This window comes from Streptomyces sp. x-19 (assembly GCF_046549115.1).
Classification (GTDB): domain Bacteria; phylum Actinomycetota; class Actinomycetes; order Streptomycetales; family Streptomycetaceae; genus Streptomyces; species Streptomyces albulus_C.
The window spans coordinates 54,717-101,499 of sequence record NZ_JAJPWK010000027.1; the positions used below are offsets into that span (position 1 = coordinate 54,717).

Here is a 46,783-nt window from a genome sequence, read left to right on the forward strand (position 1 = left end):
CGCCGTCGAAGCCGCCGAAGCGCTCCCGGGCGGCCGCCACCAGGCGGGCCGGGGCCGTCGGGTCGGCGTTGTCGGCGGCGAGGCCCAGGGCCCGTTCGCCCAGGGTGGCGGCCGCCTCGGCCGCGGCCTCCTCGGTGCGTCCGGTGATCACCACATTGGCGCCGTCGGCGACCAGGGCGCGGGCGGTGGCGAGGCCCAGGCCGCGGGTGGCGCCGGTGACGAGGTATGTCCGGTCGGTGAGTCCAAGATCCATGGCCCTAGTCTGCCCCCGCTCCGCGGTGCAGCGCGAAGGCGGTCCCCACCAGGCCGACGTGGCTGAACGCCTGCGGGAAGTTGCCCAACTGCCGTGCGGTGGCCGGGTCGTACTCCTCGGACAGCAGCCCCACGTCGTTGCGCAGTGCCAACAGCCGCTCGAACAGTTTCCGGGCCTCCTCCCGGCGCCCGGTCAGCAACAGGGCGTCCGCCAGCCAGAACGAGCAGACCAGGAAGGTGCCCTCGTCGCCCGGCAGCCCGTCCACCGACTCGCCCTCGGTGCTGTAACGGCGTACCAGACCCCCGTGCGTCAGCTCGCGGCGCACCGTGTCGACGGTGGAGACCACCCGCGGGTCGTCCCCCGGGAGGAAGCCGACCCGGGGGATGAGCAGCGTCGCGGCGTCCAGTTCCGTCGAGCCGTAGAACTGGGTGAAGGTGCCGCGCTCGGCGTCGTAGCCGTGGGCGCAGACCTCGCGGTGCACCTCGTCGCGCATCGCCCGCCAGCGGTCCAGGTCCCCGCTGAGCTCCTGTTCCCCCTCCAGCGCCCGGACCGCGCGGTCGGCCGCGACCCACGCCATGACCTTGGAGTGCACGAAGTGCCGGCGTGGGCCGCGGATCTCCCAGATGCCCTCGTCGGGGTCGCGCCAGGTGGACTCCAGGTAGTCCATCAGCGCCCGTTGGATGCTCCAGGCGTGCGACTCGGCCGGCAGCCCCGCGGCGCGCGCGACGTGGAACGAGTCGATCACCTCGCCGTAGACGTCGAGCTGCCGCTGTTCGACGGCGGCGTTGCCGATCCGCACCGGCAGCGAGTCCTGGTAGCCGGACAGCCAGGGCACCTCGAACTCCGGCAGCCGTCGCTCCCCGGCCAGCCCGTACATGATCTGAAGGTCGTCGGGGGCGCCGGCGACCGCGCGCAGCAGCCAGTCCCGCCAGGCACCGGCCTCGTCGAGGTACCCGGCGGAGAGCAGGGAGTTCAGGGTCAGGCTGGCGTCGCGCAGCCAGCAGTAGCGGTAGTCCCAGTTGCGGACCCCGCCCGGCTCCTCGGGCAGTGAGGTGGTGGGGGCCGCGACGATCCCGCCGGTGGGCGCGTAGGTGAGCGCCTTGAGGGTGATCAGGGAACGGACCACCGCGGCGCGGTACGGGCCGTCGTAGCGGCACCGGGCGGACCACGCCTGCCAGTCCTCGGCGGTGTCCGCCAGCGCCTCGAACGGGTCGAGCTGCTCGGGCCGGGGCTCGTGCGAGGGATGCCAGGTCAGCACGAACGCGGCGCGTTCGCCGGCCGCGACGGCGAAGTCGGAGCGGGTGCTGAAGTCCTCGCCGTAGGTGGTGCTCGCGGACGGGGTGCGCAGCCACACGGAGTCCGGGCCGGCGACCGCCACCCGGCAGCCCTCGGTGGCCCGGACCCAGGGCACCACCCGCCCGTAGTCGAACCGCAGTCGCAGCACGCTCCGCATCTCGACCCGGCCGCGCAGTCCCTCGACCACCCGCACGACGTCGGGCATGTGGTCGCGCTGCGGCATGAAGTCGGTGACCCGGACGCTGCCCTCCTCGGTCTCCCAGACGGTGTCGAGGATCAGCGAGTCCCCGCGGTAGGCGCGTTGCGCGCGGGCGCCGGCGGCCCGTGGTGCCAGGGTCCAGTGGCCGTTGTCCTGGTCGCCGACGAGGGCGGCGAAGCAGGCGGGGGAGTCGAAGCGGGGCAGACACAGCCAGTCGATGGAGCCGTTCCGGCCGACGAGCGCGGCGGTCTGCAGGTCGCCGATGAGCGCGTAGTCCTCGATGCGTGGGTGCACTCCGCGGCCTTTCCCGCGCGGCGGGCGGGTTAGTCGGGGGCGGCGGCCGTCCGGGCTACCGGTTCCCCGCCGACGGCTCCGGTGGCTGCGGCGTCCGCGGCCTTCGTACCGTTGTCGTTGTCGCCGCCTTCGCCGTCATCGGGGTCCGCCGGCGCGGAAACCGGCTCGGCCGGCTCGGTTCGTTCCGGCTGTTCGGCCGCCGTTGTTTCCCGGGCCGCGGCGGTCAGCCGGTCGCGGCGCTCCCGCCGCACCAGGACGACCCAGCCGACCGGCACCGCCGCCGCGAACAGCCACCACTGGACCGCGTACGCCATGTGCGGGCCGATGGAGTCGTGGTCCGGTTCGGGCACCAGCTCGGGGGAGTTGTCCTTGGTCTGGGGCGCGGTCTGCTCGATGTACCCGCCGAGCATCGGTCGGCCCACCCGCTTCGCCTGCTGCCTGCTGTTGATCAGCATGACCTGGCGGGGCGGCAGGCCCTTGGTGTCCTTGATCCCGCTGACCGCGGTGGTCTCGTCGACCATCATCCGGCCGGTGACCGTGAGGGTCCCCGTGGGTGCGGCCGGGACGTGCGGGAACTTGGTGAGGTCGTCGCCGGCCGGGATCCAGCCGCGGTTGACGACGACGGCCTTGCCGTCGGCCAGGACCAGCGGCGTCAGGACGTAGTAGCCGATGGTCTGCTCGTCGGCGGCGGTGCGCTGGCGGACGACGACCTCGTGCGCGGTGTCGTACGTGCCGGTGGCGGTGACCCGGCGCCACATGTCGCCTTGCGGCAGCGTCCGGTCGACCGCGGCGAGCTCGGTCACCGGGACCGGGGTGGCGGCCAGGTTGCGCGCGATCTGCGCGTTCTGCGCGACCTTGTGCTGATGGCGGTGGAACTGCCAGAACCCCAGCTTGATCATGACGGGGATCAGGACGAGTCCCAGGAGGGTGAGGATCACCCACTGCCGGGTCAACAGGAAGCGGTACACGGCTGCGACGGTACCTCGCGTCCCTGGGAGCCCTGTCCTCGGGTCCCCCGCGGGGTGCACCCGAGGCGCCGCCGGGGCCGCGGAGCGCCGTCGTGCGCCCCGGTCCGCACCCGGTCAGACCCGGTCGACGATGCCCACCCGCCCCGCCGAGCGGGCGCAGTGCGCACCGCAGTACCAGCTCCCGTCGGCCTCCACGCCCTGCCCGATGACCTGCACCCGGCAGTGTTCGCAGATCGGTGCCATGCGGTGGATCGCGCAGGCGAAGCAGTCGAAGACGTGCACCGCGCCCTGCGCGTGCACCTCGAACGTCATGCCGTATTCGTTTCCGCAGACCTCACAACGTGCCATGCGCCACAGCGTGCGGGTGGGGCGGCTACCGAGCGAGGCGCTCGCGGGTGTGTTGGCCGGGCTTCACCCGGACGCCGACGCGGCCGGTGCCACGTCCCGCAGCAGCTGCATGAACGCCGCCTCGTCGATGACGGCCGTGCCGAACGCGGCGGCCTTGGCCGTCTTGGAGGTGCGGGCGTCCGGGTCGTTGGTCACCAGCAGGCTGGTCAGGCGGGACACGCTCGTCGCGACGTGCAGTCCGGCCTCGATCGCCCGGTCCTCCAACAGGTCGCGGTCGACGGAGGTGTCTCCCGAGAAGGCGACCCGCATGCCCTGGACGAGCCGGCCGCCGGGCTCGTAGCGCCCCGGGTTGGGGTACGGGCAGGCCGGGCGCTTGCGGGCCGGCCGCCACGAGGTGGGGCGGTAGGACGAACCGGTGGGGTGCGCGCGGGGGGCGGGGGCGTCGGACCACTCCGTCAGGGGCTGGCAGGTCAGCAGCGGCAGCCGGACCTGTGCCTGTGCGGCTCGGTGCAGGCTGGGGCGGAACGCCTCGGCCAGCACCCGGGCGTCGTCCAGGGCGTGGTGCGCGCGTTCCTGTACGACGCCGAAGTGGGCGGCCAGGGACTCCAGCTTGTGGTTGGGCAGCGGCAGGCCCAGTTCCTTGGAGAGCGCGATGGTGCACAGCCGTTGGCGTACGGGGGCGACGGCCGCGGCGCGGGCGTACTCCCGGGCCAGCATCGACCAGTCGAACATGGCGTTGTGCGCGACCAGCACCCGGTCCGCCAGCCGGGCCGACAGCTCCGGCACGACCTCCGGGAAGAGCGGCGCGTCGGCCAGCACCTCGCTCGTCAGACCGTGGATCCAGACCGGGCCGGGGTCGCGCTGCGGATTGACGAGGGTGTACCAGGAGTCCTGGAACTCGCCGTGGGCGTCGAGTTGGTAGACGGCGGCGGAGATGATCCGGTCGTCGCGGGCCAGGCCGGTGGTCTCGACGTCGACCACCGCGTATCCCCGGGGGTACCCGGCCGGCCAATCGGCCGGCGGCGTCTGCGGGCCCGGCTGCCGGCCGATCTTCGGCGCGATCGAGGGGGCGGCTGCGCTGCGGTCTTCGAGCATGGTCATTGAGGATACGGGCCGGGACCGACAGCCACCGCATCGCCGGGGGCGCGTCCGGCCCGGACGCCGCGCGCCGTCGGGGCCGGGCGGCGCACCGGCCCGCCGCCGGGTGATCCGCGCATGTTGTGGTTATGTTCCGCTTCGTCCGGGTTTGAGGAGGGAGTCGACCAGCGCCTCCAGGGAGACGAGGAAGAGGCGTTCGGCGTCGGCCGGGGCGGCCAGTGCGCGGGCCAGGGCCGGATCCCGGCCGGCCGTCGGGGTGTCCCACAGCTCGCGCTCGCTGGGGTGCTGTGCGGGGGAGCGGGCGCGGTTGCGCTCCACCAGGACCGAGCCGACGACCAGGAACTGCACGGCGCGCACCGCCTCGGCGGCCAGTTCGCCGCGCAGGCCGGCCGCGTGCACCTCGTGGACCAGGGCCTGTTGGGCCGGCAGGAACATCCGCTCGGTCAGCCCGCGTTCGTGCACCATCGCGATCAGGTGCGGGCGCTCGCCCAGTGCGGTGCGCAGCGCGCGGGCCACCGAGGTGATGCGCGCCCGGGGCGTGTCCCCGGTGGGCCGGATCTCGCCCATCTCCTGGAGGGTGTGGGCCACCAGCGCGTCCAGGAGGGACTCGCGGTTGCCGACGTGCCAGTAGATGGAGGTGACGGCGGTGCCGAGCTCGGTGGCGAGCCGGCGCATGGTCAGGGCCGCCGGCCCGTGCGTCCGGACCAGCCGGGCGGCCGTCGCCAGCACTTCCTCACCGGTCAGCGCGGTACGTGTCATGGCTCCCACTATCGCCCAACTCCGTTTGACGCATGCCTCTTTACCCTTCATCGGTGGCGGTGTAACTGTGTTACAGACGCCGCGCACGACCCCCGCGCGTCACGTCGACGAAGGGTGGTACGCCATGGCACGCATGCGTTACGGAGCCCGCACCGACGCGGAGATCGCCGCGACCCGGACCGCCGGCGCCCGGCTCCCCGACATCTGGTCCACCGGCGTGGTGGCCCTGTGGGAAACCGACCCGGAGGCGGTCGCGGCCGTTCTCCCGCCGCCGCTCGCCCCCACCGGCCGGCCGCTGGTCCGGGCCACCATCAGCTCCGTCAACCTGCCCGGCTATCCGCTGGGCGCCGGGTCGGTCGCGGTCGCGGCCGCCCACGACGGCACCGAGGGCTGGTACCCGCTGGTCATGCCGATGACTCACGAGCGGGCGCTGACCGGCGGCCGCGAGGTCTTCGGCGAGCCCAAGAAGCTGGGCGAGGTCACCGTCGCCCGGGACGGCCTGACCGTGTGCGCCGCGCTCGCCCGGCACGGCATCGCCTTCGTCGAGGTGCGCGGCGCGGTCAGCGGCCCGCTGCCGCTCCCGGAGCCGGAGGTGCGGACCGACTTCTACTTCAAGTTCCTGCCGGCGGTGGACGGTTCGGGCTTCGACGGCGATCCGCTCCTGGTGCACTGCCGGCGCACCGAGAAGGTCCGCCGCCTGGAGCGGATCACCGGCGACGTGGTGCTGCGCGAGTCGATGTACGACCCGGTCGCCGACCTCCCGGTGCACACCCTCGTCGGGATCACCCTCGGCGAGAAGACCTCCGACCAGAGAGGCGAGGTCGTCGGACGGGTCCGGGCCGAGGACCTGCTGCCCTACGTCCACCAGCGCTACGACGACCCCGGGCAGGTCCACGACGCCCCACCGGAAGGGAGCGCCTGATGGAACTGCGGTCCGGGCAGGTCGCGGTGGTCACCGGGGCCGCGAGCGGCATCGGCCGGGCGCTGGCCGGCCGCTTCGCCGCCGAGGGACTGAAGGTCGTCCTCGTCGACGTCGAGGAGGCGCCGCTGCGGGCCGCGGCCGAGGAACTGGCCGCGGACGGAGCCGAGTTGCTGGTCCGCACCGTGGACGTCGGTGTCCGGGCGGAGGTCGAGGCGCTGGCCGGTGCCGCCTACGAGACGTTCGGCGCCGTCCACGTGCTGTGCAACAACGCCGGGGTGGGCTCGGGCGCCGAGGGCCGGATGTGGGAGCACGACCCCGCCGACTGGCGGTGGGCGTTCGAGGTCAACGTCTGGGGCGTCTTCCACGGCGTCCAGTGCTTCCTGCCCCGGATGCTGGCCTCCGGGGAGCCCGGCCACGTCGTCAACACCTCGTCCACCGACGGCGGGATCGCGCCGCTGCCCACCGCCTCGGTCTACGCCGTCACCAAGGCCGCCGTCGTGACGCTGACCGAATCGCTGTACGCGCACCTGGCGGCCGAGGGCGCGCCCATCGGGGCGTCGGTGCTCTTCCCCGGACCGCACATGCTCCGCACCGGCCTGTGGGAGTCGCACCGCAACCGTCCCGCGCGGCACGCCAAGTCCCGCCCCCGCAGGACGCCGTACCGCAGCCTCGCCGAGTGGGAGGCGGCCGTGCGGGCGGCCGGGCAGGAGGTGGCCTTCACGCCCGTGGAGGCCGTCGCCGAACAGGTCGTCGACGGCATCCGGGCCGGCCGCTTCTGGATGCTGCCGCCCAGCGACCACACCGACGCACAGATCCGGGCGCGCTCGCGGTCCCAACTCGACCGCGCCGCCCCCACGTACCTGGAGCACTTCATCCTCGACGACGAGTGAGGGACCGCCATGAGCGACCCGTACCAGGGCACCACCACGGCACACCGCGCCCCGCACGACGGCCCCCCGGCCGACCGCGACCCCCGGGACCCGTACCTGATCGTCTCCTCCGACTGCCACGCCGGACTGCCCACCGAGGAGTACCGCCCCTACCTGGAGCGCCGCTTCCACCGGGCCTTCGACGACTTCCTCGCCGGCCGGGACGCCCGGCGCGCGGCCATGACCCGGCTCGGCGTCCGCAACGAGACCTTCGCCACCCAGTGGTTCGAGGAGCACCAGGAAGGGCTGCGCGGCGGCTGGGACCCGGCGCAACGCGCCAAGGAGCTCGACGGCGACGGGGTGGCCGCCGAGGTCGTCTTCCCGGACGCCGACGCCGTGGACAGCTCGACCGCCGCGCCCTTCGGCGTCGGCCTGGGCCTGACCGGTGACCAGGACCCGGAGCTGGGCATGGCCGGCGCCCGGGCCCACAACCGCTGGCTCGCGGAGTTCTGCGCCACCGATCCCGAACGCCACTGCGGCGTCGCGCTGTTACCCGTCACCGGCGAGGTCGACACCGTCGTCGCCGAGGTCCACCGGGCCCGCGCCGACGGGCTGGGGGCCCTGATGGTGCCCGCCATGTGGGGCGCCGGCGCGCCCTACCACGACCGGCGGTACGACCCGGTGTGGGCCGCCGCGGCCGAGGCCGGCATGCCGGTCGTCACGCACTCCGGCGCCGCGCCGCGCGAGGAGTACGGCGACCACCTCGGGATCTTCGTCACCGAGGTGACCTGGTGGCCGGCCCGCCCGCTGTGGTTCCTGCTCTGGTCCGGGGTCTTCGAGCGCCACCCCGGCCTCAGGTTCGGCGTCGCCGAGTCCGGCTGTTGGTGGCTTCCGAACCTGCTGTGGTTCATGGACCGGCTCTACCTGGGCGCGCACGGCGGCAAGAAGCTGTCCCCGTTCGCCGGGCTGCGCCGCCCCCCGCACGAGTACCTCGACCGCAACGTCTTCGTCTGCGCCACCAACACCAAACGCCGCGAACTGGCCCAGCGCTACGAGATCGGCGTCGACAACATCCTGTGGGGCAGCGACTTCCCGCACCCGGAGGGCACCTGGCCGCGCACCCGGGAGTGGCTGGCGAACACCTTCCACGACATCCCCGTGACCGAGACCCGGCGCATCCTCGGCACCTCCGCCGTCGAGCTCTTCGGCTTCGACCCGGACCGGCTCGCCCCGCACGCCCGCCGCATCGGCCCCACCCCGGCGGAACTCGGCCAACCGGCCGACCAGAGCGCGGTCGAGGCGGCCTGGCGCCCCGCTCGCGAGACCGGCCGCCACTGGCTGACCGGACAGGACTTCCCGTACGTGGGGGTGACCCGTGCCTGACCCCGCCGCCGAGCCCCGCTACACCGTCATCTCCGCCGACTGCCACGCCGGCGCCGACCTCCTCGACTACCGCTCCTACCTCCCGGCCCGCCACCACGAGGAGTTCGACGCCTGGGCCGCCACCTACGTCAACCCGCACGAGGACCTGCTCGCCGACACCGCCGACCGCAACTGGAACTCCGCCCGCCGCCTGGCCGAGCAGGAAGCCGACGGCATCGTCGCCGAGGTCGTCTTCCCCAACACCATCCCGCCGTTCTTCCCCAGCGCGTCCCTGATGGCACCGGCACCCACCGGCACCGACTTCGAGCTGCGCTGGGCCGGGCTGCGCGCCCACAACCGGTGGCTCGCGGACTTCTGCGCCGAGGCCCCCGGGCGCCGCGCGGGCGTCGCCCAGATCCTCCTCAACGACGTGGCGGAGGCGGTCCGCGAGGTCCGGCGGACCAAGGAGGCCGGCCTCACCGGCGGCATCATGCTCCCCGGCACCCCACCCGGATCGGGCCTGCCGGAACTCCACTCCCCGTACTACGACCCGCTGTGGGCGGTCTGCGCCGAGCTCGGCGTCCCCGTCAACCACCACGCCGGTTCGGCCTCCCCGCCGCTCGGCGACGAACCGGCCGCCCGGGCGGTGTTCATGGTCGAGACGACCTGGTTCTCCCACCGCGCCCTGTGGCACCTGATCTTCGGCGGGGTCTTCACCCGCCACCCGGGGCTGACCCTCGTCCTCACCGAGCAGGGCTCCGGCTGGATCCCCGGCGTCCTGGACATGCTGGACTACTACCACGGCCGCCTGGTCGCCGCCGGGGCCCGCGCCGACACCGCGGAATCCCGCTTCGGCGCCGGTCTGGCCGCCTCCCTGGACCGCACCCCCACCGAGATCTGGCACGCCAACTGCTACGTCGGCGCCAGCTTCATGCGCCCCCACGAGGTCCCGCTGCGCCACCGGATCGGCCTCGACAAGATCATGTGGGGCAGCGACTACCCCCACGACGAGGGCACTCACCCGTACTCCCGGCAGGGCCTGCGCGCCGCCTACGCCGGTGTCCCGCCCGCCGAGGTCGCCGCCATGGTCGGCGGCAACGCGGCCCGCGTCTACGGCTTCGACCCGACCGCGCTGGCCCGGGTCGCCGCCCGCTGCGGCCCGACCGTCACCGAACTCGCCGAACCCCTCACCGCACCCCCGCCCGACGCCACCAGCCCGGCCTTCGCGCCGGGGGCCTCGGTACGGATCTGGTGAGGCCCCGGTCGCGCGGCACCCGCAACCGCCGGCGGGTGCCGCGCGACCGCCCGGGGCTACCGCCGGTACGTCCGCGCCCCGAAGCTGACGCCACGTCTTACATACTTCTCAGTAACAACCTCTAGCGGGACGCCCGTCGGCGCCTTTATGGTGCGGGGCATGCCGCACCTGCCCGATGTCGTGTTGTGGTCCGTACCCGCCTTCGTCCTGCTCACCGTCGTGGAGATGGTGAGCTACCGCCTGCACCCCGACGACGACGCCGAGGGCTACACGGCGAAGGACGCGGCCACCAGCGTCGGCATGGGACTGGGCAGCCTGGTCTTCGACGCGCTGTGGAAGATCCCGATCGTGGCGATCTACGCCGCGGTCTACGAACTGACCCCGCTGCGCCTGCCCGTCCTGTGGTGGACGCTGCTGCTGATGCTGCTCGCCCAGGACTTCTTCTACTACTGGTCGCACCGCGGCCACCACGTCATCCGGGTCCTGTGGGCCTGCCACGTGGTCCACCACTCCAGCGAGAAGTTCAACCTCACCACCGCACTGCGGCAGCCCTGGACGACGTGGACGGTCTGGCCGTTCTACGTGCCGCTGGTCGCGCTCGGCGTGCACCCGGCCGTGATCGCCTTCACCTCCGGTGCCAACCTCGTCTACCAGTTCTGGGTCCACACCGAGCGCATCGGCACCCTGCCCCGGCCCGTCGAGTTCCTGTTCAACACGCCCTCGCACCACCGTGTCCACCACGCCTCCCAAGGCGGCTACCTGGACCGCAACTTCGGCGGGATCCTGATCGTCTGGGACCGGATGTTCGGCTCGTTCGTCCCCGAGACCGAGCGGCCCGTCTACGGCCTCACCAAGAACATCAACACCTTCAACCCGCTGCGGGTCGCCACCCACGAGTACGCCGCCATCGCCCGCGACATCCGGGCCGCCGAGAGCTGGAGCGAGCGCGTCGGGCGGGTGTTCCGCGGACCGGGCTGGCAGCCGGCCCGGGTCCGGGCCGCACTGGCCGCCGAAGCCGCCGCCGCGGCTGAGCGGGCCGGTGCGCCGGCCGGCGCGCGCCCGGCCGCGGACCGCACCGGTGCCGTCGAGCCTGCCGTGGGGGAGTCCGCCGTGGGGGAGCCCGCCGCGTGAGGGCGCCCGCGCCCCGGCCCCGCGCCGCCCGGGCCCTGCTGCTGGTCTTCGCCGTCCTGGGCGTCGGCCACCTCGCCGCCCTGGTGGCGCACGCCGGCGCCGCGCCCGGCAGCGGCCCCGCGGCCCTGGCCGACACCGTCGTGCACCTCACCAAACCGGCCCTGATGCCGCTGCTCGCCGCCCACGTCCTGCTGCGCGGCGGGCCGCCGCTGCTCGCCGGGGCACTGCTGTTCGGCTGCGGCGGCGACACCTTCCTCCAGGTCGGCGGCGGCACCGCGTTCCTCGTCGGCATGGCCTCGTTCGCCGCCGGCCACCTCTGCTACCTGGTGCTGTTCGCCCGGCACGGCCGCCGGGGACGCGCCGACCGGCCCGCCGCGGGCACCGGACGGCGCCGGGCGCGCACCGCCGGCGCCGCCGGGCTGTACGCGGCGGCCCTGGTCGTCACCGTGGTCCTGCTGTGGCCGGACCTCCCCGCCGACCTGCGGATCCCGGTCGCCGGATACAGCCTGCTGCTCACCGTGATGGCGTTCGGCGCGCTCTGGACGGCCCCCTGGGCCGCCGTCGGCGGGCTGCTCTTCCTGCTCTCCGACTCCCTGATCGCCGGCGGCATCGCCCGGTGGCCGCAGCTGCCCGCCCCGCAGTTCTGGATCATGCTCACCTATACGGCCGCCCAATGCGCCCTCGCCATCGGGGTGTTGGCGGCCGCGGCCGGCCCGCGGGACCCGGTCTCCCCGGTGCCGCGCCCGGCGGTCGCGTACCGTGCCCCTTGAGTCTCCCCCCGTGGGAGACCCGAAGGTGGGGGCATGTACGAGGACGGCACGGAACTGCTGTCGATCGGCGCGCTGTCGCGCCTGACCGGCGTCTCCGTCAAGACCATCAGGAATTGGTCGGACCAGGACCTGCTGCCGCCCGCCGCCCGCACCCCCGCGGGCTACCGCCTCTACGGACCGGACGCCCCGGCCCGCCTGGAGATCGTGCGCAGCCTGCGCGACCTGGGCGTCGGCACCGCCGCGATCCGCGCCGTCCTGCACCGCGAACGCACCCTCGCCGACACGGCGGAGCGCTCGGCGGACGTCCTGGACGCGCAGATCGCCGCGCTGCGCTCCCGGCGCGCCGTCCTGCGGGCCGTGGCCGCGCGGGGCAGCACCGCAGAGGAACTCCCCGGGATGACCCGACTCGCCCGCCTGTCCGCCGAGGAACGCCGCCGGATCCTCGCCGCGTTCGTCGACGACGCCCTGGACGGCGTCCCCGCGCCCGCCTACCGCAGCGGCCTGCTGGCCGCCACCCCCGACCTGCCCGACGACCCCACCCCCGAGCAACTGCACGCCTGGATCGAGTTGGCCGACCTGGTCCGCGACCCCGAACTCCGCGCCGCCCTGCGCCGGTTGGCCGCCTACAGTGCCCGCAGCGCGCCACCCGCCGACGGTGACCCGGCGGCCGACGTCGACGCCGCCCGGCGCGTCGCCACCTTGATGCACACCCTCGCCGAGTCCGCCGTCGCGGACGGCATCGCCCCGGACTCGCCGGCCGCCGCACCGCTCGTCGCCGAACTGGTGGCGGCCTGGCTCCCCACCCAGGCCGGCACCCCGGACCCGCCCGCCGAGGACGGCCCGGCCGCCCGGACCCGGCTGCTGGAACAGCTCCGGACCGCCGCCGAACCGCTTGTCGAGCGCTACTGGCGGCTGCTGTGCACCGCCACCGGCCGCCCCGCCCCGCCGCGTTGGGACACCGCCGGCACCTGGACCGCCGCCGCCCTGCGCGCCCACCGCACCCCCGTGCGGGTGGACCGCACCGCCTTCGTCGCCCCCGACCCGGAGCGGGTGCTGTACGCCTACGAGCGGGTCGCCCGGGCCGTCGGCGCACTGGTCGCGGGCGTCCGCCCGGCGGACCTCGCCCGCCCCACCCCGTGCGCCGACTGGACCGTCCGGCAACTGCTCGACCACCTGGTGTGGGAGAGCCTGATGGTCACCTCGATCGCCGAGGGGGCGCCGCGCACCGACCACACCGCCGACCACGTGGGCCACGATCCCCGCGCGGCCTTCGAGGACGCCACCACCGCCGCGCTCGCCGCCTTCCGCGGCAGCGGCATGCTCGCCCGCACCTTCGGCCCCTACGAGGCGCCCGGCGCCCTGCTCGTCCAACAGGTGGTGGTCGAACTCCTCGCCCACGGCTGGGACTTGGCGCGGGCGCTGGGTGCTCCGACCGGGCTGGCCCCGGAGGTCGCCGAGGAGACCCTGGCGGTGGCGCACCGGATGTACGGGGCCGCACCCCGCACCGAGGGCGGCTCGTTCGCGCCGCAGTGCCCCGCCCCGCCCGGCGCCACCGCGGCGGACCGGCTCGCGGCGTTTCTGGGGCGCACGGTGTGACCGGCGGGCGGGGTGGGGCGAGGGGCGGGGCGGGAGGCGGTCCCGGCGGCTACTGCACCGCCTTCAGCGCGTTGACGATCCCGTAGCCGAAGTGGCTGTTGACCTGCGGGGTGCCGGTGCAGGTGGCGTCACCCGCCGGGCACCCGGGGTTGTCGGCCTGCTGCTTGAGCAGCCACTGGATCTCCTGCGCGCTGGCCTTCGGGTGGGTGCTCTTCAGGAGCGCCGCCACGCCCGCGACGTGCGGGGAGGCCATCGACGTGCCGGCGTAGAAGGCCCAGTCGCCACCGGGGATGGTGGAGAGCACGTTGCCGTTCTTCGCCGGCAGGTTTGGCACCTGCTTGGTGTCGCCGCCGGGCGCGGCCACGTCGACCTGTCCCAGGCCGTAGTTGGAGTAGCCGGACTTCAGGCGGTGCGATCCGGTCGCCGCGACCGTCACCGTCCCGGGCAGCTGGGTCGGCACGTCCCAGCAGGTCTTGGGGCTGAGGGTGCGGTTGACCGGCGTGGAGTCGTTGGGGCTGCCGGTGTCGGTGAGCTTGTCGGCCGCGAGGTCGGCGTTGGCGTTGCCGGCCGCCGCGACGTTGACCACGCCCTTGTCCTGCGCGTACTTGGCCGCCCGGCCGACCGCGTCAACGATGGCCGCCTGATCGGCGTCGTCCTTGCAGTTGAACATCCACGGGTCCACGTAATAGCTGTTGTTGGTGACCTGGATGCCGTGGTCGGCCGCGAAGACGAAGGCGCACACCACGCTCTCCGCGTAGAACAGGCTGGTCTTGGGCTCGCTCACCTTGATGGCGGAGACCTTCACGCCCGGTGCGACGCCGGCCACGCCGATGCCGTTGCGGGCCGCGGCGATGGTGCCCGCCACGTGCGTGCCGTGGGCGTCCTCGACCGGGTCGTAGGGCCGCCAGGCCCCCGGTGAGGTGTCGGGCACCCCGCCCACACAGTTGGCCGACTGCCGGGCGGAGAAGTTCGGTTTGAGGTCCGGGTGGGTGTCGTCCACGCCGGTGTCGATGACCCCGACGGTCACCTTGCGGCTGCCCGGGTTCACCTTCGCGGCCCGGTCGGCCCCGATGGCGGGGATGTCCCACTGGAGCGGCTCCAGCGGTTCCTCGCCGGTGGCCTTCGCGGTCCGTTGCGCCGCCGCGAGTTGGGCCGCGGTGATCTTCTGCGGCTTGCCGACGTCGGTGGTGCCGGACTGCTTGAGCGGCGCGGTGCGGGTCGCGCCCGCCGACTGCACGCCCGGCACGGTCCGCAGGGTGGCGGCGAACCGGGGGTTGGCCGCATGGGCGACGATCACGCCTATCCGCTCGTGGGCGGTGATCACCTTGCCGCCGGCCCGGTCGATGGCCCGCTCGACTGCGTCGACCGTGGCGTGGCCGGGGACGGTGTTCACGACGTATGACAGCAGCGGGCCGCTGTCCGGCGGCGCGGCGCCGGCCGCGTCCGGGAGGAACCCGGTCGTGGCGGTCAGCGCCAACCCGAGCGGGACGGCCAGGGCCCGCAGGCGTCTGTTCCGGGGATGTGCAAGGGGACGTGCCATGGGTACTCCACCTCATCCGTCGGACCGCCCGTGCGCGGGGCGCGCACGGGCGGGTGCATGACAGGTGAAGCTATCGGCGATCACCGACGCACAGCAATGGAATGCAGGGAAAACCTCATAGGAGCGGCAAATTGACGGGCGATCAGGCGTCGCTTCGGGTATGGGCGCGCGCCCCGGAGGGCGTCCGTGCGCTCAGTCCCGCCGCCCCGCTCCGTCGCACGGCCGCAGGGTGCCCATGCTCAGCGGCGGCAGCGGGATCCGCGGGCCGTACCAGCGCCGGGCGTCCGCCCCCGGGTGCGGCCGCGACGGGGCGGCGGCGATCGGCGCGGACAGGGGGACGCTGCCGTACGGGCGCCGACGCGGGGCGTGCGCAGGCGGGTCCTGTGGGGGCGGCGGGGTCATGACCGGCTAACGAAGCGTCGCCCGACCGGTGGCGGCCGGTGCGCCCATTCCCCCGATTTCTTCAGGAATTCAACCATCCATCGTCTGTCGCATCGGGTCCGACCGCCCTACGATGCGTGATCCACGTCACTTATCCAGGGCTTATCGTCGGCCCCGCACCAGCACACCGAGCGTCAGGAGACCCGTGATCACCGCACCCAACGCCGACCCGGGGCAGCACGACCCGCCCGACTACCGACAGGTCCAGACGAGCCCGGAGTTCGCCGAACTCCGCAGCGCCCACCGCTCGTTCGCCTTCCCGCTCACCCTCGCCTTCATCCTCTGGTACCTCGGCTACGTGCTGCTGTCGAGCTACGCGGGCGCCTTCATGGCCACCAAGGTCGCGGGCCACCTCAACGTCGCCTTCGTCCTCGGCATCGCCCAGTTCGCCACCACCTTCCTGATCGCCTGGTGGTACTCCCGGCACGCCGCCGCCCGGCTCGACCCCCGGGCCGAGGCCATCAAGGCCCGCCTGGAGGGCACCGCCGCCACCCCGCCGGCCCCGGCCCGCGCGGCCGACGCCCCCAAGGACGGCCCCGAGCAGACCGGTGTGCAGGAGGCCGGCGCATGAACCTCACCCAGCACCTCGCCGCCGGCGGCGCCGGCGAGCACCGCACCCTGATCGTCACCCTCTTCGCCGTCTTCGTCGCCGCCACCCTCGGCCTCACCGTCTGGGCCGGCCGGCAGACCAAGGGCGCGGACGACTTCTACGCCGGCGGACGGCAGTTCAGCGGCTTCCAGAACGGCCTGGCCATCTCCGGCGACTACATGTCCGCCGCGTCCTTCCTCGGCATCGCCGGCGCCATCGCCCTCTTCGGCTACGACGGCTTCCTCTACTCCATCGGCTTCCTCGTCGCCTGGCTCGTCGCGCTCCTCCTGGTCGCCGAACCCCTGCGCAACTCCGGCCGCTTCACCATGGGAGACGTCCTCGCCTACCGGATGCGCCAACGCCCCGTCCGGACCGCCGCAGGCACCTCCACCATCGTCGTGTCGATCTTCTACCTGCTGGCCCAGATGGCCGGCGCCGGCGCCCTGGTGACCCTGCTCTTGGGCATCACCAGCGAAGCGGGCAAGATCCTCGTCGTCGTCCTGGTCGGCATCGTGATGATCCTCTACGTCACCATCGGCGGCATGAAGGGCACCACCTGGGTCCAGATGGTCAAGGCCGTCCTCCTGATCGCCGGCACCCTGCTGATCACCTTCCTGGTGGCGTGGCGGTTCCACTTCAACCTCTCCGCACTGCTCGGCGCCGCCGCCGAGAACAGCGGCAAGGGCTCCGCCTTCCTGGAACCCGGCCTCAAGTACGGCGCCACCGCCACCTCGAAGATCGACTTCATCTCGCTCGGCCTCGCCCTCGTCCTGGGCACCGCCGGCCTGCCGCACATCCTCATCCGCTTCTACACGGTCCCCACCGCCAAGGCCGCCCGGAAGTCGGTGAACTGGGCGATCGGCATCATCGGCGTCTTCTACCTGATGACCCTGGCCCTCGGCTTCGGCGCCGCGGCCCTCCTCAAGCCGGCCACCATCACCGCCTCCAACAAGGCGGGCAACACCGCCGCCCCGCTGCTCGCCCAGGAGATCGGCGGCGGCGCGGGCTCCACCGGCGGTGCCATCCTGCTCGCCGTCATCTCCGCCGTCGCCTTCGCCACCATCCTCGCCGTGGTCGCCGGCCTCACCCTCGCCTCGTCCTCCTCCTTCGCCCACGACCTCTACGTCAACGTCCTGCGCAAGGGGCGGGCCACCGAGAAGGAAGAGGTCGGCGCGGCCCGCTGGGCGACCGTCGGCATCGGCGCGATCGCCATCGTCCTCGGCGTCTTCGCCCGCAGCCTGAACGTCGCCGGCCTGGTGGCGCTCGCCTTCGCGGTCGCCGCCTCCGCCAACCTCCCCACCCTCCTCTACAGCCTCTTCTGGAAGCGCTTCACCACCCAGGGCGCCCTCTGGTCCATCTACGGCGGCCTGCTCTCCTCCGTCCTGCTGGTCCTCTTCTCGCCCGTCGTCTCCGGCAAGGAGACCTCGATGTTCCCCGGCGCCGACTTCGCGGTGTTCCCCCTGGAGAATCCGGGCCTGATCTCCATCCCCCTGGGCTTCCTGCTCGGCTGGCTCGGCTCCCTCCTCTCCCGGGAGGCACCGGACGCCGCCAAATACGCCGAACTGGAAGTCCGCTCCCTGACCGGCACCGGCGCGCACTGAGCCGTCCGTACAGGGCACGGGTGGGGTGGCATCGTAGAGAACTACGACGCCACCCCGCCCACCTCGTGCTTCTCACGTCTCCTCACCGTCGTACCCATCGCGTAGTCTCGAAGGCGTACTGATCGACGGACCGAGCCGGACACTCGGGGAGGGGGCCAGATGCTCATCGACACCTACGGCCGCGTGGCCACCGACCTGCGGGTTTCACTCACCGACCGGTGCAACCTGCGCTGCACCTACTGCATGCCCGAAGAGGGCCTGCAGTGGCTGGCCAAGCCCGACCTGCTGACCGACGACGAGATCGTCCGGCTGATCGAGATCGCCGTGCGCGACCTCGGCGTCGAAGAGGTCCGCTTCACCGGCGGCGAGCCCCTGCTCCGCCCCGGCCTGGTCGGCATCGTCGAGCGGGTCGCCGCCCTCGCGCCGCGCCCCCGGATGTCACTGACCACCAACGGCATCGGCCTGGCACGCACGGCCGCCGCCCTCCAGGCCGCCGGCCTGGACCGGGTCAACGTCTCCCTCGACACCCTCCGGCCCGACGTCTTCCAGGCCCTGACCCGCCGCAAGCGGCACGACGACGTCCTCAAGGGCCTCGAAGCCGCCCGCGCAGCCGGTCTCACCCCGGTCAAGGTCAACACCGTCCTGATGCCCGGCCTCAACGACGACGAGGCCCCCGACCTCCTGGCCTGGGCCGTCGAGAACGGCTACGAGCTGCGCTTCATCGAGCAGATGCCGCTCGACGCCCAACACGGCTGGAAGCGCGACGGAATGATCACCGCCGGCGACATCCTGACCTCGCTGCGCACCCGCTTCACCCTCACCCCCGAGGGCCAGGACGAGCGCGGCTCCGCACCCGCCGAGCGCTGGATCGTCGACGGCGGCCCGCACCGCGTCGGCGTGATCGCCTCGGTGACCCGCCCGTTCTGCCGCGCCTGCGACCGCACCCGGCTCACCGCCGACGGCCAGATCCGCACCTGCCTCTTCGCCACCGAGGAGTCCGACCTGCGCGGCGCCCTGCGCTCCGGCGCACCCGACGCCGAGATAGCCCGCCTCTGGAAGCTCGCCATGTGGGGCAAGAAGGCGGGATCCGGCCTCGACGACCCCACCTTCCTCCAACCGGACCGCCCCATGTCAGCCATCGGAGGCTGACCGCACCCGCTCCCATTCCGCCAGCGTCACCACGTCCTTGAGGAACCCGCGCACGGCGAGGAACTGCGACAGGTGCTCCCGGTGCTCCTCACACGCCAACCACGTCTTGCGCCGGTCCGGGGTGTGCAGCTTCGGGTTGTTCCAGGCCAGCACCCACACCGCGTCGGCACGGCAGCCCTTGGCCGAGCAGATGAGGGAATTCTCTGAAGTGTTCGGGGAGTTCACGCCTCAACCCTACGTCCCGCCGTGCGCCCCATCGGGGCCGCTCTCCAAGGCCGTCGCGCCTTGCGGACATGACGACGCCGGGCAGCCACGGGGGGAGCCGCCCGGCGTCGGTCCGTCGCTCCGACGGGGGATGCGGAGCGCGTACGCAGTATGTCATGGGGAATGGTGCGTGGTGCAGCGGAACCGCATGATTGATCTGAGCTTTTCTTGAGCTTTGCTGAGCAAGCACCGCCAGCGAAGCTCAGTCCCGCTCCTCGCGCGACGCCGAAGACCCCTCCGCCGGACGTTCCGCAACGGATTCCGCGGGCTCCGCCGGCAGCGCCCGCCGTACGGGCTTGACGAACGTCGAAGGTAGCGAAGGGACGTTCTCCCGACCGGCGTTGGCGATGACCACCGCGACGTACGGAAGCCCCATGCCGATCACGAGCGTTGCAATGGCAATCGGTCGCTCGATGTTCCACAGCACGGCCGTGAGCACCACCGCCAGGGTCCGCACCGCCATCGAGATCACGTACCGCCGCTGGCGCCCGCGCACGTCCTCGGTCAGCCCCTGGCGCGCTCCCGTGATCCGGAAGGTCTCGCCGCCACCGCTGTGCTTCCGCATCACGTTCCACCACCTGCTCCGTCGTGCCGGATTCTCCCCGCATTCCGGTCAGATCCCACGGTACGCCGCCCTTCCCGGCCCTACGAGACCGGGTCACGTCGTCGGTGGACCGCCCCGTACCCCGGATGACGTAGCCGCCCGCCGGGCTCTGCGAGCACGACGAGCGGCCCCGGACGACGGACCGGGAGGGCCTAGCGCCCGGTGAGCTGCGCCAGCTTGCGGCCGGCCTTCAAGTAGGCGACGCCCTCCGTGCCGGACAGCTTCTCCGCCAGGACCTCGGCCAGCGGCCGCACCGCGTCGGCCTCGGCGAGCACCACCGTCGACTGGCCGGAGTCGCCCTCGCTCACCAGCCGCAGCGCGTTCTGCTTCGCCAGCCGCCGCGCCGCCGAGGCGCTCGGAGTGAACTCCAGCACCGTCGTCAGCACCGCCGCGACCGGCAGCTCCCCGTGCTCCGCGACGTCCACGACCGGCAGCGACTCCACGTCCGCGAACGACTTCTTGGAGAACTGGGCCACGAAACCGGCCCGCGCCGCCATCGCCGCGTCCAGCCCGTAGAGCGCCGCCACGACCTCACCCGCGAGGACCTTCTTGAGGTCCATCGGGTGCATCGACCGCTCGGCGACCCGGCCCAGGGCCAGGGTGATCTCCTCGTCGGTCCACTCGGTCCACGCCTTGAGGTACGGCTCCATCAGGCGGTCCGGCACCGACATGATCTTGCCGAAGACGTCGTCGGCGGGCGAGCTCAGCCCGACGTAATTGCCCTTGGACTTGGACATCTTGGCGCCGCTGCCGTCCGTGCCCTCGATCAGCGGCATGGTCACCACCAGCTGCGGCCGCTGCCCGCGCAGCTCCATCAGCTTGCGACCCATCTGGAGGTTGAGCAGCTGGTCGGAGCCGCCGAGCTCGACGTCGCAGCCCAGCGCCACCGAGTCCAGCCCCTGCGCGATCGGGTACAGCAGCTCGGTCATGGTCAGACCCGAGCCGGCCGCCAGCCGGTTGCGGAAGTCCTCGCGCTGGAGCAGCTGCGACGCCGGCACCTGCGCGAGCAGCCCCAGCAGCTCCGGGAAGGTGTACGGCGCCAGCCACTCGCTGTTCTGCCGGAAGCTGACCTTCTCGAAGTCGAAGAACGGACGCACCTGTTCGCGGTACGTGGCGAGGTTGTGCGCGATGTCCGCGTCGGTCAGCGGCGGCCGCTCCGCCGTGCGACCCGACGGGTCACCGATCTTGGCGGTGAAGTCGCCGATGATCAGGGTGACGTCGTGGCCGAGGCGCTGGAACCGGCTCAGGATGATCAACGGCACCGCGTGGCCGAGGTGCACGTCGGTCGCCGTCGGGTCGATGCCCAACTTGATGTGCAGACCCTCGCCGGCCGACCGACGCTCCTCGATGCGCTCGGCCAGCTTCTCCACGCCCGGCAGCACCTCGACCGTGCGGGACGCGATGAGCTCGGCCTGCTCCTTGGGCGACAGGTCCGTCAGGTCGAGATAGCGCCGCTCGCGGGTCTCCTGGAGCAGCTCCCGGACGGTGTCGTCCGAGGAGAGGTCGGCGGAGAGCAGCGTGCGGGCGCGGGCGACGGATTCGCCGAGGCGTGTCATGGCGTTCCTGATCGATCGTGGTTCCCCGAGGGGAGGACAGGGCGACAGTCTATTAGGCACGCACGGCGCCGCTCACCGCGATATCCGCCGGTCCGGCCGGTGCCGGGCCGCCCGCCCCGCACCGGGCGGCGGCCCCTGGCACCGCCCGCCCGGCGCCGACTCACACGCCCGGGCTGACCGAACTCATGTGGAAGTCCGGCACCCGCAGCGGCGGCATCGCGGTCCGCGGGAAGTAGTCGCCCCACTCCCGCGACAGCGTCCGCTCCGTGCGGCCGGCCTCCGTGGCCCGGCCCAGCAGGTCCACCGGCGACTCGTTGAACCGGAAGTTGTTCACCTCGCCGACGACCTCGCCGTCCCGCACCAGGTAGACGCCGTCCCGCGTCAACCCGGTCAGCAGCAGCGTCGCCGGATCGACCTCCCGGATGTACCACAGGGACGTCAGCAGCAGCGCCGGCCCGTCGTGGCCCGCCGCGGCCACCATCGCGTCGAGGTCCCGTGGACCGCCGCCCTCCAACAGGAGGTTGTCGACCGCCGGCGCCACCGGCAGCCCGGTCAGCGCCGCACCGTGCCGGGTGGCCACCAGCCGGTTGAGCACCCCCTCGCGCACCCAGTCGGTGGCGGCCAGCGGCAGCCCGTTGTCGAAGACCGAGGCGTCCTCGCCCGAGGTGTGGGCGAGGACGAACGGCGCGCACTCCAGCCCGGCCGCCGTCGGATCGCTGCGCAGTGTCAGCGGCAGCCCGGCGACCCGCTCGCCGATCCGGGTCCCGGCGGTGCCCGCACCGCCCCCGGCCTTGGAGAAGACCGTCCGGCCCTCCGCGGCGTCCCGGGCGGTGGCCGACCACTGCTGGTACACCAGCAGGTCCGCGACGGCGCTCGGCGGCAACAGCGTGTCGTAGCGGCCGGCCGGCAGCTCGATCCGGCGCTCGGCCCAGCCCAGCCGCCGGGCGAGTTCGGCGTCCAGCGCCCGCGGATCGACGTCGGTGAAGTCCCGCGTGGCCCGGCCGGCCCAGGACGACCGGGTGCGGTCCGGCGACTTGGCGTTCAACTCCAGCGTCCCGGTGGGCTGGTCGTGCCGCAGCCGCAGCCCGGTCGAGCTGCCCAGGTACGACGAGACCACGCTGTGCTGGGCGAAGCCGTACAGCTCGCGCCCGCCGGCCCGGGCCTGCCGGAAGGACTCCCCGAGGGCCGGTGCGAACGCGGCGAAGACGTCCGGGGAGGTCCCGGCCGGCGGGTCGGTGAAGTCGGCGGTCGTCCGGCCGTCCGCGACCAGCGCCTGGGCGTCCTCGGCCGGTCCGGCGTCCCGGGCGGCCGCCTCCGCGGCCCGCACCAGCGGCTCCAGGTCCTGCGCGGTGACCGCCGACCGGGACACCACGCCGGAGGCGGTGCCCCGGGCGCCGTCCACGGTCGCCACGACGGTGACCGTCCGGCCGCGGGTGGCGCCGTTGGTGGTCAGGGCGTTGCCGGCCCAGCGCAGATTGGTGCTGGAGTGCTCCTCGGCGATGACCACGCAACCGTCGGCGCGGGACAGCTCCAGGGCCCGCTCGACGATCTCGTCCGGCCGGTTGCTGCGGGTGCCGCGCGGACTCATCGACCCGCCTCCTGCGTCGTGTTGAGGGTGTGCCGGCCCGGGGAACGGCCCCCGGAGCCCCGGCCCGAGGGGTGGCGTGCGCTCATCGCCCGGCCTCCTGCGTCGTGTTGAGGACGTTCACGCCCTCGAAGACGGCCGAGGGGCAGCCGTGGGAGACCGCCGCGATCTGGCCCGGCTGGGCCTTGCCGCAGTTGAAGGCGCCGCCCAGTACGTAGGTCTGCGGACCGCCGAGCGCGGTCATCGAACCCCAGAAGTCGGTGGTGGTGGCCTGGTAGGCGACGTCCCGCAGCTGCCCGGCCAGCCGCCCGTTGCGGATCAAGAAGGCCCGCTGCTGGGTGAACTGGAAGTTGTGACGCTGCATGTCGATGGACCACGAACGGTCCCCCACCAGGTAGATGCCGCGTTCCACACCCGAGATCAGCGCGTCCGTGGACGGGCCGTCCGGCGCCGGGCGCAGCGAGACGTTGGCCATCCGTTGGACCGGCACGTGATGGGGGGAGTCCGCGAAGGCACACCCGTTGGAGCGCGGGAAGCCCGCCAACTTCGCGGTCCTGCGGTCGAGTTGGTACCCCGTGAGGATGCCGTCCGTGATCAGGTCCCAGGACTGCGCGGCGACGCCCTCGTCGTCGTAGCCGACGGTGGCCAGACCGTGCTCGGCGGTCCGGTCGCCGGTGACGTTCATCAACGGCGAGCCGTAGACGAGCGTCCCCAACTGGTCGAAGGTCGCGAAGGACGTGCCGGCGTAGGCCGCCTCGAAGCCCAGCGCCCGGTCCAGTTCCGTGGCGTGCCCCACCGACTCGTGGACGGTGAGCCAGAGGTTGGACGGGTCGATCACCAGGTCGTAGGCGCCGGGTTCGACGCTCGGGGCGCGGAGCTTGTCGGCGAGGTGCCCGGGGATCGCGGCCAGTTCACCGTCCCAGTCGTAGCCGCCGTCGGTGAGGTACTCCCAGCCGCGGCCGACCGGTGGCGCGAGGGTCCGCATCGACTCGAAGTCGCCGGTGGCCGGGTCCACCGCGACCGCGGTGAGCTCGGGGTGCAGCCGGATCCGCTGCTGGGTGGTGCTGGTCCCCGCGGTGTCCGCGTAGAACTTGTTCTCCTGGGCGGCCAGCAGGTGCGCGTCGACGTGCGCCACGCCCGGTGCGGCCAGCAGCCGGGCGCTCCACTCGGCCAGCAGCCCGGTCTTCTCCGCGTCCGGCACGTCGAACGGGTTGACGTCGTACGCCGAGACCCAGGTGCGGTCCGGGTGGACGGGCTCCTCGGCCAGCTCCACCCGCCCGCCCGTCGCCCACCGGTCGCCGCCGCTCCCCGAGGCCCCGCCGCCGGCGGCCTCCGCCACGGTCGACGACAGCTTCGCCATCGCCACCGCCTGCCCGGCCACCCGCGCCGCGGCGTCCATCGTCAGGTCGACGCCCGCGGCGAAGCCCCAGGCGCCGTTGTGCACCACGCGCACCGCGTAGCCCAGGTCGGTGGTGTCGGAGGTGGCCGACGTGCGGGCGTCGCGCAGCCGCCACATCGCGCTGCGCACCCGCTCCAGGCGGAAGTCGGCGTGCTCCGCGCCCAGCGCCCGGGCCCGCGCCAGTGCGGCGTCGGCCAGGGCGCGCAGCGGCAGCGCGCGGAAGGTCTCGTCAAGGTCATGGGGCGCGGCTGGCACGGCATCCTCCGGTAGTCGGCGGATGCATCATGCCGTGCTTCTGTGGAGACCCGACAGTGAACGGGGGCGCGCCCCTGTGTGGGCTCGATTCTCCGTACGGGCCGCCCGACCGATAGTTTCGTACCGAACGCAAGACGGACAGAAAACGGAAAGGGTGATCTCTTGAGCCGCTCGGTTCTGGTCACCGGAGGCAACCGCGGCATCGGCCTGGCCATTGCCCGTGCCTTCGCCGAGGCAGGCGACAAGGTCGCCATCACCTACCGCTCGGGCGAGCCCCCGGCGGGCTTTTTGGCCGTGAAGTGCGACATCACGGACGCTGAGCAGGTCGAGCAGGCGTACAAGGAGATCGAGGAGAAGCAGGGTCCGGTCGAGGTGCTGGTGGCCAACGCCGGCATCACGCGGGACCAGCTGCTGATGCGGATGTCCGAGGAGGACTTCAGCACGGTCCTCGACACCAACCTCACCGGCACGTTCCGGGTGGTCAAGCGCGCCAACCGGGCCATGCTGCGCGCCCGCAAGGGCCGGATCGTCCTGATCTCCTCGGTGGTCGGCCTGATGGGCGCGCCGGGGCAGGCGAACTACGCGGCGTCCAAGGCCGCGCTGGTCGGCTTCTCCCGCTCGCTCGCCCGTGAGCTGGGCAGCCGCAACATCACCGTGAACGTCGTCGCCCCCGGTTTCGTCGACACCGACATGACCCGGGCGCTCAGCGACGAGCAGCGGGAGAACATCGTGAAGCAGGTGCCGCTGGCGCGTTACGCGCAGCCCGAGGAGGTCGCCGCCTCGGTCCGCTTCCTGGCCTCCGACGAGGCCGCGTACATCACCGGAGCCGTCATTCCCGTCGACGGCGGATTGGGCATGGGGCACTGAGCACGATGACGAACACCACTGGAATCCTCGCCGGCAAGCGCATCCTGATCACGGGTGTGCTGATGGAGTCCTCGATCGCCTTCCACGCGGCCAAGGTCGCGCAGGAGCAGGGCGCCGAGGTCATCCTGACCGCCTTCCCGCGGCCCACCCTCACCGAGCGCATCGCCAAGAAGCTGCCCAAGCCGGCCAAGGTCGTCGAGCTGGACGTCACCAACGACGAGCACCTGGCCCGCCTTGAGGGCCTGGTCCGCGAGGAGCTCGGCGGGCTGGACGGCATCGTCCACTCCATCGGCTTCGCCCCGCAGGACGCGCTCGGCGGCAACTTCCTCAACACGCCGTTCGAGTCGGTCGCCACGGCCATGCACGTCTCGGCGTTCTCCCTGAAGTCCCTGACCATGGCGTGCCTGCCGCTGATGCCGGAGGAGGGCGGCTCGGTGGTCGGCCTGACCTTCGACGCGCAGTTCGCCTGGCCGCAGTACGACTGGATGGGCCCGGCCAAGGCCGCCCTGGAGGCCACCAACCGCTACATGGCGCGGGACCTCGGCGAGCGCAACGTCCGCTGCAACCTCATCTCGGCGGGCCCGATCGGCTCGATGGCCGCCAAGTCCATCCCGGGCTTCTCGGACCTGGCCAAGGTGTGGGACAGCCGTTCCCCGCTCCAGTGGGACATGGCCGACCCCGAGCCCGCGGGCCGCGGCGTCGTCGCCCTGCTGTCGGACTTCTTCCCGAAGACCACCGGCGAGATCATCCACGTCGACGGCGGCGTGCACATGATGGGCGCCTGACGCGCCGGCAGCACCCCGTACCGCCGAACTCCCGTACTGCCCGCCCCGGTCCGCCGGGGCGGGCAGTACGCGTTTGGGGGCGCGCGTCCGAGGTGTCCGGCGTCCCCGGGACATCCGGCGTCCCCGAGGTGTGCGGCGCCCTCGGGGTGTCCGTGCGTCGGAGCGTCCGTGCGTCCGGGACGTCCGGCATCGCTCCGGAATACCCCCCACCCCCGCCACGTTGTGGCCCCGCAGGGGGCGCTCCCGTCCCCTACGGGACCTGTTCGACCGCCCCTAGGGGCCCGGCGCCCAGCCGGCAGCCGAAGGGGTGGGCGCTGGCTTCGGCGGCGGCGCGTTCGCCGTCCCCGGCGCGGATCGCCGCCACCAGCCGTGCGTGGTCCATGTGCGCCTCGGGGCGCAGCACTTCGCCGACGTCGGCGCGCAGGAACTCGCGCAGCACGCCCCCGAGGTCGGCGTAGATGTCGGCCAGCACGTCGTTGTGCGAGGCCGCCACGACCGCCATGTGCAGCGTCGCGTCCGCCTCCACGAACGCCTCCGCGGCGCCCGATTCCCAGGCCCGTTCGCGGCGCTCCAGGAGGGCGTCGAGCTGGCGCAGGTCCTGTTCGGTGCGGCGGTGCGCGGCGAGCCGGGCGGCCTCGGTCTCCAGCGCGGAGCGCAGTTCCGCGACGTGCCGGGGGTCGGCGTCGGCGAACCGGCGGTTCATCACCCCGGCCAGTTCGCTGGTGGCGACCACGTAGGTGCCCGAACCCTGCCGGATGTCGAGGAGCCCGTTGTGCGCCAGGGCCCGGACCGCCTCGCGGACGGTGTTGCGCGCCACCCCGAGCTGCTCGACGAGTTCCGGCTCGGTCGGGATGCGGGACCCCACCGGCCAGTCGCCGGACGTGATCTGGGCACGCAGCTGCGCGATCACCTGGTCGGCCAGCGCGGACCGGCGGGGCGAGGTCAAGGGCATGGCTGGGCTCCGGGGTGCTGGGGCCGGTGGGCCGGGTGGACGGCGGCGGCGCGGACGGCGGTCCGTCGGGGTCCGTGGCGCCGTGCGGGTGGGCCGAGGCTACCGACTGCCGCTGGACAACTATTCATCCCATGATTCTATGATGACCCCTATGGCAGACGAAGACCTCGCGACCCTCGGCCCGGCCGCCGAGCCCCGGACCCCCGCATCCCCGCCCGCCGACGCCGGAGCGGCGCGGCCCTCCGCCACACCCGAGGGCGTCCCGGAACGCGGCTCGGCACCGCGCTGGCTGCCCGGGATCGTGATCGCCGGTCTCGTCCTCGCGGCCCTCAACCTCCGGCCGGCGATCACCAGCCTCGGCGCGCTCCTGAAGGAGGTCCGCGACGGACTCGGCATGAGCGGCACCGTCGCCGGTCTGCTGACCTCCGTGCCGGCCCTGTGCTTCGCCGTCTTCGGCTTCGCCGCGCCCCGGCTGGCCCGGCGCTGGGGGCCCGGCGCGATCGTCTGCGCCGGGATGGTGGCGATCGCGGTGGGCGTCGTGGTGCGCCCGTACGCCGGCGGTACGCCCGGCTTCCTGGCCGGCAGCGCGCTGGCGCTGGCCGGCATCGCGGTCAGCAACGTGCTGCTGCCGGTGGTCATCAAGACCTGGTTCCCCGAGCGGGTCGGGCCGATGACCGGGCTCTACTCGATGGCGCTCGCCCTGGGGACCTCCCTCGCGGCGGCGCTCACCGTCCCCATGACCGCTGGGCTCGGCGGCAGTTGGCGCACCGGACTGGCCGTGTGGGCGCTGCTCGCCGTGCTCGCGGTGGTGCCGTGGCTGGTGGTGGTGCTGCGGCGCCGGCCGGCCGGATCACCCTCGGCACCGGCGGGCGGCACCCCGGCGACCGCGGAAACCCCCATACGGATCACCTCGTCGCCGACCGCCTGGGCGCTGGCGGTCTTCTTCGGCCTCCAGGCGACCGCCGCCTACATCACCATGGGGTGGATGCCGCAGATCTTCCGCGACGCCGGGGTCTCGGCGGGCACCGCGGGGGTGCTGCTGGCCGTCACCATGGCCGTCGGCGTGCCGCTCTCGTTCGTGCTGCCGCGGCTGGCGGCCCGGATGCGGCACCAGGGGCCGCTGGTGGTCGTCCTGGGCGTCTGCGGGCTGGCCGGCTACACCGGCCTGGGGTTGGCGCCGGCCGGCGGGGCCTGGGTGTGGGCGCTGCTGATGGGCATCTCCAACTGTGCCTTCCCGCTTGCCCTGACGATGATCGGGATGCGCTCCGTGAGCGCCGCCGGCGTGGTCAAGCTGTCCGCCTTCGCGCAGAGCGTCGGCTATCTGATCTCCATCCCCGGGCCGCTGCTGGTCGGCACGCTCTACCAGCACAGCGGTGGCTGGGGACTGCCGATCGCGCTGATGATCGGGTTGATGGTGCCGCAGATCGCGGTGGGCGTGCTGGCGGGCCGCAACCGCCGCATCGAGGACGAGCGGTGACGGCGGCGGTCGCGGGCTGAGCGCCGTCGGCCCGTCGGCCCGTCGGTGCGGGGCGCGGAGGGTGCCGTGCGGACGGTGCCGTGCGGACCGCGTGCCGCGCCGCTCGCACCCGGTTGCGAGCCCTGGCGGGAGCGGCGCGGCGGGCGGGTGCGACACTGGGCGCATGCCAGTGCTCGAACCGAATCCGCAGGGCAGCCAGAAGAAACTGCTGCTCGTCCTGGCCCTGATGCTCGGGGTGACCGTCGTCGTCGGGATCATCGCGAGCATCGCCGCGCCATGATCCCGAGGCGGCCGGCCCCGCGGCCCGGTCGCCGTGACCCGAGGTGGGGTTGTCCCCCGATCCCCTAGGGGGCGGGCGTCAGGGATCAATGGGTGGTTTCCCGGATGGGAAGGGCCGCCGCGACTGCGTAGCGTCGTCGTCACACCGCGGAACCGCGGTGGGCGCGCCGCCGTTCGCGGCCGCGCCGGTCCCGCGACCCCTTGGGAGCCCGCCATGTCCGCCGCGTTCAGCCGCCCGTCCGCAGCCCGGGCACCGCGTCTGCGGAAGGCCCTGCCGTGGTGGGGGTTGGCGCTGCCGACCGTCTCGTTCGTCGTCCTGTTGGTGCTGGTGGCGAGCCCGGGCACGGCGAGTGCCGCCGGTGCGCCGCGGGCCCCGGAGAGCCTGGCGCCGCTGCTGGAGTTCCTCGCCCGGGTGCTCCGGCTCGGAGGGTGAGCGCGGCCCGCGCGCCGGGGCCTCCCGACGGGGTCACCCGGCAGGACGGAGCGCCTCAACACCCCGCGCCGGGCGGCGGGTTTCGTGCGAAGCTGGGACGCATGAGCGTCGATACACCCCGCCGGATTGTCCTGCTCCGACACGCAAAGGCCGAATGGTCGGACGAGAGCGACCATGAGCGTCCGCTCGCCGATCGCGGCCGCAAGGATGCCCCGGTCGCCGGCCGCTGGCTGGCCGGTGCCGGTGTCACCCCCGAACTGACCCTCTGCTCGACGGCCACGCGCACCCGCGAGACCTGGAAGCTGGCCGTCTCCGAGCTTCCGCAGCGACCCAAGACCGTCTACGACGAGCGGCTCTACGAAGCCTCCCTCGGCGAGCTCATCGCGATCTTGAACGAGACCTCCGACGAAGTGAGCGACCTGATGGTCGTCGGGCACAATCCCGGCGTGCACGCCCTCGCCGACGCCCTGGCGGGGGAGGCCGACGGGGATCTGCTGGCGCGGATGAACCGCAGCGGCTTCCCCACGTCGGCCGTGGCGGTGCTGACGTTCACCGGCTCCTGGAAGTCGGTCGAGCACGGCGTCGGCCGGCTCGTCGCGTTCTGGTCGCCGCACGCCTAGGCGCGCGGCGACGCCCGGCCCCAGCGCGCGCCCGTCCCGGCCGCGCACCGGTCACCGGGGCGCCCGTCCCGGGCGGTGAGCGGCCCGCGGCGGCGGGTGACTGACGACGAGGCCCCGGTGCGCGAGGTGCGCACCGGGGCCTTCCGGCTGTCCGGGGCCGGAGACGGCGAGCGGAGCGGGGCCCGGGCGGGCGTTCCCCGGGGGAACGCGAGCACCGGGCCCGCGGCCCCGCGGCTCACTCCACGTGGGTGTCCGCCGCCTCGACCTCTTCGCGGGTGATTCCCAGCAGATAGAGCACGGTGTCCAGGAACGGCACGTTGACGGCGGTGTGTGCGGCCTCGCGGACCACCGGCTTGGCGTTGAAGGCGACCCCCAGCCCGGCGGTGTTGAGCATGTCCAGGTCATTGGCGCCGTCGCCGATCGCGACGGTCTGCACCAGCGGCACCCCGGCCTCGTGCGCGAACTGCCGCAGCAGCCGGGCCTTGCCGGCCCGGTCCACGATGGCGCCGGTGACCCGCCCGGTGAGCTTGCCGTCGACGATCTCCAGGGTGTTGGCGGAGGCGAAGTCCAGCCCCAGCTCCTCCTGGAGGGCGTCGGTGACCTGGGTGAAACCGCCCGACACGACGCCGACTTGGTAGCCGAGTCGCTTGAGGGTGCGGACCAGGGTGCGCGCTCCCGGCGTGAGCCGCACCTCCTTGCGGACCAGGTCCACCACGGACGCGTCCAGGCCGCGGAGCAGCTCGACGCGGGCGTGCAGCGACTGCTCGAAGTCCAGCTCGCCGCGCATCGCGGCGGCCGTCACCTCGGCGACCTCGGCCTCGCAGCCGGCGTGCGCCGCGAACAGCTCGATGACCTCGTCCTGGATGAGGGTGGAGTCGACGTCCATCACGACCAGCCGCTGCGCCCGGCGCTGCAGCCCGGCCGCGACCACCGCGACGTCCACCCGGAGCTTCGCCGCCTCCGGCGCCAGCACGGTGCGCAGTGCCTCGGTCTCGGCCCCGGAGACGGCGAACTCCACGGCCGTCACCGGATACTTGGCGAGCCGGAAAATACGGTCGATATTGCCCCCCGTGGCCGTTATGGCCGCGGCGATGGCGGCCGTCGACTCCGCGGTGAGCGGGTGTCCCAGCACGGTGACGTGGGACCGGCCGACGCCGCGCGGGCGGTTGTCGCCGCGGCCGGAGATGATCTCGGCCTGGAGGTTCAGCGATTCGGCCCAGCTGTGCACGGTGGCCCTCAGGTCGCCCTCGGAGGACCCGGTGGTGCCCTGGTCGGGGTACGGGGTGGTGACCAGCACGCACAGGGTGATGCGGCCCCGGGTCACCACCTGCTCGATGTCCACGACATCGACGGCGTAGGCGGCGAGGGTGTCGAACAGGCCCGCGGTGATGCCGGGCCGGTCCTTCCCGAAGATCTTGACGAGGAGTGTCGGTTCGTCTTCGCCTGGTGCGGCGGCGGCAGGCGGGGTCTGCGATGCGCTCATGGTGCCTTTACGGTAACCGGCGGGCGACCGCGGCCGTACGCGTGTCCGGGGATCGGACCCGCCGCCCCGACGCACGCGACCGCCACCGGGCCGGTCCGTCGCCGGCGCTCCACCGGGTGCGCGTGATCGTTATGGACTCGTGTCCGGGGTCGTCGGGTTGCACCGGGCCGGGGGACCCGGCTGGCGCTCCAACTCCCCTTTTGATATGGCGTTTTCCGGTCCGCGGCGGAAGTGGGGAGCGCCCTCGGTGCGTCGAATGGCCTGAATTCCTGGCATTTCAGGCAGAGCGGGCCCTTCCGGCTCTCCGGGAGGGTTCGCCGGATGTGGCGGGAGCGCCCCGTTCCCCGCTCCCGTCCCGGTTTCCGGTCGGTGGGCCGAGCCTGAAATAGTTCTGCACGATGTTCGCCATCCCTAGACTTCCCATACAGGGCGTCACTCGGGGGACTATGTAATGGGGCATGGAGTGCCTGAACTCGTACTGGAACTGAACGGAAGGACCTGGACCCTCGATCCGTCCCGGTCCTACAGCGTGGGCCGTGATCCGCAGGGTGACTTGGTGCTCGACGACGCCAGGGTCTCCTGGCGACACGCCACCCTCCGGTGGTCCGGCCGCAGCTGGCTCATCGAAGACCACGGCAGCACCAACGGCACCTACGTGCAGGGCCAGCGCGTCCAGCAGCTGGAGATCGGCCCCGGCGCCGCCGTCCACCTGGGCAACGCCACCGACGGCCCCCGGCTGAGCCTGTCCGCCGCCGCGGCGCCCGCCGACGCCTTCAGCGCGCAGCCCGCAGCGGCCGCGCCGCACCAGGGTTGGCAGGCTCCGCCCGCGCAGCAGCAGCCGGCCCAGCAGGGCTGGCAGGCCCCGCCGCAGGGCCAGCAGCCGTACGTCCCGCCGCAGCAGGCCGCGCCGCAGCAGGCCGTCCCGGCGCAGCAGCCCGCGCAGCCCCAGCAGCAGCGCGCGGCCGAGCCGGCCCAGGGCGGCGACCGCAGCCCGACCACCTTCCACCGCCTGGACACGGGCCGGGTGATGCGCATCGGTCGCGCCCTCGACAACGAGCTGGTCGTCTCCGACCTCCAGGTCTCCCGCCACCACGCGGAGTTCCGGGCCACTCCCGACGGTCGGTTCGAGATCCGCGACCTGGGCAGCCACAACGGCACCTACGTCAACGGCCAACCGGTCCCCAAGTCCGGCAGCGCCCCCGTCGGCCCGAACGACACCGTCGGCGTCGGCCACTCCACCTTCCGGCTGGTCGGCGACCGCCTGGAGGAGTTCGTCGACACCGGCGAGGTCTCCTTCTCGGCCCGCCACCTCACCGTCACCGTCGACGGCGGCAAGCAGATCCTCAAGGACGTCTCGTTCGGCGTCCCCGAGAAGTCGCTGATCGCCGTCATCGGCCCCTCCGGCTCCGGCAAGTCGACGCTGCTCAAGGCGCTGACCGGCTACCGCCCCGCCAACCAGGGCGACGTCCTCTACGACAACCGGAACCTCTACAAGCACTTCGCCGAACTGCGCCAGCGCGTCGGCCTGGTCCCGCAGGACGACATCCTCCACAAGGAGCTGACCGTCCAAAAGGCGCTCCGCTACGCCGCGAAGCTCCGCTTCCCCGGCGACACCGCGGAGTCCGAGCGCGAGGCCCGGATCAACGAGGTGCTGCGCGAGCTCAAGCTCGACATCCACAAGGACAAGAAGATCACCTCGCTCTCCGGAGGCCAGCGCAAGCGCGTCTCGGTCGCCCTGGAGCTGCTGACCAAGCCGTCGCTGATCTTCCTGGACGAGCCGACCTCGGGCCTCGACCCGGGCATGGACCGCGACGTCATGCAGCTGCTGCGCGGCCTCGCCGACGACGGCCGCACGGTGCTGGTGGTCACCCACTCGGTGGCCGAACTCGCCCTGTGCGACCGCCTGTTGGTGATGGCCCCGGGCGGTTCGGTGGCCTACTTCGGTCCGCCCGAGGAAGCGCTGAACTTCTTCCAGTACGAGACCTGGGCCGACGTCTTCTCGGCGTTCGAGAACTACCGGGACTACGACTGGGCGGGCCGCTGGCGCGGCTCCCCGCACTACCAGATGTACGCCGCCGACCTCGACGCCGCCCCGCCGCAGTCGGTCAACGTCCAGGCCCCGCCGGCCCGCATACAGAAGTCGCAGAGCTGGGGCTCCCAACTCTGGACCCTGATGCGCCGCTACGTCTCGGTGCTCGCCTCCGACCGCGGCTTCCTCGCCCTGATGGTGATCCTGCCGGCCGTCCTCGGCGTGGTCTCCCTGCTGATCCCCAGCGACTACGGCCTCGGGTACGGCCCGGTCGCCAGGCACCAGACCAACCGCGACGCGAGCACCATCTCGCTGATCCTCGCGGTCGGCATGTGCTTCTCCGGCGCCGCCAACTCGGTCCGTGAGCTGATCAAGGAGCGGGTCATCTACGAGCGCGAACGGGCCACCGGCCTCTCGCGGTCGGCGTACCTGATGTCCAAGATCATCGTGTTGGGTGTGGCCACCGCCCTCCAGGGCGTGATCATCGCGGCGATCGGCTTCTCCACCCGCCAGATGCCGTCCCAGGGCCTGATCGTCGCCAAGGCCCCGGCCGTCGAGATGACCATCGCGATCATCGCCCTCGGCTTCACCTCGATGATGGTCGGCCTGATCATCTCGTCGCTGGTCAAGACCGCCGAGAAGACCATGCCGCTGCTGGTCATGTTCGCCATCGTCCAGGTCGTCTTCACCGGCGTCCTCTTCCAGCTCTTCGACACCGTCGGCGTCTCCCAGTTCTCCTGGCTGATGCCGTCCCGTTGGGCGGTCGCCGCACTCGGCGCCACCGAGGACATGAACACCCTGCTGCCGTGGGAGCCCGGCAACCCGGACCCGCTGTGGAAGCACCAGACCGGCGTCTACGTCATGGACGTGGTCATCCTGGTCACCCTGGGCGTGGCGCTCGCCTTCGTCGTCGCGCGGCTGCTGCGCCGCCACGAGCCGGAGGTCATGCGCAAGTAGCGCCCGCGGTCACCGCCACGCACGCCCGAGGGGCGGCACCCGGAATCGGGTGCCGCCCCTCGGCGGTGTGCGTGCGGTGCCGCGGTCCGCGGTGTACGTCCGGCTCAGTAGGCCGAGTTGACGTTGTCCATCGAGCCGTAGCGGTCGGCCGCGTAGTTGCAGGCGGCGGTGATGTTGGCGACCGGGTCGTAGATGTTCCAGGAGGTACCGGCGACGTGGTACTGGCGGAACGTCGGGTCGATGACCTGGAGCAGGCCCTTGGACGGGATGCCGGCCTGGGCGTTGGAGTCCCAGAGGTTGATCGCGTTGGGGTTGCCGGACGACTCGCGCATCAGGTTGCGGTAGATGCCGTTGTAGCTGCCCGGGATGTTGTTCTTGCCCATGATGTCCAGCGACTCGCGGATCCAGCCGTCCAGGTTGTTCGGGTAGACCTTCACCGGCTTCTGGACGGCGGCGGGGATGGCCTGGCGGACGGCGGCGCGGCTCGCCGCCTCCTTGACCTGGCGCTCCTTCTCGACCTTCGCCTTCGCGGCGGCCTCGGCCCGCTGCTTGGCAGCCGCGGCGTCGGCCTTGCCCTGGGCGGCGGAGGCGTCGGCCTGCTGGGCGATGGTGGCCTGCTGGGCGCGGGCGGCGGTGTCGACGGCGCTGAAGGCCACCGGCTTGACGTTCAGGCTTGCGGAGGCGGCCTCGGCCTTGCCCTGGCTGGCGTCGGCACCCGGGACGGCGGTGAAGACCAGTGCGGCGGCACCCGCGGCGGCGACGCCGGCGGCGGTGAGCTTGTGGACACGGGTCAGTTTCAGACCGGAGACGGCGTACTTGGACATGGCGGCTCGACCTCTTCCAATGGGGTGCGTCGCACGGGCCATGAGCGGCGGCAGAACGCCGAGTTCTCATCACGGCGCCGAGCGACGGGTGCCATTCTTAGCGGCCGAAAATTCGCCGAGCAATGATGTGACGTACGACCCCGGTTAGTGGAACCGGGCCGGCCCGGAATGCGTCCGGACGGGAATATTCCCAGTTCAAACACGATCCTTATGTCCACTAACCAGGGTCGTAAGTGACCTGCGCCCTATGCGCGGGGTCACACCGGGCCGGGGTTTATCTCGCCGGCAGTAATTGCAATCGCACAGGCTGTGCGCAGCCTATGGAAGGGCTGTACGCCGTCAAACCTCTACCAGCACTTGGTCAAGGGTCTTTCGTACGAGATCGGGCACCCGACAGTCCGCCGCGGGGTACCCGACCGGGATCACCGCGAACGCCTTCTCGTTGGCCGGCCGCCCCAGCACCTCCTGGAGGAACCGCATCGGACTGGGCGTGTGCACCAGCGCCGCCAGGCCCGACAGGTGCAGCGCGGACAGCAGCATGCCGACCGCGATGCCCACCGACTCGTCCACGTAGTAGTGCTTGCGCTTGGTGCCGTCCGGCCCCAGCCAGTGCCGCTGCTGGAAGACCACGATCAGGTGCGGCGCGTCGGTCAGGTGCGGCTTGACCTCGTCCGTGCCCAGCGGTCGCAGCGCCGCCAGCCACTCCTCGCCCAGCCGCCCCTCGTAGGAGCGCTGCTCCTCTGCCTCCGCGGCCGCCCTGATCCTGCGGCGCACCTCGGGGTCCTTGACCAGGACGAACGTCCACGGCTGCTGGTGCGCGCCGGACGGCGCGGTGGCCGCGCAGGCGAGGGCGTCCCGGACCACCTGTTCGGGCACCGGGTCGGTGGAGAACTGCCGGACGGTCCGCCGCCGGTCCATCCGCTCCCGCAGCTCGGCGGCGCGGGCCAGCGACTCGGCCGCGGGCATCCGCTCGGGCCGGTACGGCACCGACCGGTAGGGCTCTCCGTGGGTGGGCGTCCAGTGCTTCGTCGTGGGGGTGGGCGCGGGGTGCGCCTGAGATGAAGAGGACATGTCCAGAGTCTGGGCCGCCATGGCGGTGAGGGGCACGGATCCCTGCAGGCGTGCCCGATACCGCCCGCCTCTCCGACGGGATCGACGCGAAGCCGCCCATCGACCCCGCCCGGCTTGTCCCTATATAAGGGGACAAGCTCTTATTTCATCTCCATGTGGCGACCCGACTCGCGTCTACCGCTCCACTAAACCCGCTCGTACGACATCTCTACGTAAGGGGAATCTCTCCGCTCATAAGGCGCACCCCTATATAGGGAACATGAATAAGGACATAGCGGAATAAAAGCTAATGAAAGCGGGCAGGGAAGGAGGGGTGCGCGGAGCCGGAGCGGGGCGTTCGGCCTAGGCCCGCCGGCGTAGGCACAGGGCGTCGGCGGACCGATACGGGCCGCTCGCCGCGCCGGTACGGTGAGCACATGAGCAACGGACCGGGGGCCGGAATCCCCGCGGTGAGCACCGCGATCCTGGCCATGAGCAGGCATCTGGAGGTGCGCGACGTCCTCAAGACGATCGTCGCCTCGGCCCGTGAGCTGCTGGACGCCGAGTACGCCGCGCTCGGCGTACCGGACGACCACGGGGGCTTCGCACAGTTCGTCGTGGACGGCGTCAGCGCCGAGCAGTGGAAGGCCATCGGCCCGCTGCCCCGCCAGCACGGCATCCTCGCCGCGATGCTGCACAACGCCACCCCCGAGCGGCTCGCCGACGTCCGCGAGGACCCCCGCTTCGGCGGCTGGCCCGCCGCCCACCCGGACATGTCCGACTTCCTGGGCCTGCCGGTCGCCGACGGCGACGAGATCCTCGGCGCCCTCTTCCTCGCCAACAAGCGCTGCCCCGAGACCCCTCCTTCCCGCAGGGACGGCTGCCTCTTCACGGAGGAGGACGAACGGCTCCTGGGCATACTCGCCCAGCACGCCGCCATCGCCCTCACCAACGCCCGCCTCTACGAGCGCAGCCGCGAGCTGACCATCGCCGGCGAGCGCGCCCGGCTCGCCCACGAACTGCACGACGCGGTCTCCCAGAAGCTCTTCTCGCTCCGGCTCACCGCCCAGGCCGCGACGGCCCTGGTCGACCGCGACCCGGCCCGCGCCAAGGACGAGCTGCACCAGGTCGCCGCGCTGGCCGCGGAGGCCGCCGACGAGCTCCGGGCCGCCGTCGTGGAGCTCCGCCCCGCGGCCCTCGACGAGGACGGCCTGGTGGCCACCCTGCGCTCCCAGGTCCAGGTCCTCGACCGGGCCCACTCCGCCCGCGTCACCTTCACCGCCCAAGGCATCCGGGCCCTGCCGAACGCCCAGGAGGAGGCGATGCTCCGGGTCGCCCAGGAGGCGCTGCACAACGCGCTGCGGCACTCCGGCGCCGGACGTGTCGAGGTCAGCCTCACCCGGTTCGGTCAGGGCGCCCTGCTGCGGATCGCCGACGACGGGTGCGGCTTCGACACCCGCGTGGTCCGCCGGGCCGGCCGGCACCTGGGCCTGGTGTCGATGCGCGACCGCGCCGGCGGCGTCGGTGGCACGCTCACCGTGGAATCGGAGCCCGGCACGGGCACCACTGTCGAGATGGAGGTGCCCGGTGGCTGACAGCACGCGGGGCGGTACGGAACGGGCCACGGGCGAGGGGCGCGCGATCCGCGTGCTGCTCGTCGACGACCACCAGGTGGTGCGCCGCGGCCTGCGGACCTTCCTGGAGGTCCAGGACGACATCGAGGTGGTGGGGGAGGCGTCCGACGGCGCTGAGGGCATCGCCGCCACCGAGCAACTGCGCCCGGACGTCGTCCTCATGGACATCAAGATGCCCGGCATGGACGGCATCGAGGCCCTGCGCCAGCTCCGCACCCTCGACAACCCGGCCAAGGTGCTGGTCGTCACCAGCTTCACCGAACAGCGCATGGTCGTCCCGGCGTTGCGCGCGGGCGCCGCCGGCTACGTCTACAAGGACATCGACCCGGACGCCCTGGCCGGCGCCATCCGCTCGGTGCACGCCGGGCACGTCCTGCTCCAGCCCGAGGTGGCCGGCGCCCTGCTCTCCCAGGAGGAGGGGAACGGCGGCCAGGGCCGGGGGAGTTCGCTCACGGACCGCGAGCGCGAGGTGCTGGGGCTGATCGCGGACGGCCGGTCCAACCGCGAGATCGCCCGCGCACTGGTGCTGTCGGAGAAGACCGTCAAGACCCACGTCTCCAACATCCTGATGAAGCTCGACCTCGCCGACCGCACCCAGGCCGCGCTGTGGGCCGTCCGACACGGCATCGGGGCCTGAATCCCGGGGCGAACCGACATCGTGACGGGCCGTCAAAACGATGAACCGAACGTCGCCTCGCGCATCCGAGATTCATACTGTCGTGTATACGTAGCCCATTTGGCGTATCCCAGCTCCGTGCCGGGCCGTTTCCCAGTGCAGTCGTGGCGGCTGGCCACGGCATCGGCAACGAGGAGCAAGCTAAGTGAAGAACATCAAGCGGGTTGCGGCCATCACGATGGCGGGCGCCGGTCTCGCCCTGGCGGGCGCCGGCGTCGCCTCCGCGCACGACGGCCCGCAGGCCCAGGGTGCCGCGGTGCAGTCGCCGGGCGTCATCTCGGGCAACGTCGCCCAGGTGCCCGTGCACGTCCCCGTGAACGTCTGCGGCAACACCGTCTCCGTGATCGGCCTGCTCAACCCGGTCTTCGGCAACACCTGCCTCAACAAGTGAGGCCCGGAGCTTCCGCTCCGACCAGCTGACTCCTGCGCCGGGCCGTCACCGGCCCGCGCGGGTCACTTCGGACCGGCCCCGCCCAGCCCTGGCCGTGCGGCTGGTCCGCCCTCCACATACACCGTCATTTCGGCCCTGTGCCAGCACGTGAGGAACACGCCACCATGAACAGCGTCAAAAAGGCCGCCCTTGTCCTTGCCACCACCGGTCTCGCCGTCGGTGCCGCCGCCGGTTCGGCGTTCGCCCACGACGGTGCGCACGCCGACGGCAAGGCCCTGAACTCCCCGGGCGTGGGTTCCGGCAACCTCGTCCAGGCCCCGGTGCACATCCCCGCGAACGTCACCGGCAACAGCGTCAACGTCGTCGGCGTGCTCAACTCCGCCTTCGGCAACCCGGCCGTCAACAACTGACGCCGCCGGCCCGGGACAACTCCCGGGCCGTCCGGGGCAGTTCAGCCCGGTCCTCCCAGGTCCCGCCGGCCGCTCCATGGCCGGCGGGACCTGCTCCCGTTCACTCCCGGCGCCGCTCCTGTTCCTCCACCGCGGAGTTGTACGCCGCCACCTGCGCCCGGCGGGCGGTCCGCTCCACCGGCCGCAGCGCCTCCGCGCGGGCCGCGATCTCCGAGGAGCTGACGGCCGCGCCGTGCTCCCGGCCGTCCCCGCGCGCGGCCCCGGCGATGTCGATCAGCGCGCCGACCCGCTGGGCCAGCTCCAGCACCCGCACGGCGCGCGGCGGATAGCCCGGCGCCAGCACCTGCCGGCCGGCCTCCGCCCGCGCCCGGTACGCCGCCAGCGCCGCGTCGGCCACCGGGCCGGATCCGGCCACGTCCAGCCGGGAGAGCAGCTCCGTCGCCTCCCGCAGCGCCTCGGCCAGCTCCCGCTCCGCCTCGCCCAGCGACGGGACGTCGGCCGGTGGGGCCTCCCGGGCCGGCAGGCAGCGCCAGACCACCTCGACGTGGACGTCGGGGCCGGCGGCGCCCTCGGGCCCCGCCTCGAACACCTCCGGCACCAGTCCGAGCCCGGCGCCCTGGGCGAGCACCGCCTCACCGGCCTCCAGCGCCCGCGCGTTGAACTCCGGCGGGCCGCTCAGCCCCAGCGGATGCCCCGGCACCGGCAGCGCCACCCGCAGGCCGGTCGCGCCGAGCGCCCGCAGCCGCCCCAGGGCGAGTGTCAGACCGACCGGGGCGCCCTCGCCGGGCAGGCCCTCGACGCGGTGCACCGCGTCGTCGTCCGCGATGTGGTGTGCGGCATCATCAGGTGAGACAAAACCGGCCAAAAGGGCATTTCCCCATGCCGCCAGCCGTCCTGAACGAGGTTCGTCGAGCATGGTCCCCAGCCTAGGGAACGGCACTGACAACGAGTGGCGTAGGTTTGCAGGGGGGCTGCGCCTACAGGCGCACACGACGACCGAGAAGCAATGGGAGACAGTGCGCTCATGAGCGATGTGCTGGAGCTGGTGGACGTATCCGTGGTCCGCGAAGGACGGGCTCTGGTGGACCAGGTCTCGTGGTCGGTGAAGGAGGGGGAACGCTGGGTGATCCTCGGCCCCAACGGCGCCGGCAAGACCACGCTGCTGAACGTCGCCTCCAGCTACCTCTTCCCGAGCGCCGGCTCCGCCCGGGTCCTCGGTGAGCAGCTGGGCCGCGTCGACGTCTTCGACCTGCGCCCGCGCATCGGTATCGCCGGCATCGCGCTCGCCGACAAGCTGCCGCGCAGCCAGACGGTGCTGCAGACCGTCCTCACCGCCGCCTACGGCATGACCGCGAGCTGGCGCGAGGACTACGACGACATCGACGAGCAGCGCGCCCGGGCCTTCCTCGACCGCCTCGGCATGAACGCCTACCTGGACCGGAAGTTCGGCACCCTCTCCGAGGGCGAGCGCAAGCGCACCCTGATCGCCCGCGCCATGATGACCGACCCCGAGCTGCTCCTCCTCGACGAGCCCGCCGCCGGTCTCGACCTCGGCGGCCGCGAGGACCTGGTGCGGCGCCTCGGCCGGCTCGCCCGCGACCCCTTCGCCCCCTCGATGATCATGGTGACCCACCACGTCGAGGAGATCCCGCCGGGCTTCACCCACGTCCTGATGATCCGTCAGGGCAAGGTGCTCACCGCCGGCCCGCTCGACCTGGAACTCACCTCCAGCAACCTCTCGCACTGCTTCGGCCTCCCGCTCGTCGTCGAGCACAACGGCAACGACCGCTGGACCGCGCAGGGTCTGCCCCTCAAGTAAGGCCGACGGTCGCCCGTCATCGCCCCTGATGCGCACTCCGCCCGGATTCGTTCGGGCGAGGGGAGCCCCCACCGCGCCGCGGCGGACGACGGCTGACCGATCGCGCCCTGTCCCCGGGCCGCCCGGCCGATCTACCATGAGCCCGTGGATCCTTGGGTGTGGTGGCTCATCGCCGCCGTGGGGCTGGGCATTCCGCTCGTCGTGACCGCGATGCCCGAATTCGGGATGTTCGCGGTCGGCGCCGTCGCCGGTGCCGTCACCGCAGCGCTCGGTGGCGGCACCGTTGCGCAATTCCTGGTGTTCGTCGTGGTGTCGATCGCGCTGGTCGCCGTCGTCCGACCGATCGCCAACCGCCACCGCGGCCAGGGACCGCGGCTCGCCTCCGGCATCGACGCCCTCAAGGGCAGGTCCGCCACTGTCCTGGAGCGGGTCGACGCCGGGAACGGCGGCCGCATCAAACTCGCCGGCGAGATCTGGTCCGCCCGCGCCCTCGACGGCGACCGGGTCTACGAACCGGGCCAACAGGTCGACGTGGTGGAAATCGAAGGCGCCACCGCCCTGGTCATCTGACCGAACCCGATGCGCGACGCCCCGCACCTCTGAAAGACTGATCAACAACAAGCCGGCCACGGCCGGACGGACCAGCAACGAAGGGCACGGGAGCCGCTGTGGAACCGATCATCATCGTCCTGATCATCCTGGTGGTGCTCGTGTTCATCGCACTCATCAAAACGATCCAGGTCATCCCCCAGGCCAGCGCGGCCATCGTCGAGCGCTTCGGCCGCTACACCCGCACGCTGAACGCCGGCCTGAACATCGTCGTCCCCTTCATCGACACCATCCGCAACCGCATCGACCTCCGCGAACAGGTCGTGCCGTTCCCGCCGCAGCCGGTGATCACGCAGGACAACCTCGTCGTCAACATCGACACGGTCATCTACTACCAGGTCACCGACGCCCGGGCCGCCACCTACGAAGTCGCCAGCTACATCCAGGCGATCGAGCAGCTCACCGTCACGACGCTGCGCAACATCATCGGCGGCATGGACCTCGAGCGCACCCTGACCTCCCGCGAGGAGATCAACGCGGCGCTGCGCGGCGTCCTCGACGAGGCCACCGGCAAGTGGGGCATCCGCGTCAACCGCGTCGAGCTCAAGGCGATCGAGCCGCCGACCTCCATCCAGGACTCGATGGAGAAGCAGATGCGCGCCGACCGGGACAAGCGCGCGGCCATCCTCCAGGCCGAGGGCGTCCGGCAGTCCGAGATCCTCACCGCCGAGGGCCAGAAGCAGTCCGCGATCCTGCGCGCCGAAGGTGAGGCCAAGGCCGCGGCCCTGCGTGCCGAGGGCGAGGCCCAGGCGATCCGGGTGGTCTTCGAGTCCATCCACGCCGGTGACCCGGACCAGAAGCTGCTGTCGTACCAGTACCTCCAGATGCTCCCGAAGATCGCCGAGGGCGACGCCAACAAGCTCTGGATCGTCCCCAGCGAGATCGGCGACGCCCTCAAGGGCCTCGGCGGCGCCCTCGGCAACTTCAACCCCGCGGGCGGCGCCAACATCCCCAAGCCCGGCGGCCCCGAGCGCCAGGCCCCGCCCATCGACTGACGACGCGCCAGCACTCGTGCATGATCAGGGTTGCCCCTCGACCTCCGTGGCGGGGAGGCAACCCTGATTCTGTAAGGAGAACGGCTTGTCCCTCTGGGAAGCAGTCGCAGTCTTCGCCGCCGGCCTGGGCGCCGGCACCATCAACACCATCGTCGGTTCCGGAACCCTGATCACCTTCCCGGTCCTGCTGGCCTTCGGCCTCCCGCCGGTGACCGCCAACGTCTCCAACTCCCTCGGCCTGGTGCCCGGTTCGATCAGCGGCGCGATAGGGTACCGCAGCGAATTGCGCGGCCAGCGGCGCCGCGTGCTGCGCTTCTCGGTCGCCGCGCTCATCGGCGGACTGCTGGGCGCGTTCCTCCTACTGGCCCTGCCCTCCAGCGCCTTCGACGCGGTGGTCCCCGGCCTGATCGCCGTCGCCCTGGTGCTCGTCCTCGCGCAGCCCAGGCTGGCCGCCGCGGTCCGCGCGCGACGCGCCCGCAACGGCACCACCGCCCATCGCGACGGCGGCATCGCCCTGTTCACCGGCCTCCTGCTCGCCAGCGTCTACGGCGGCTACTTCGGCGCCGCCCAGGGCATCATCTACCTCTCCCTGATGGGCGTCCTGCTCAGCGACGACATCCAGCGCCTGAACGCCCTCAAGAACGTCCTCGCCGCTCTGGTCAACGGCGTGGCGGCGCTCTTCTTCCTCTTCGTCGCCCGCTTCGACTGGACCGCGGTCATCCTGATCGCGGTCGGTTCCGCGCTCGGCGGTCAGATCGGGGCGAAGATCGGCCGACGGCTGCCACCGGCCGCCCTACGCGGCGTGATCGTCGTGGTCGGGCTGGTGGCCATCGTCCAACTCCTCCTGAAATAGCGGAAGTCGGACGACGCCACCAGCCGCCCGCGGCGTTACGCCGGGAGCGCCCGCAGCCACTCGGGCAGTTCGTCCCGGACGGACATCCCCAGGGCCGACACCAGCGCATCCGCCGGGGTCGGTTCGAAGGGCCGCCGGAGCAGCCGCATCCCCGCCTGCTCCGGCGTCCGGTCCGCCTTGCGGTGGTTGTCCTCCGCGCACGAGGCGACGGTATTCAGCCAGGTGTCCCCACCGCCGTGCGACCGCGGCAGAACGTGGTCCACGGTCGTCGCCCGCTTCCCGCAGTACGCGCACCGGTGCTGGTCACGGGCGAGCACCCCGCGCCGCGACCACGGCGCCCGTCTTCGAAACGGCACCCGGACGTACCTGCTGAGCCTGATCACCCTCGGCACCGGCACGTCCATCGACGCCGCCCGGATCCGCAGCCCCGGGTGGGCGTGCTCGACGACCGCCTTGTCCTGCATCACCAGCACCACCGCACGCCGCAGCGACACCGTAGCCAGCGGCTCGAAGCTCGCATTCAGCACCAGCGTCTCGCGCATCCCGTCCACCTCCCGGACCCCGATCGCCGCCGTGGCGAAGTGGCTCCACTGTGCAGGGGCAGGTATTTCCCGGACAACGCAATTTCCGTGTGCCACAAGGGAAATGGCGGGTGAGCGCAGCATGAAGAAGGGGTGCGCCGGAACGGCGGCAGCAGCGCGGTGCGACGCGCGAAAGGGAGTGCGCTCCGGGTCCCGGCCCCCGTGACACCCGGAACCCGGAGCGAACGGCAGCCGGCGCGGACGCCCCGTGCGTGGGGCTCCGGCGAACGGGGGCGCACACACCGGCGCCCCGGTGCTCCCGCCACTGCGGTACCGGCTGCCCGCCGCCTCGTGGAGGCGGCGGTACGGGTACCACTGTGTGTGCGGGGAGCACCGGGGCGCAACGCATTTCCCGGGCCCGACGACCCGACCGGTGTCGGCGCTAGCCGGCGGCGGGCACCTCGTACTCGCCGATCAGCTGGGCCCGCCCGAGCGTGTGGAACCGCAGGTTGAAGCCGATCACCGCGGGCGAGGCGTCCGCGTCGGGGCCCAGCTTCTCCTGGTCCACCGCGTAGACGGTGAACACGTAGCGGTGCGGCCCGTCACCGGGCGGCGGCGCGGCGCCTCCGAAGTCCCGCGTCCCGTAGTCGTTGCGGACGTGCACGGCCCCCTCGGGGAGGCCCTTCATCTCGCCGCTGCCCGCCCCGGCCGGCAGCTCCGTCACCGACGCCGGGACGTCGAACAGCACCCAGTGCCAGAACCCGCTGCCGGTCGGCGCGTCCGGGTCGTAGCAGGTGACGGCGTAGCTCTTGGTCCCCGCGGGCGCCCCCTCCCACCGCAGCTGCGGCGAGCGGTTCCCCTCGGCGAACACCTGCTCCGGCCGGAGCGTCCCGCCCGGCTCCACCTCCTCGCTCACCACGGTGAACTCCGCCACCGGCGGGTGGAAATCGTGCGGGAGCGGCCGCCGCTTCAGCTCGGACACCTCGGACCTCCTGGTCGCTTGCTGACACTCTGTCCGGCCAGGTTAGAGCCAGTTGCGCCGCCCGCCGACCTCGGCCAGCCAGTGGTTCAGATAACCCGCCCAGTCGGTCGCCTCGAAGTCTCCCAGCCCCACCGTGAACGACCGGTAGGTGTCCGACCCCTCGCTGAACAGGCCCGGCTTCTTGTCCATCTCCAGCACCACGTCCATCTCCTGGTCGTCCGCCACGAAGGACAGCTCGACCTCACTCAGCCCGCGGTACTGGGACGGCGCCGAGAACTCGATCTCCTGGTAGAAGGGCAGCCGCTGCCGCGTCCCGTGGATCTGCCCCTGCTCCAGGTCGGCGGACTTGAAGCGGAACCCGAGCCGCTCGAAGGCCGACAGGATCGCTTGCTGCGCCGGCAGCGGATGCACCTGCACCGGATCGAGGTCGCTGGAGTCCACCGCCCGCGCGATCGCCAACTCCGTCGTCACCCCGACACTCATCCCCGGCAGCGGATGCCCCGGGAACGCGGTGACCGGCGTCTCCCAGGGGACCACCAGCCCGAACGGCACCGTGTGCACCGCCCCGGCCTGCACGTCGAAGGCCCCGCCCAGCTGCGCCCGGTGGAACGCGACGTCCCGCCGCACCTCCTCGTCCCCGTGCTCGATCTCGACCCGCGCCTGCAGTCCGACCGACAGTCCCTGGATGGCCTGCGGCACCGACCCGCCCTGGATCCGCACCTCGCCCTGCACCACCCCGCCGGGCACCACGTTCTCCTCGAAGAGCACCGTCTCCACGGACGCGCCCCCGGCCCCGAGACTCGCCAGCAGCTTCCTGAACCCCATGCCCGTCCTCCCCTGACGCAACGCGTCGTTCCGCCCAGCCGGTCGATCGTGGCCCGATCCTTGCGCACCGCGGAGCGATCGACCCAATTCCGTTTCCACACCCGCCCAAACCGCCCCGGCAGCCCCCCACTCCGCTCCACTACGCTCGGAAGCCATGACCGACGTACCGGACCGCACCCCGCTCCCACGCGACTTCTTCGACCGCCCCGTCCTGGACGTCGCCCCGGACCTGCTGGGCCGCACCCTGGTACGCCACGGCCCCGACGGCCCGATCGAACTCCGCCTCACCGAGGTGGAGGCGTACGACGGCGAGCGCGACCCGGGCTCGCACGCCTACCGGGGCCGCACCGCCCGCAACGCCACGATGTACGGCCCGCCCGGCCACGCGTACGTCTACTTCATCTACGGCATGTGGTTCAGCATCAACCTGGTCTGCGGCCCGGAGGGCAAGGCCGGCGCGGTCCTGCTCCGTGCCGGCGAGGTGCTCACCGGCACGCAGCTGGCCGCCGGCCGCCGTCCCAAGGCCCGCAACACCCACGAGCTCGCCAAGGGCCCGGCCCGTCTGGCCACCGCCCTCGACATCGACCGCTCTCTGGACGGCATCGACGTCTGCGCCCCCGCCGACACCCCGATCACGATCCTGCACGGCACCCCGGCCCCGCTCGCCCGGGTGCGCAACGGCCCGCGCACCGGTGTCGGCGGCGACGGCGCCGACCACCCGTGGCGCTACTGGATCGACGGGGACCCCACCGTGAGCCCCTACCGTCGCCACACCCCCAGGCGGCGCACCACCACGGCTACTTGACTCTGTCCTGCCAAGCGCCTAACGTAGCCCGAGCCGTTGGACACGGGCAGCGCTATCTGCGTGACCCGGAAGCGGCGGAAACCCACTACTTCGATCGACTCCCTGACGGGTCTTCTTCGGCGTTGCCGGAAATGAGACCCGAGCGGCCCGATTATGAGCCGTCAGGGAAAGCCGCTAAAGTGGTGGACACGCCGAAAGGCAAATCATTCCGACAAGAATTCGGAGCCGAATTCGAGAAGGTTGCGCCTCATCGAGGAGCGGGCCGGACACGAAAAAGGATCTGATAAAGTCGGAAAGGTCGAGAAGCGAAAGCGAATCGGCCGGACCCCGCTCCAGCAGGGGGCCAGAGACGGAAACGGATCTGGTAAGGTTGGAACCGCGAGAAAGCCGAAAGGCCGGATCGC

General features: G+C 72.5%; 46 protein-coding genes and 1 pseudogene (1 of these 47 running past the window's edge). 26 read left to right on the forward strand and 21 right to left on the reverse strand.

Going from position 1 to position 46,783, the window contains the following annotated elements; all coding sequences use genetic code 11:
• From ACLJT4_RS35915 to ACLJT4_RS35940, 6 genes are all read right to left on the reverse strand, one after another.
• On the reverse strand, positions 1-253 hold the 5' portion of the coding sequence (locus ACLJT4_RS35915) for an SDR family oxidoreductase (RefSeq protein ID WP_038518667.1). 503 nt of this gene lie to the left of the window's left edge; the window shows 253 of its 756 coding nt (coding positions 1-253); the start codon lies at positions 251-253; the stop codon falls past the left edge of the window.
• 4 nt (positions 254-257) lie between these two features.
• Entirely contained in the window at positions 258-2,042 is a 1,785-nt protein-coding gene (locus ACLJT4_RS35920) for a glycoside hydrolase family 15 protein (protein ID WP_411128967.1), read from the reverse strand.
• A 29-nt stretch (positions 2,043-2,071) separates the two neighbouring features.
• Complete coding sequence (locus ACLJT4_RS35925; RefSeq protein WP_411128969.1) at positions 2,072-3,010, reverse strand: SURF1 family protein; 939 nt, start codon at positions 3,008-3,010, stop codon at positions 2,072-2,074.
• A 114-nt stretch (positions 3,011-3,124) separates the two neighbouring features.
• Positions 3,125-3,358: a hypothetical protein gene (locus tag ACLJT4_RS35930; protein WP_016574077.1), complete on the reverse strand. Its 234-nt coding sequence runs from the start codon at positions 3,356-3,358 to the stop codon at positions 3,125-3,127.
• 63 nt (positions 3,359-3,421) lie between these two features.
• Positions 3,422-4,459 (reverse strand): DEDDh family exonuclease, encoded by a 1,038-nt coding sequence (locus ACLJT4_RS35935; RefSeq protein ID WP_411128971.1) that lies wholly within the window; start codon positions 4,457-4,459, stop codon positions 3,422-3,424.
• A gap of 123 nt (positions 4,460-4,582) precedes the next feature.
• Complete coding sequence (locus ACLJT4_RS35940) at positions 4,583-5,215, reverse strand: TetR/AcrR family transcriptional regulator (protein ID WP_411128973.1); 633 nt, start codon at positions 5,213-5,215, stop codon at positions 4,583-4,585.
• 124 nt (positions 5,216-5,339) lie between these two features.
• On the opposite strand from ACLJT4_RS35940, the gene ACLJT4_RS35945 reads away from it, so the two are divergent.
• From ACLJT4_RS35945 to ACLJT4_RS35975, 7 genes are all read left to right on the forward strand, one after another.
• The gene (locus tag ACLJT4_RS35945; protein ID WP_411128975.1) at positions 5,340-6,137 is read left to right on the forward strand and encodes an acetoacetate decarboxylase family protein; all 798 of its coding nucleotides are present in this window, start codon (positions 5,340-5,342) and stop codon (positions 6,135-6,137) included.
• A complete protein-coding gene (locus ACLJT4_RS35950; RefSeq protein WP_411128977.1) occupies positions 6,137-7,027 on the forward strand; it encodes an SDR family NAD(P)-dependent oxidoreductase in 891 nt (296 codons plus the stop codon). The genes ACLJT4_RS35945 and ACLJT4_RS35950 overlap by 1 nt, the downstream gene beginning before the upstream one ends.
• Positions 7,028-7,036: 9 nt before the next feature.
• Positions 7,037-8,389, forward strand: coding sequence for an amidohydrolase family protein (locus tag ACLJT4_RS35955; protein ID WP_411128979.1), 1,353 nt, complete (start codon positions 7,037-7,039; stop codon positions 8,387-8,389).
• A complete protein-coding gene (locus tag ACLJT4_RS35960) occupies positions 8,382-9,623 on the forward strand; it encodes an amidohydrolase family protein (RefSeq protein WP_411128981.1) in 1,242 nt (413 codons plus the stop codon). Before ACLJT4_RS35955 ends, ACLJT4_RS35960 begins: the two co-directional genes overlap by 8 nt.
• A 159-nt stretch (positions 9,624-9,782) precedes the next feature.
• On the forward strand, positions 9,783-10,754 hold the full coding sequence (locus ACLJT4_RS35965; protein ID WP_411128983.1) for a sterol desaturase family protein: 972 nt from the start codon (positions 9,783-9,785) through the stop codon (positions 10,752-10,754).
• Positions 10,751-11,524, forward strand: a complete 774-nt coding sequence (locus ACLJT4_RS35970; protein ID WP_411128985.1) for a lysoplasmalogenase — start codon at positions 10,751-10,753, stop codon at positions 11,522-11,524. The genes ACLJT4_RS35965 and ACLJT4_RS35970 overlap by 4 nt, the downstream gene beginning before the upstream one ends.
• A 33-nt stretch (positions 11,525-11,557) precedes the next feature.
• Positions 11,558-13,120 carry a TIGR03086 family metal-binding protein gene (locus ACLJT4_RS35975; RefSeq protein WP_411128987.1) on the forward strand — a complete coding sequence of 521 codons (1,563 nt, stop codon included), beginning with the start codon at positions 11,558-11,560 and terminating at the stop codon, positions 13,118-13,120.
• A 49-nt stretch (positions 13,121-13,169) separates the two neighbouring features.
• On the opposite strand, the gene ACLJT4_RS35980 is transcribed toward ACLJT4_RS35975, so the two are convergent.
• Both ACLJT4_RS35980 and ACLJT4_RS35985 read right to left on the reverse strand, forming a co-directional pair.
• Positions 13,170-14,660 (reverse strand): S8 family serine peptidase, encoded by a 1,491-nt coding sequence (locus tag ACLJT4_RS35980; RefSeq protein ID WP_411128989.1) that lies wholly within the window; start codon positions 14,658-14,660, stop codon positions 13,170-13,172.
• Positions 14,661-14,852: 192 nt separating this feature from the next.
• Positions 14,853-15,062, reverse strand: a complete 210-nt coding sequence (locus ACLJT4_RS35985; protein ID WP_411128991.1) for a hypothetical protein — start codon at positions 15,060-15,062, stop codon at positions 14,853-14,855.
• 184 nt (positions 15,063-15,246) lie between these two features.
• On the opposite strand from ACLJT4_RS35985, the pseudogene ACLJT4_RS35990 reads away from it, so the two are divergent.
• The 3 genes and pseudogenes from ACLJT4_RS35990 to moaA form a co-directional block, all read left to right on the forward strand.
• A pseudogene (locus ACLJT4_RS35990) lies at positions 15,247-15,588 on the forward strand (DUF485 domain-containing protein); the annotation flags it as partial.
• 80 nt (positions 15,589-15,668) lie between these two features.
• Positions 15,669-17,291 (forward strand): cation acetate symporter, encoded by a 1,623-nt coding sequence (locus ACLJT4_RS35995; RefSeq protein ID WP_016573719.1) that lies wholly within the window; start codon positions 15,669-15,671, stop codon positions 17,289-17,291.
• A gap of 159 nt (positions 17,292-17,450) precedes the next feature.
• Positions 17,451-18,440 (forward strand): GTP 3',8-cyclase MoaA, encoded by a 990-nt coding sequence (moaA, locus tag ACLJT4_RS36000; RefSeq protein ID WP_411128993.1) that lies wholly within the window; start codon positions 17,451-17,453, stop codon positions 18,438-18,440.
• On the opposite strand, the gene ACLJT4_RS36005 is transcribed toward moaA, so the two are convergent.
• The 5 genes from ACLJT4_RS36005 to ACLJT4_RS36025 all read right to left on the reverse strand — a co-directional run bounded on the left by ACLJT4_RS36005 (position 18,423) and on the right by ACLJT4_RS36025 (position 24,103).
• Positions 18,423-18,665, reverse strand: coding sequence for a hypothetical protein (locus ACLJT4_RS36005; protein WP_055583864.1), 243 nt, complete (start codon positions 18,663-18,665; stop codon positions 18,423-18,425). The two genes, moaA and ACLJT4_RS36005, sit on opposite strands and share 18 nt — an antisense overlap.
• A gap of 241 nt (positions 18,666-18,906) precedes the next feature.
• Entirely contained in the window at positions 18,907-19,269 is a 363-nt protein-coding gene (locus ACLJT4_RS36010) for a DUF3099 domain-containing protein (RefSeq protein WP_411128995.1), read from the reverse strand.
• A 191-nt stretch (positions 19,270-19,460) separates the two neighbouring features.
• Positions 19,461-20,864: a tyrosine--tRNA ligase gene (gene tyrS, locus ACLJT4_RS36015; protein WP_411128997.1), complete on the reverse strand. Its 1,404-nt coding sequence runs from the start codon at positions 20,862-20,864 to the stop codon at positions 19,461-19,463.
• Between the two features lie 160 nt (positions 20,865-21,024).
• Positions 21,025-22,452, reverse strand: a complete 1,428-nt coding sequence (locus ACLJT4_RS36020) for a metallopeptidase TldD-related protein (RefSeq protein ID WP_411128999.1) — start codon at positions 22,450-22,452, stop codon at positions 21,025-21,027.
• An 82-nt stretch (positions 22,453-22,534) separates the two neighbouring features.
• The gene (locus tag ACLJT4_RS36025) at positions 22,535-24,103 is read right to left on the reverse strand and encodes a TldD/PmbA family protein (RefSeq protein ID WP_411129001.1); all 1,569 of its coding nucleotides are present in this window, start codon (positions 24,101-24,103) and stop codon (positions 22,535-22,537) included.
• A 162-nt stretch (positions 24,104-24,265) separates the two neighbouring features.
• On the opposite strand from ACLJT4_RS36025, the gene fabG reads away from it, so the two are divergent.
• The gene (fabG, locus tag ACLJT4_RS36030) at positions 24,266-24,970 is read left to right on the forward strand and encodes a 3-oxoacyl-[acyl-carrier-protein] reductase (RefSeq protein ID WP_411129003.1); all 705 of its coding nucleotides are present in this window, start codon (positions 24,266-24,268) and stop codon (positions 24,968-24,970) included.
• A 5-nt stretch (positions 24,971-24,975) separates the two neighbouring features.
• Complete coding sequence (gene fabI, locus ACLJT4_RS36035) at positions 24,976-25,755, forward strand: enoyl-ACP reductase FabI (protein ID WP_016572662.1); 780 nt, start codon at positions 24,976-24,978, stop codon at positions 25,753-25,755.
• Between the two features lie 250 nt (positions 25,756-26,005).
• Here fabI and ACLJT4_RS36040 read toward each other — a convergent pair whose 3' ends face one another.
• Positions 26,006-26,707, reverse strand: coding sequence for a FadR/GntR family transcriptional regulator (locus ACLJT4_RS36040; protein ID WP_016575954.1), 702 nt, complete (start codon positions 26,705-26,707; stop codon positions 26,006-26,008).
• Between the two features lie 151 nt (positions 26,708-26,858).
• Between ACLJT4_RS36040 and ACLJT4_RS36045 the strand changes: the two genes are divergently transcribed.
• The 4 genes from ACLJT4_RS36045 to ACLJT4_RS36060 all read left to right on the forward strand — a co-directional run bounded on the left by ACLJT4_RS36045 (position 26,859) and on the right by ACLJT4_RS36060 (position 29,516).
• Positions 26,859-28,184: a CynX/NimT family MFS transporter gene (locus tag ACLJT4_RS36045; RefSeq protein ID WP_411129005.1), complete on the forward strand. Its 1,326-nt coding sequence runs from the start codon at positions 26,859-26,861 to the stop codon at positions 28,182-28,184.
• 163 nt (positions 28,185-28,347) lie between these two features.
• Positions 28,348-28,464 carry an SGM_5486 family transporter-associated protein gene (locus tag ACLJT4_RS36050; protein WP_018541214.1) on the forward strand — a complete coding sequence of 39 codons (117 nt, stop codon included), beginning with the start codon at positions 28,348-28,350 and terminating at the stop codon, positions 28,462-28,464.
• A gap of 213 nt (positions 28,465-28,677) precedes the next feature.
• Entirely contained in the window at positions 28,678-28,896 is a 219-nt protein-coding gene (locus tag ACLJT4_RS36055; RefSeq protein WP_016571711.1) for a hypothetical protein, read from the forward strand.
• A gap of 101 nt (positions 28,897-28,997) precedes the next feature.
• Positions 28,998-29,516, forward strand: coding sequence for a SixA phosphatase family protein (locus ACLJT4_RS36060; RefSeq protein WP_411129008.1), 519 nt, complete (start codon positions 28,998-29,000; stop codon positions 29,514-29,516).
• 235 nt (positions 29,517-29,751) lie between these two features.
• On the opposite strand, the gene serB is transcribed toward ACLJT4_RS36060, so the two are convergent.
• Complete coding sequence (gene serB / locus ACLJT4_RS36065; protein ID WP_411129010.1) at positions 29,752-30,999, reverse strand: phosphoserine phosphatase SerB; 1,248 nt, start codon at positions 30,997-30,999, stop codon at positions 29,752-29,754.
• 451 nt (positions 31,000-31,450) lie between these two features.
• Between serB and ACLJT4_RS36070 the strand changes: the two genes are divergently transcribed.
• Positions 31,451-33,985: an FHA domain-containing protein gene (locus ACLJT4_RS36070; RefSeq protein WP_411129012.1), complete on the forward strand. Its 2,535-nt coding sequence runs from the start codon at positions 31,451-31,453 to the stop codon at positions 33,983-33,985.
• Positions 33,986-34,089: 104 nt separating this feature from the next.
• Here ACLJT4_RS36070 and ACLJT4_RS36075 read toward each other — a convergent pair whose 3' ends face one another.
• Entirely contained in the window at positions 34,090-34,809 is a 720-nt protein-coding gene (locus ACLJT4_RS36075) for a transglycosylase SLT domain-containing protein (RefSeq protein WP_411129014.1), read from the reverse strand.
• A 339-nt stretch (positions 34,810-35,148) separates the two neighbouring features.
• Positions 35,149-35,880 (reverse strand): nitroreductase family protein, encoded by a 732-nt coding sequence (locus ACLJT4_RS36080; protein ID WP_232817061.1) that lies wholly within the window; start codon positions 35,878-35,880, stop codon positions 35,149-35,151.
• A 416-nt stretch (positions 35,881-36,296) separates the two neighbouring features.
• Here ACLJT4_RS36080 and ACLJT4_RS36085 point away from each other — a divergent pair, with 416 nt between their 5' ends.
• The 4 genes from ACLJT4_RS36085 to ACLJT4_RS36100 all read left to right on the forward strand — a co-directional run bounded on the left by ACLJT4_RS36085 (position 36,297) and on the right by ACLJT4_RS36100 (position 38,970).
• Complete coding sequence (locus tag ACLJT4_RS36085) at positions 36,297-37,454, forward strand: GAF domain-containing sensor histidine kinase (RefSeq protein ID WP_411129016.1); 1,158 nt, start codon at positions 36,297-36,299, stop codon at positions 37,452-37,454.
• Positions 37,447-38,130: a response regulator gene (locus ACLJT4_RS36090; RefSeq protein WP_411129018.1), complete on the forward strand. Its 684-nt coding sequence runs from the start codon at positions 37,447-37,449 to the stop codon at positions 38,128-38,130. The genes ACLJT4_RS36085 and ACLJT4_RS36090 overlap by 8 nt, the downstream gene beginning before the upstream one ends.
• 217 nt (positions 38,131-38,347) lie before the next feature.
• Complete coding sequence (locus ACLJT4_RS36095) at positions 38,348-38,560, forward strand: chaplin (RefSeq protein ID WP_037636040.1); 213 nt, start codon at positions 38,348-38,350, stop codon at positions 38,558-38,560.
• Positions 38,561-38,724: 164 nt separating this feature from the next.
• Complete coding sequence (locus ACLJT4_RS36100; protein WP_016571702.1) at positions 38,725-38,970, forward strand: chaplin; 246 nt, start codon at positions 38,725-38,727, stop codon at positions 38,968-38,970.
• Positions 38,971-39,070: 100 nt separating this feature from the next.
• On the opposite strand, the gene ACLJT4_RS36105 is transcribed toward ACLJT4_RS36100, so the two are convergent.
• Positions 39,071-39,886, reverse strand: coding sequence for a hypothetical protein (locus tag ACLJT4_RS36105; RefSeq protein WP_411129020.1), 816 nt, complete (start codon positions 39,884-39,886; stop codon positions 39,071-39,073).
• Between the two features lie 90 nt (positions 39,887-39,976).
• On the opposite strand from ACLJT4_RS36105, the gene ACLJT4_RS36110 reads away from it, so the two are divergent.
• From ACLJT4_RS36110 to ACLJT4_RS36125, 4 genes are all read left to right on the forward strand, one after another.
• Positions 39,977-40,789, forward strand: a complete 813-nt coding sequence (locus ACLJT4_RS36110; RefSeq protein ID WP_233658332.1) for an ABC transporter ATP-binding protein — start codon at positions 39,977-39,979, stop codon at positions 40,787-40,789.
• Positions 40,790-40,945: 156 nt separating this feature from the next.
• Complete coding sequence (locus ACLJT4_RS36115; RefSeq protein ID WP_016571699.1) at positions 40,946-41,359, forward strand: NfeD family protein; 414 nt, start codon at positions 40,946-40,948, stop codon at positions 41,357-41,359.
• Between the two features lie 98 nt (positions 41,360-41,457).
• A complete protein-coding gene (locus ACLJT4_RS36120) occupies positions 41,458-42,393 on the forward strand; it encodes an SPFH domain-containing protein (protein ID WP_016571698.1) in 936 nt (311 codons plus the stop codon).
• Between the two features lie 85 nt (positions 42,394-42,478).
• Complete coding sequence (locus ACLJT4_RS36125) at positions 42,479-43,246, forward strand: sulfite exporter TauE/SafE family protein (RefSeq protein ID WP_411129023.1); 768 nt, start codon at positions 42,479-42,481, stop codon at positions 43,244-43,246.
• A 35-nt stretch (positions 43,247-43,281) separates the two neighbouring features.
• On the opposite strand, the gene ACLJT4_RS36130 is transcribed toward ACLJT4_RS36125, so the two are convergent.
• From ACLJT4_RS36130 to ACLJT4_RS36140, 3 genes are all read right to left on the reverse strand, one after another.
• Entirely contained in the window at positions 43,282-43,788 is a 507-nt protein-coding gene (locus tag ACLJT4_RS36130; protein WP_411129025.1) for an HNH endonuclease, read from the reverse strand.
• Between the two features lie 421 nt (positions 43,789-44,209).
• Positions 44,210-44,749, reverse strand: a complete 540-nt coding sequence (locus tag ACLJT4_RS36135) for a YbhB/YbcL family Raf kinase inhibitor-like protein (protein ID WP_411129027.1) — start codon at positions 44,747-44,749, stop codon at positions 44,210-44,212.
• A 42-nt stretch (positions 44,750-44,791) separates the two neighbouring features.
• Positions 44,792-45,574, reverse strand: coding sequence for a sporulation protein (locus tag ACLJT4_RS36140; RefSeq protein ID WP_411129029.1), 783 nt, complete (start codon positions 45,572-45,574; stop codon positions 44,792-44,794).
• A 154-nt stretch (positions 45,575-45,728) separates the two neighbouring features.
• Here ACLJT4_RS36140 and ACLJT4_RS36145 point away from each other — a divergent pair, with 154 nt between their 5' ends.
• Positions 45,729-46,379, forward strand: a complete 651-nt coding sequence (locus ACLJT4_RS36145) for a DNA-3-methyladenine glycosylase (RefSeq protein WP_411129031.1) — start codon at positions 45,729-45,731, stop codon at positions 46,377-46,379.
• Positions 46,380-46,783: the final 404 nt, after the last annotated feature.

Coding starts and splice junctions, on each gene's coding strand:
- ACLJT4_RS35930 (WP_016574077.1), bottom strand. CDS start 3,358: ATGGCACGTTGTGAGGTCTGCGGAAACGAATACGGCATGACGTTCGAG.
- ACLJT4_RS35935 (WP_411128971.1), bottom strand. CDS start 4,459: ATGACCATGCTCGAAGACCGCAGCGCAGCCGCCCCCTCGATCGCGCCG.
- ACLJT4_RS35940 (WP_411128973.1), bottom strand. CDS start 5,215: ATGACACGTACCGCGCTGACCGGTGAGGAAGTGCTGGCGACGGCCGCC.
- ACLJT4_RS35945 (WP_411128975.1), top strand. CDS start 5,340: ATGGCACGCATGCGTTACGGAGCCCGCACCGACGCGGAGATCGCCGCG.
- ACLJT4_RS35950 (WP_411128977.1), top strand. CDS start 6,137: ATGGAACTGCGGTCCGGGCAGGTCGCGGTGGTCACCGGGGCCGCGAGC.
- ACLJT4_RS35955 (WP_411128979.1), top strand. CDS start 7,037: ATGAGCGACCCGTACCAGGGCACCACCACGGCACACCGCGCCCCGCAC.
- ACLJT4_RS35965 (WP_411128983.1), top strand. CDS start 9,783: ATGCCGCACCTGCCCGATGTCGTGTTGTGGTCCGTACCCGCCTTCGTC.
- ACLJT4_RS35975 (WP_411128987.1), top strand. CDS start 11,558: ATGTACGAGGACGGCACGGAACTGCTGTCGATCGGCGCGCTGTCGCGC.
- ACLJT4_RS35980 (WP_411128989.1), bottom strand. CDS start 14,660: ATGGCACGTCCCCTTGCACATCCCCGGAACAGACGCCTGCGGGCCCTG.
- ACLJT4_RS35985 (WP_411128991.1), bottom strand. CDS start 15,062: ATGACCCCGCCGCCCCCACAGGACCCGCCTGCGCACGCCCCGCGTCGG.
- ACLJT4_RS35995 (WP_016573719.1), top strand. CDS start 15,669: ATGAACCTCACCCAGCACCTCGCCGCCGGCGGCGCCGGCGAGCACCGC.
- moaA (WP_411128993.1), top strand. CDS start 17,451: ATGCTCATCGACACCTACGGCCGCGTGGCCACCGACCTGCGGGTTTCA.
- ACLJT4_RS36010 (WP_411128995.1), bottom strand. CDS start 19,269: ATGCGGAAGCACAGCGGTGGCGGCGAGACCTTCCGGATCACGGGAGCG.
- tyrS (WP_411128997.1), bottom strand. CDS start 20,864: ATGACACGCCTCGGCGAATCCGTCGCCCGCGCCCGCACGCTGCTCTCC.
- ACLJT4_RS36020 (WP_411128999.1), bottom strand. CDS start 22,452: ATGAGTCCGCGCGGCACCCGCAGCAACCGGCCGGACGAGATCGTCGAG.
- fabI (WP_016572662.1), top strand. CDS start 24,976: ATGACGAACACCACTGGAATCCTCGCCGGCAAGCGCATCCTGATCACG.
- ACLJT4_RS36040 (WP_016575954.1), bottom strand. CDS start 26,707: ATGCCCTTGACCTCGCCCCGCCGGTCCGCGCTGGCCGACCAGGTGATC.
- ACLJT4_RS36045 (WP_411129005.1), top strand. CDS start 26,859: ATGGCAGACGAAGACCTCGCGACCCTCGGCCCGGCCGCCGAGCCCCGG.
- ACLJT4_RS36050 (WP_018541214.1), top strand. CDS start 28,348: ATGCCAGTGCTCGAACCGAATCCGCAGGGCAGCCAGAAGAAACTGCTG.
- ACLJT4_RS36055 (WP_016571711.1), top strand. CDS start 28,678: ATGTCCGCCGCGTTCAGCCGCCCGTCCGCAGCCCGGGCACCGCGTCTG.
- ACLJT4_RS36060 (WP_411129008.1), top strand. CDS start 28,998: ATGAGCGTCGATACACCCCGCCGGATTGTCCTGCTCCGACACGCAAAG.
- serB (WP_411129010.1), bottom strand. CDS start 30,999: ATGAGCGCATCGCAGACCCCGCCTGCCGCCGCCGCACCAGGCGAAGAC.
- ACLJT4_RS36070 (WP_411129012.1), top strand. CDS start 31,451: ATGGGGCATGGAGTGCCTGAACTCGTACTGGAACTGAACGGAAGGACC.
- ACLJT4_RS36075 (WP_411129014.1), bottom strand. CDS start 34,809: ATGTCCAAGTACGCCGTCTCCGGTCTGAAACTGACCCGTGTCCACAAG.
- ACLJT4_RS36080 (WP_232817061.1), bottom strand. CDS start 35,880: ATGTCCTCTTCATCTCAGGCGCACCCCGCGCCCACCCCCACGACGAAG.
- ACLJT4_RS36085 (WP_411129016.1), top strand. CDS start 36,297: ATGAGCAACGGACCGGGGGCCGGAATCCCCGCGGTGAGCACCGCGATC.
- ACLJT4_RS36095 (WP_037636040.1), top strand. CDS start 38,348: ATGGCGGGCGCCGGTCTCGCCCTGGCGGGCGCCGGCGTCGCCTCCGCG.
- ACLJT4_RS36100 (WP_016571702.1), top strand. CDS start 38,725: ATGAACAGCGTCAAAAAGGCCGCCCTTGTCCTTGCCACCACCGGTCTC.
- ACLJT4_RS36105 (WP_411129020.1), bottom strand. CDS start 39,886: ATGCTCGACGAACCTCGTTCAGGACGGCTGGCGGCATGGGGAAATGCC.
- ACLJT4_RS36110 (WP_233658332.1), top strand. CDS start 39,977: ATGGGAGACAGTGCGCTCATGAGCGATGTGCTGGAGCTGGTGGACGTA.
- ACLJT4_RS36130 (WP_411129025.1), bottom strand. CDS start 43,788: ATGCGCGAGACGCTGGTGCTGAATGCGAGCTTCGAGCCGCTGGCTACG.
- ACLJT4_RS36140 (WP_411129029.1), bottom strand. CDS start 45,574: ATGGGGTTCAGGAAGCTGCTGGCGAGTCTCGGGGCCGGGGGCGCGTCC.
- ACLJT4_RS36145 (WP_411129031.1), top strand. CDS start 45,729: ATGACCGACGTACCGGACCGCACCCCGCTCCCACGCGACTTCTTCGAC.